The 57,105-nt window shown below is 75.2% G+C and carries 47 protein-coding genes (1 of these 47 only partly in view); 20 read left to right on the plus strand and 27 right to left on the minus strand.

Annotated elements, in window-relative coordinates; translation table 11 throughout:
* From DMH08_RS09190 to DMH08_RS09220, 7 genes are all read right to left on the minus strand, one after another.
* On the minus strand, positions 1 to 1,166 hold a 1,166-nt coding region (locus tag DMH08_RS09190; RefSeq protein ID WP_148108583.1), incomplete at its 3' end, for a GNAT family N-acetyltransferase.
* On the minus strand, positions 1,166 to 1,879 hold the full coding sequence (locus DMH08_RS09195; protein ID WP_125612996.1) for a Wzz/FepE/Etk N-terminal domain-containing protein: 714 nt from the start codon (positions 1,877 to 1,879) through the stop codon (positions 1,166 to 1,168). The genes DMH08_RS09195 and DMH08_RS09190, both read right to left, overlap by 1 nt.
* Before the next feature lie 13 nt (positions 1,880 to 1,892).
* Positions 1,893 to 3,065, minus strand: coding sequence for a glycosyltransferase (locus DMH08_RS09200; protein ID WP_233617494.1), 1,173 nt, complete (start codon positions 3,063 to 3,065; stop codon positions 1,893 to 1,895).
* Positions 3,066 to 3,099: 34 nt separating this feature from the next.
* A complete protein-coding gene (locus DMH08_RS09205; protein WP_084550525.1) occupies positions 3,100 to 3,795 on the minus strand; it encodes a polysaccharide deacetylase family protein in 696 nt (231 codons plus the stop codon).
* Positions 3,770 to 5,566 (minus strand): lipid II flippase MurJ, encoded by a 1,797-nt coding sequence (locus DMH08_RS09210; RefSeq protein WP_125612998.1) that lies wholly within the window; start codon positions 5,564 to 5,566, stop codon positions 3,770 to 3,772. Before DMH08_RS09210 ends, DMH08_RS09205 begins: the two co-directional genes overlap by 26 nt.
* Positions 5,563 to 6,900 carry an O-antigen ligase family protein gene (locus DMH08_RS09215; protein WP_125613000.1) on the minus strand — a complete coding sequence of 446 codons (1,338 nt, stop codon included), beginning with the start codon at positions 6,898 to 6,900 and terminating at the stop codon, positions 5,563 to 5,565. The genes DMH08_RS09210 and DMH08_RS09215 overlap by 4 nt, the downstream gene beginning before the upstream one ends.
* Positions 6,897 to 8,327, minus strand: a complete 1,431-nt coding sequence (locus DMH08_RS09220; protein ID WP_051300872.1) for an exopolysaccharide biosynthesis polyprenyl glycosylphosphotransferase — start codon at positions 8,325 to 8,327, stop codon at positions 6,897 to 6,899. The genes DMH08_RS09215 and DMH08_RS09220 overlap by 4 nt, the downstream gene beginning before the upstream one ends.
* 356 nt (positions 8,328 to 8,683) lie before the next feature.
* Between DMH08_RS09220 and DMH08_RS09225 the strand changes: the two genes are divergently transcribed.
* Positions 8,684 to 9,916 (plus strand): L,D-transpeptidase, encoded by a 1,233-nt coding sequence (locus DMH08_RS09225; protein ID WP_233617495.1) that lies wholly within the window; start codon positions 8,684 to 8,686, stop codon positions 9,914 to 9,916.
* Here the strand turns inward: DMH08_RS09225 and DMH08_RS09230 are convergent.
* Positions 9,906 to 11,534: a DHA2 family efflux MFS transporter permease subunit gene (locus DMH08_RS09230; protein ID WP_233617496.1), complete on the minus strand. Its 1,629-nt coding sequence runs from the start codon at positions 11,532 to 11,534 to the stop codon at positions 9,906 to 9,908. The genes DMH08_RS09225 and DMH08_RS09230 overlap by 11 nt on opposite strands.
* Positions 11,535 to 11,633: 99 nt before the next feature.
* Here DMH08_RS09230 and DMH08_RS09235 point away from each other — a divergent pair, with 99 nt between their 5' ends.
* Complete coding sequence (locus tag DMH08_RS09235; RefSeq protein WP_026403240.1) at positions 11,634 to 12,107, plus strand: MarR family winged helix-turn-helix transcriptional regulator; 474 nt, start codon at positions 11,634 to 11,636, stop codon at positions 12,105 to 12,107.
* 34 nt (positions 12,108 to 12,141) lie between these two features.
* Here DMH08_RS09235 and DMH08_RS09240 read toward each other — a convergent pair whose 3' ends face one another.
* Positions 12,142 to 13,386: an NAD(P)/FAD-dependent oxidoreductase gene (locus DMH08_RS09240; protein ID WP_125613007.1), complete on the minus strand. Its 1,245-nt coding sequence runs from the start codon at positions 13,384 to 13,386 to the stop codon at positions 12,142 to 12,144.
* A 134-nt stretch (positions 13,387 to 13,520) separates the two neighbouring features.
* Here DMH08_RS09240 and DMH08_RS09245 point away from each other — a divergent pair, with 134 nt between their 5' ends.
* Positions 13,521 to 15,059 (plus strand): PucR family transcriptional regulator, encoded by a 1,539-nt coding sequence (locus tag DMH08_RS09245; protein WP_125613009.1) that lies wholly within the window; start codon positions 13,521 to 13,523, stop codon positions 15,057 to 15,059.
* 51 nt (positions 15,060 to 15,110) lie between these two features.
* On the opposite strand, the gene DMH08_RS09250 is transcribed toward DMH08_RS09245, so the two are convergent.
* Entirely contained in the window at positions 15,111 to 16,031 is a 921-nt protein-coding gene (locus DMH08_RS09250) for a hypothetical protein (protein WP_026403237.1), read from the minus strand.
* A 165-nt stretch (positions 16,032 to 16,196) separates the two neighbouring features.
* Positions 16,197 to 17,951 carry a GMC oxidoreductase gene (locus tag DMH08_RS09255; RefSeq protein WP_125613011.1) on the minus strand — a complete coding sequence of 585 codons (1,755 nt, stop codon included), beginning with the start codon at positions 17,949 to 17,951 and terminating at the stop codon, positions 16,197 to 16,199.
* A gap of 330 nt (positions 17,952 to 18,281) precedes the next feature.
* Between DMH08_RS09255 and DMH08_RS39890 the strand changes: the two genes are divergently transcribed.
* Positions 18,282 to 18,743 (plus strand): hypothetical protein, encoded by a 462-nt coding sequence (locus DMH08_RS39890; RefSeq protein WP_051300870.1) that lies wholly within the window; start codon positions 18,282 to 18,284, stop codon positions 18,741 to 18,743.
* 48 nt (positions 18,744 to 18,791) lie between these two features.
* Here the strand turns inward: DMH08_RS39890 and DMH08_RS09265 are convergent, their stop codons facing one another.
* A complete protein-coding gene (locus tag DMH08_RS09265) occupies positions 18,792 to 22,361 on the minus strand; it encodes a WD40 repeat domain-containing serine/threonine protein kinase (RefSeq protein WP_158642279.1) in 3,570 nt (1,189 codons plus the stop codon).
* Positions 22,362 to 22,441: 80 nt separating this feature from the next.
* Entirely contained in the window at positions 22,442 to 23,446 is a 1,005-nt protein-coding gene (locus DMH08_RS09270) for a cupin-like domain-containing protein (protein WP_199747703.1), read from the minus strand.
* Positions 23,447 to 23,601: 155 nt separating this feature from the next.
* Between DMH08_RS09270 and DMH08_RS09275 the strand changes: the two genes are divergently transcribed.
* Both DMH08_RS09275 and DMH08_RS09280 read left to right on the plus strand, forming a co-directional pair.
* Complete coding sequence (locus DMH08_RS09275; protein WP_125613017.1) at positions 23,602 to 24,792, plus strand: serine hydrolase domain-containing protein; 1,191 nt, start codon at positions 23,602 to 23,604, stop codon at positions 24,790 to 24,792.
* 96 nt (positions 24,793 to 24,888) lie between these two features.
* Entirely contained in the window at positions 24,889 to 25,494 is a 606-nt protein-coding gene (locus DMH08_RS09280) for a DUF4232 domain-containing protein (RefSeq protein ID WP_158642280.1), read from the plus strand.
* On the opposite strand, the gene DMH08_RS09285 is transcribed toward DMH08_RS09280, so the two are convergent.
* The 3 genes from DMH08_RS09285 to DMH08_RS09295 form a co-directional block, all read right to left on the minus strand.
* Complete coding sequence (locus DMH08_RS09285; protein ID WP_125613021.1) at positions 25,486 to 26,577, minus strand: hypothetical protein; 1,092 nt, start codon at positions 26,575 to 26,577, stop codon at positions 25,486 to 25,488. The genes DMH08_RS09280 and DMH08_RS09285 overlap by 9 nt on opposite strands.
* Before the next feature lie 158 nt (positions 26,578 to 26,735).
* The gene (locus DMH08_RS09290; RefSeq protein ID WP_125613023.1) at positions 26,736 to 28,325 is read right to left on the minus strand and encodes an AMP-binding protein; all 1,590 of its coding nucleotides are present in this window, start codon (positions 28,323 to 28,325) and stop codon (positions 26,736 to 26,738) included.
* A 113-nt stretch (positions 28,326 to 28,438) separates the two neighbouring features.
* Positions 28,439 to 29,998 (minus strand): MDR family MFS transporter, encoded by a 1,560-nt coding sequence (locus DMH08_RS09295; protein WP_125613082.1) that lies wholly within the window; start codon positions 29,996 to 29,998, stop codon positions 28,439 to 28,441.
* 148 nt (positions 29,999 to 30,146) lie between these two features.
* Here DMH08_RS09295 and DMH08_RS09300 point away from each other — a divergent pair, with 148 nt between their 5' ends.
* A complete protein-coding gene (locus tag DMH08_RS09300; protein WP_125613025.1) occupies positions 30,147 to 30,728 on the plus strand; it encodes a TetR/AcrR family transcriptional regulator in 582 nt (193 codons plus the stop codon).
* A 96-nt stretch (positions 30,729 to 30,824) separates the two neighbouring features.
* The gene (locus DMH08_RS09305; RefSeq protein WP_026402680.1) at positions 30,825 to 31,370 is read left to right on the plus strand and encodes a dihydrofolate reductase family protein; all 546 of its coding nucleotides are present in this window, start codon (positions 30,825 to 30,827) and stop codon (positions 31,368 to 31,370) included.
* Here DMH08_RS09305 and DMH08_RS09310 read toward each other — a convergent pair.
* The 7 genes from DMH08_RS09310 to hisD all read right to left on the minus strand — a co-directional run bounded on the left by DMH08_RS09310 (position 31,358) and on the right by hisD (position 40,701).
* Entirely contained in the window at positions 31,358 to 32,500 is a 1,143-nt protein-coding gene (locus DMH08_RS09310; RefSeq protein WP_125613027.1) for a phosphorylase family protein, read from the minus strand. The genes DMH08_RS09305 and DMH08_RS09310 overlap by 13 nt on opposite strands.
* Positions 32,501 to 32,509: 9 nt before the next feature.
* Positions 32,510 to 32,860 (minus strand): tetratricopeptide repeat protein, encoded by a 351-nt coding sequence (locus DMH08_RS09315; RefSeq protein WP_125613029.1) that lies wholly within the window; start codon positions 32,858 to 32,860, stop codon positions 32,510 to 32,512.
* A gap of 62 nt (positions 32,861 to 32,922) precedes the next feature.
* Positions 32,923 to 34,656 carry a pyruvate dehydrogenase gene (locus DMH08_RS09320; protein WP_026402682.1) on the minus strand — a complete coding sequence of 578 codons (1,734 nt, stop codon included), beginning with the start codon at positions 34,654 to 34,656 and terminating at the stop codon, positions 32,923 to 32,925.
* 96 nt (positions 34,657 to 34,752) lie between these two features.
* Complete coding sequence (locus DMH08_RS09325; protein ID WP_125613031.1) at positions 34,753 to 35,964, minus strand: MFS transporter; 1,212 nt, start codon at positions 35,962 to 35,964, stop codon at positions 34,753 to 34,755.
* Positions 35,965 to 35,975: 11 nt separating this feature from the next.
* Positions 35,976 to 37,763, minus strand: a complete 1,788-nt coding sequence (locus tag DMH08_RS09330) for a thiamine pyrophosphate-binding protein (RefSeq protein ID WP_125613033.1) — start codon at positions 37,761 to 37,763, stop codon at positions 35,976 to 35,978.
* 31 nt (positions 37,764 to 37,794) lie between these two features.
* Positions 37,795 to 39,327: an APC family permease gene (locus DMH08_RS09335; RefSeq protein WP_125613035.1), complete on the minus strand. Its 1,533-nt coding sequence runs from the start codon at positions 39,325 to 39,327 to the stop codon at positions 37,795 to 37,797.
* Between the two features lie 21 nt (positions 39,328 to 39,348).
* Positions 39,349 to 40,701 (minus strand): histidinol dehydrogenase, encoded by a 1,353-nt coding sequence (gene hisD / locus DMH08_RS09340; RefSeq protein WP_125613037.1) that lies wholly within the window; start codon positions 40,699 to 40,701, stop codon positions 39,349 to 39,351.
* Between the two features lie 188 nt (positions 40,702 to 40,889).
* On the opposite strand from hisD, the gene DMH08_RS09345 reads away from it, so the two are divergent.
* From DMH08_RS09345 to DMH08_RS09355, 3 genes are all read left to right on the plus strand, one after another.
* The gene (locus tag DMH08_RS09345; protein ID WP_125613039.1) at positions 40,890 to 42,494 is read left to right on the plus strand and encodes a PucR family transcriptional regulator; all 1,605 of its coding nucleotides are present in this window, start codon (positions 40,890 to 40,892) and stop codon (positions 42,492 to 42,494) included.
* Positions 42,495 to 42,606: 112 nt separating this feature from the next.
* On the plus strand, positions 42,607 to 44,163 hold the full coding sequence (locus DMH08_RS09350; RefSeq protein ID WP_125613041.1) for a GMC family oxidoreductase: 1,557 nt from the start codon (positions 42,607 to 42,609) through the stop codon (positions 44,161 to 44,163).
* Positions 44,164 to 44,228: 65 nt separating this feature from the next.
* A complete protein-coding gene (locus DMH08_RS09355) occupies positions 44,229 to 44,780 on the plus strand; it encodes a VOC family protein (protein ID WP_125613043.1) in 552 nt (183 codons plus the stop codon).
* Between the two features lie 65 nt (positions 44,781 to 44,845).
* Here DMH08_RS09355 and DMH08_RS09360 read toward each other — a convergent pair whose 3' ends face one another.
* The 3 genes from DMH08_RS09360 to yczR form a co-directional block, all read right to left on the minus strand.
* A complete protein-coding gene (locus tag DMH08_RS09360; RefSeq protein ID WP_199747704.1) occupies positions 44,846 to 45,805 on the minus strand; it encodes an MBL fold metallo-hydrolase in 960 nt (319 codons plus the stop codon).
* Positions 45,805 to 46,470, minus strand: coding sequence for a TetR/AcrR family transcriptional regulator (locus tag DMH08_RS09365; protein WP_125613045.1), 666 nt, complete (start codon positions 46,468 to 46,470; stop codon positions 45,805 to 45,807). The genes DMH08_RS09360 and DMH08_RS09365 overlap by 1 nt, the downstream gene beginning before the upstream one ends.
* A 70-nt stretch (positions 46,471 to 46,540) precedes the next feature.
* Positions 46,541 to 47,956 carry an aminotransferase-like domain-containing protein gene (gene yczR, locus DMH08_RS09370; RefSeq protein ID WP_125613047.1) on the minus strand — a complete coding sequence of 472 codons (1,416 nt, stop codon included), beginning with the start codon at positions 47,954 to 47,956 and terminating at the stop codon, positions 46,541 to 46,543.
* Between the two features lie 119 nt (positions 47,957 to 48,075).
* Here yczR and DMH08_RS09375 point away from each other — a divergent pair, with 119 nt between their 5' ends.
* The 5 genes from DMH08_RS09375 (at position 48,076) to DMH08_RS09395 (ending at position 52,801) form a co-directional block, all read left to right on the plus strand.
* Entirely contained in the window at positions 48,076 to 49,341 is a 1,266-nt protein-coding gene (locus DMH08_RS09375) for a Tm-1-like ATP-binding domain-containing protein (protein ID WP_125613049.1), read from the plus strand.
* The gene (locus DMH08_RS09380) at positions 49,338 to 50,153 is read left to right on the plus strand and encodes a phosphoenolpyruvate hydrolase family protein (RefSeq protein ID WP_125613051.1); all 816 of its coding nucleotides are present in this window, start codon (positions 49,338 to 49,340) and stop codon (positions 50,151 to 50,153) included. The genes DMH08_RS09375 and DMH08_RS09380 overlap by 4 nt, the downstream gene beginning before the upstream one ends.
* Positions 50,154 to 50,218: 65 nt before the next feature.
* Positions 50,219 to 50,647: a cupin domain-containing protein gene (locus DMH08_RS09385; protein ID WP_233617497.1), complete on the plus strand. Its 429-nt coding sequence runs from the start codon at positions 50,219 to 50,221 to the stop codon at positions 50,645 to 50,647.
* Positions 50,640 to 51,479, plus strand: a complete 840-nt coding sequence (locus tag DMH08_RS09390) for an SDR family NAD(P)-dependent oxidoreductase (RefSeq protein WP_158642281.1) — start codon at positions 50,640 to 50,642, stop codon at positions 51,477 to 51,479. Before DMH08_RS09385 ends, DMH08_RS09390 begins: the two co-directional genes overlap by 8 nt.
* Before the next feature lie 35 nt (positions 51,480 to 51,514).
* On the plus strand, positions 51,515 to 52,801 hold the full coding sequence (locus DMH08_RS09395; RefSeq protein WP_125613055.1) for an amidohydrolase family protein: 1,287 nt from the start codon (positions 51,515 to 51,517) through the stop codon (positions 52,799 to 52,801).
* A 48-nt stretch (positions 52,802 to 52,849) separates the two neighbouring features.
* Here DMH08_RS09395 and DMH08_RS09400 read toward each other — a convergent pair whose 3' ends face one another.
* Positions 52,850 to 53,533 (minus strand): IclR family transcriptional regulator, encoded by a 684-nt coding sequence (locus DMH08_RS09400; protein ID WP_233617498.1) that lies wholly within the window; start codon positions 53,531 to 53,533, stop codon positions 52,850 to 52,852.
* A gap of 129 nt (positions 53,534 to 53,662) precedes the next feature.
* Between DMH08_RS09400 and DMH08_RS09405 the strand changes: the two genes are divergently transcribed.
* The 4 genes in view from DMH08_RS09405 to DMH08_RS09420 are tightly spaced (each overlapping or abutting the next) and all read left to right on the plus strand, a layout consistent with a single transcriptional unit that may run on beyond the window.
* Complete coding sequence (locus DMH08_RS09405) at positions 53,663 to 54,121, plus strand: nuclear transport factor 2 family protein (RefSeq protein ID WP_125613057.1); 459 nt, start codon at positions 53,663 to 53,665, stop codon at positions 54,119 to 54,121.
* A complete protein-coding gene (locus DMH08_RS09410) occupies positions 54,118 to 54,945 on the plus strand; it encodes an SDR family NAD(P)-dependent oxidoreductase (RefSeq protein ID WP_125613059.1) in 828 nt (275 codons plus the stop codon). Before DMH08_RS09405 ends, DMH08_RS09410 begins: the two co-directional genes overlap by 4 nt.
* A complete protein-coding gene (locus DMH08_RS09415) occupies positions 54,938 to 55,738 on the plus strand; it encodes an SDR family NAD(P)-dependent oxidoreductase (protein WP_026402690.1) in 801 nt (266 codons plus the stop codon). The genes DMH08_RS09410 and DMH08_RS09415 overlap by 8 nt, the downstream gene beginning before the upstream one ends.
* Positions 55,735 to 57,105 carry the 5' portion of an FAD-dependent oxidoreductase gene (locus DMH08_RS09420; RefSeq protein WP_125613061.1) on the plus strand. 90 nt of this gene lie beyond the right edge of the window, so only the first 1,371 of its 1,461 coding nucleotides appear in the window; its start codon is at positions 55,735 to 55,737; the stop codon falls past the right edge of the window. Before DMH08_RS09415 ends, DMH08_RS09420 begins: the two co-directional genes overlap by 4 nt.

Consider the following 57,105-nt stretch of genomic DNA (forward strand, 5'->3'; position numbering starts at 1 on the left):
GGTGGGAGGTGGCGGTCGCGTGCCCGCCGGACGGCGACCTGCCGGGGCGCTGCGTGGCGGCGGGCGGCCAGGGCGGCGCGGGCTCGGGTCAGGGCCGCGTAGGCGGGGGCCGTGCGGGTCCGGGCGAAGACGAGGCGCTCGTGCCGCACCGGGTCGGGGCGCCATTTGAGCTTGTAGGGTTCGCGGCCGCGCAGGAGGCTGAGGCCGCGGCCGTCCGCGACGGCGAGGTCCTCGCGGAGCAGCATGAGGCCGACGTCGACGTGGTCGCGGAGGTCGGGGGCGGCGCCGTAGAGGTAGGCGCCCGCGAAGCCGTGGCCGAGCAGGACGAGGTCGGCGGCGACGAGGCGGCCGTCCCAGTGGTAGCGCAGGACGGCGGCGCCGCCGTCGCGGGCGAGGCCCTGCGCGGCGGCGGCGAGGTGGCGGCGGAACCGGTCGCGGGTGTGCTCGGGGTTGAGCGGGCGGCCCCGCCACTGCCGGACGTGCAGGTCGAGCAGCTCGCGGACGGCCGTCGGCACCTCGTCGGGCGGGGCCGGGCGCACGGTGATGCCGCGGCGGTCGATCCTGCGGAGCCGGGCGCGGGTCTTGCCGGCGGCGCGGCCGGGCAGGCGGGCGAGGACGCCGGACACGTCGGCGTCGGGAAGGTCGAGGCACACCGAGGACGGCGTCCGCCAGGTGCGGCCGGGCCAGTGCCGGGCGAGCCGGTGCGCAGCGGCGCCGGGGCGGACCTCGGGCAGGTCGAGCGCGGCCCAGCCGGAGTCGGCGAGCAGGGCGCGGGCGAGGCGCGGGGCGGCGGCGTCGGCGTGCGCGGGGTCGAGCAGGAGGTCGGTGACGTCGCTCTGCGGCGCGGCGAGCGGGACGAGCACCGGCAGCCCGGCGCGCCGGACGAGCGCGAGCGGGGCCGCGGCGACGAGGCGGCCGCCGCGCCGGACGGTCGCGAGGCGCAGCCGTCCGGGCGTCCCGTACTCGTCCCACCAGGGCCGGATCCACTCGTACGCCTGGAACGGGGTCGCGGTGGGGCAGCGCCGGTACAGGTCGCGGAGGTCGGCGGCGAGGGCGGGCAGCGCGGCGTCGTCGCGGCGGACCTCGGCGGTCCAGCCGGGCGCCTCGGGGCCGCGCGGCGCGGGGACGGCCGCGCCGAGCCGCCGGACCGGGCCGGGCGCCCGCATCAGCGGACCTCCACCGGTTCGGCGGCGGGCGCGGGGACCTCGGGGACGCGGCGGCGGGCGGGGGCGGCGCCGTACCGGCCGCGGCGGCGGTTCGAGCCGCTCAGGGCGGCGGCGGCGAGCCCGGCGAGCAGCGTCCCGGACGCGGTCCCGACGGCGATGTTCAGCGGCGGGTTCGGCGACGTCGGCGCGTCCGGCGGCTGCGCGACGCCCATCAGCGCGACGCGCACGCCGGTGTCGGCGCTGTGCGCCCGGCCGTACCGGACGAGCGCGTCGGCGGCGGAGTTCGCGAACGCGGCGGCGTCCCGCGCGGTGGCGGCGCGGCCGGTGAGCTTGACGAGCGGCGTGTCGGGCGAGGTGGACGCCTGGATGTGCTCGTGCACCTCGCCCGGCGGCGCCTTCGGCAGCGGCCGCCGCGACCAGGCGAGGGTCTCGGGCAGCGGGGCGAGCCGCCCGTACGCCTGCGCGAAGCCGACCGCGCCGCCGCCGGTCTGCCGGTCGCCGTCCTCGACGACCAGGACGAACGCGGTCGCGGTGTAGGTCGGCGGGGTGAACAGCGTGTAGGCGGTGCCGCCGAGCAGGCCGACGAGCCCGAACGCGATGGGCACCGCGTACCGGCGCAGCAGCGCGGCGGCGCGGCGCCGGACGCCCCGGACGAGCGCGGCCGGCGTGCCGGTGCGGCGGGCCGGCTGCTCGACTCCATCACCTTTCGACATGACATGCCCCTTTTCAGGTCGATATGACTTCCCGGGTGGTCGGCGCCCGGTCGGCGCCGCCGGCCGGTCCGCCCGCGTACAGCCGGGCGAGCCGGGCCGCCTGGTCCGCGACGGCGTGGCGGCGGGCGACGGCGGGGGGCACCGCCGCGCGCGCCCGCGCGCCGGACGGCAGGAGGCGGGCCAGCTCCGCGCTCCAGCGGTCCGCGTCCGCGGCGGGGGGCAGCCGCCGCGCGCCCGGGGCCTCGCCGGACGGCAGGTCGTCCAGCGCCGGGCAGGCCGTGTAGAGGACGGGGAGCCCGGCGGCGAGGCCCTCCAGGACGCCGAGGCCGAAGGTCTCCTGGACGGACGGGGCGGCGAGGACGTCCATGGCCGCGAGGGCGCCCGCGACGTCGGCCGTCCCGCCCGCGAGGACCACCCGGTCCGCGACGCCGCGGGCGGCGGCGATGCGGTCGAGCGCGTGCCGCTGCGGGCCGTCGCCGACGACGAGCAGCCGCACGCCCGCGAGCGCGGGGCGCGCGAGGGCGTCGACGAGCAGGTCGAACCGCTTGGTGGGCACGAGGCGTCCGACGGCGCCGACGACCGGTTCGCCGGGTGCGAGGCCGAGCGCGGCGCGGGCCGCGGTCCGGCGGGCGGGGTCGAACGCGAACGCGGCGGCGTCCACGGCGTTCGGGACGACGACGACCCGTTCGGGTGCGACGCCCCACGCGTACAGGCGGCGCGCGACGGTCGGGGAGACCGCGATGGTGAGCGATCCGAGGCGTTCGGTCGCGAGGTAAAGGGCACGGACGCCGCGCGTGGTCCGGCGTCCTTCCAGGTGCCCGTCGCCCAGTGAGTGCTCGGTCGCGATGATGCGGGGCGGCGTCCGCCGGGGGCCGGTCCCCGCGAGGCGCGCGGCGAGCCGCCCGTACACGCACGCCCTGTAGAGGTGCGTGTGGACGACGTCGTAGCGTCCGCGGCGGATCAGCCGGACGAGCCGCGGGAGCGCCGCGAGGTCCCGGTTGCCGCCCATCCCGAGTTCGTGCACGGGCACGCCGGCGGCCGCTATCTCCGCGCCGACCGTCCCGGTCCGCGTCAGCGACACGACCTCGCACGCCACGTCCGGCGGCAGGTGCGGCAGCAGCAGCGCGAGCTGCCGCTCCGCGCCGCCGTGCTCCAGCCCCGTGATGACGTGCAGCACCCGGATCACGCCGCACCCCCGGGCGGGACGCGGCGGGCGGGGGTCATATGCGGCTCCGTTGCAGGAGTTCGTGGCGGAGGACCTTCGCGCGCAGCCGCAGCGGGCCGTCCGCGTCGCCGACGTACGTGCGCGGGAGCGCGTGGCGGGACGCGGCGCCGGGCGCGATGTGGCACGCGTAGCCGTAGCCCGCGGCGCGGACGGCCTCGACCTCGCGCTCGCCCGCGCGGCCGTACGGGTAGGCGAACCCGTTGACCGGGCGGTCGAGGATCTCCTCCAGCGCCGCCTTGCTCTCGGCGAGCTCGACGCGGAGCGCGTCGTCGCCGGCGTCGGGGAGCGGGACGTGCAGCCGGCCGTGCGAGCCGACCTCGACGCCCGCGCCCGCGACCGTCCGGACCTGCTCGGCGGTCATCAGCGGCTTGCGGGGGCCGCGCCCGCCGGGGCCGTCGCTGTCCCACGCGTTGTGCTCGCCGATCCGGCCGGACACGACGAACACGGTCGCGCCGAACCCGTACCGCAGCAGCACCGGGACGGCGCGGGTCGCGAAGTCCGCGTACCCGTCGTCGAAGGTGAGGCCGACGAGCCCGCGGGCGCGTCCGGCGCCGTGCGCGTACAGCAGCTCCTGCATGCCGACGCCGCGCAGGCCGCGCGCCCGCAGCCAGGCGAGCTGGCGCTCGAACCGGCGCGGCGACACGGTGACCAGGTGCGGGTCGTCGTCACGGCGATCGATCGAGTGGTACATCAGCACCAGCGGCGCCCGGCGGGTCCCGCCGGACCGCGGGATCTGCGCCGGGCCCGTCAGGCGGGCCGGTTCGGTCGGCTGTGTCACTGGTCTCCCCCGAGTCGGAACGGCCGCGGCGGGCGGGCCGCGGCCGGATGGTGAACCGTGCGCCGGCCCCGCGGCGGCCCGGCCCGCGCCGGGCGGACCACGGCGCGACGAGGTCGCGGCCGGCGAGGACGAGCAGGAGCGCGAACGCCGCGGCCGTCGCCGGGCCGCCCGCGGCGAGGACGAGCGGTGCGGGCGCGTCCGGTCCGAGCGCGCCGGCGACGGCGTCCGCGGCGAGCCGGCCGGCCGCGCCGGCGCCGACGGCCGCGAGCAGCAGCCGTCCGGTGTCGGCGGCGATGCCGCGCAGCGCGACGGGCGCGACCCGGACCCGCAGCCCGGCGATCAGCAGGACGGCGGCGAGGGTGATCCCGGCGGCGTTCGCGGCGGCGAGCGCGAGCGTCCCGGCGGTGGCGGCGAGCGCCGCGCCGACCGCGGCGGTCACGACGAGCCCGGCGGCCAGCACCCCGGCGGGGCCCCACCGCGGACGGCCGTGCGCGAAGAACGCGCGGGCGGCGAGGCCCACGGCCATGTGGCCCCACAGGCCGACCGCGTACACGCGCATGATGGCGGCGGTGTCGCGGGTGTCGTCGGCGGTGAACTCGCCGTGCTCGAACAGCACCTCGATGACGGCGGGCGCGAACGCGACGAGGAACGCGGTGGCGCACAGCACCATCGCGCCCGCGGCGGCGAGGTCCTGCCGGATGCGGCGGGCGACGCCGCGCACGTCGCCGTCGGCGGAGGCGCGGGCGAGCCGCGGGAACGTCACCGTGACGATCATCAGCGACATGATCATCGGGACCTGGGCGACCTTCTGCGCGTAGTTCAGGTGCGAGATCGCGCCCGCCTCCAGGCCCGAGCCGAGGAACCGCTCCACGAACACCTGCGCCTGCCGCGTCACCGTGTACACGACGACGGGCGCGACGGCCGCGAGGGCGAGGCGCGGCGCGTCCGCGGGGAGCCGCCGCGGGGGCGCGTCCCGCAGGCACCGGACGAACGCGGGCGCCTGCACCGCGACCATCAGGACGCTGCCGGCCGCGACGCCGATCGCGGCGCTGGTGACCCCGGCGGTCCCGGCCAGGACCGCGATCAGCGCGAGGATGCCCACGTTGTAGGCGGCGTAGATCGCGGCGGGCGGGCCGAACCGGTGGTGCGCCCGCAGCGTCGCGCTCATGAACCCGGCGATCCCGAACGTGACGACGGTGACCGCGGTGAGCCGGACGCACAGCACCGCGGGCCCGTGCCCCGGCAGGCCGGGCGCGAGCAGCGCGACGACCGCGGGCGCGGCGAGCGCGAGCGTGACGGTCACGACGGCGAGGACCGCGACCATGCGCGGCAGGGTGCGGCCGACGAACCCGCGCAGCCCGTCCCCCCGGGCGAGCAGCCGGGTCACGACCGGCACCATGAGCAGCGCCATCGCGTCCTCGATGAGCAGCGGCGACACCGTCTCCGGGATCGTCCAGGCGACGAGGAACGCGTCGGTGCCGCGGCTCGCGCCGAACTGGTGCGCCATGACGAGGTCGCGCAGGAACCCGAGGCCGGTGCCGGCGGCGACGAGCGCCCCCGACAGCGCCGCCGCGCGCCCCACGGACCCGTCCGCCCCGGCCGTCCCGGCCCTGCCGGACCGGCCGGTCGTCCCGCCGAACCCGGGGCCCCGCGTCCCCTTCGCGGTGCGCGCGGTGGCGGTCATGGCGCCCCGCCGGGCGCGTGGGCGGCCGGCCGGTGGACGCGGAAGCCGTGCCGGTCGACGAGGGCGGGGGCGGGGCGGCGCGGGCCGAGGGCGCGGGCGGCGGCGACGCCGAGCAGGACCGCGGTGAGCACGGTCGTCGGCCCGCCGAGGTCGGAGTAGCAGAAGTTCGTCAGCAGGAACGCCATGGCGCCCGCGGCGGCGAGCCAGAGCGGGTCGCGGGGGCGGCGGCGCAGCCACAGGCCCCGGACGACCGCCGCGAGCATCAGCGCGAACCCGGCGAGGCCCACGAGGCCCTGCTCGGCGAGGACCAGCAGGTACTGGTTGTGCGGCGACAGCAGCGACTGCCGCACGTACCCGTTGACGGGGTCGTGGGTCTCGCTGCCCGACGACAGCTCGATCCCCGCGTAGGTGTCGCGGTACTCCGCGAAGTTCTTCACGCCGACGCCGGTGAGCGGGTCGTCCCGCCACATCCCCTGGGCGGCGGACCACAGGTGGTACCGGTCGTTCACCGACCGGTCCGGTTCGGTGACGGACCCCACCATGGACCGCGCGCGCGCCGTCACGGCGGACGAGTCGCCGCCCGTGAACACCCCGAACAGCAGCACCAGCGCCGCGCCGCACGCGACGGCGCGCACCGCGAGCCGGCGGTCGAACAGGACGAGCATCAGCACGACCGCGGCGCCGAGCGCCAGCCACGTCCCGCGGCTGAGCGCGAGGACGAGCGCCGCACCGAGCACGGCCAGCCCGCCGAGCGCGGCGGGCACGGTGCCGCGGGACCGCCGGACGCCCGCGAGCAGGTACGCCGTCGCCAGCACGAACGCGAACGCGGCGACGACCGACATCGCCATGACGTCGACCGCGCCGAACGTGCCGACGGCGCGGATGTTGGCGCCGCCGATCGACGCGCCGTTGCCGGTGGCCGCCTGCCAGATCCCGTACCCGGCCTCCGCGAGCCCGAGGCCGAGCACCGCGCCGCAGACGATGCCGAGGTCGCGGCGGTCCCGGCACACCAGGACGACCGCGAGCGGCACCAGCACGAAGATCTGCAGGTCGCGGAGGTACCCGGGCAGGCTCGCCGCGATGTCGGACGAGCAGACGGTGGTGACGCCGAGCGTCGCGACCAGCGGCCCGAACGCGAGCAGCGCCGCGCGCGGCACGCGCGTCCGGCCCCGCACGACCAGGATCGCGGCGGCCGCCATGAGCACGACGCTCGCGACGTCGCCCGCGGTGACCTCGACGCCGGAGCCGAACGCCGGGCCGACCTGCGGGACGCCGACGCAGGCGACGGTGGCCGCCGCGATCCAGCTCGGGCGCCCCCGCCACGCCTCCGTCATCCGGAGTCCCTCCCGAGGACGGCCCGGACGGTCAGCAGCAGGATCTTGAGGTCGGCGCCGAACGACCAGTGGTCGATGTAGTGGTTGTCCAGGCGCGCGCGCAGTTCGATGGACGTGTCGCCCCGGAATCCGTGCACCTGCGCCCAGCCGGTCATGCCGACGGGGACGCGGTGCCGCAGCAGGTAGCCGGGGCAGGTGCGGGAGAACTGCTCCACGAAGTGGGGGCGTTCCGGGCGCGGGCCGACGAGGCTCATGTCGCCGCGCACGACGTTCCACAGCTGCGGCAGCTCGTCCAGGGACGTGTCGCGCAGGAACCGGCCGACCGGGCCCATGCGGCGATCGCCCCGCACGGTCCAGCGGGTGTCGGCCTCCTGCTCGTCCGCCGGCTTCAGCGTGCGGAACTTCAGCAGCACGAACTCCTCGCCGCCGAGCCCGATCCGCCGCTGCCGGAACAGCACGCCGGGCCCGCCCTCCAGCCGCACCGCGACCGCGCACGCCGCGAGCAGCGGCGCCGCCAGGAGCAGCAGGGCGGCCGCGACGGACACGTCCAGCAGCCGCTTCGCGTACCGGCGGGCGGGGTCGCGCAGCCGCCAGTCCACGCGGGCGCACGGCAGCCCGGCGAGGTACTCGCGGCGGCCCGGCTCGACCGGGACGACCGCCGCCGGGGGCTGCACGAGCAGCGTCTCGCAGGGGAGGCCGAACGACAGCCGCAGGACGGAGTCGAGCTGCTCGGGCGCGACGTCCTCGGCGACGACGATCAGGGTGCCGACGCCGTGCTTGTCGACGAGCACCGGCACGTCGGCGATGTCGCCGAGCACGGGCGGCACCGGCTCGGCGGGCAGCCCGGCGGCGACCTGGCCGACCGGGGCGAGCCCGAACTCGCCGCGCGCCCGCAGCAGCTCGACGAGCCGCCCGGACGTGCCGCCGACCCCGACGACCAGGGCGGGACGGGACCGGGAGCGGCGGCACCGGTAGACGCGGGCCGCGCCGTTCGCGAGCGCGCGGGACGCGACCGGGACGGCCGCGGCGAGCGCCAGCAGCCGCAGCCAGGCGACCGGGCCGGCCGCGAGCAGCACCGCGGCGACCGTCCCCACCAGCAGTGCGCGGACCAGCAGCCCCCGCAGGTCGGTCAGCAGCGACGGGCCGCGCCGCGCCCGGTACAGCCCGCCGCCCGCGTTCAGCGCGATGACGGCCGCGGCGGCCGCGGCGGGCAGCGCGCGGTCCGGCCGCCCGGGCTGCGCGGCCGTGACCGCGGCCGCCATCGCCCAGCCGTCGGCGGCGGCGAGGCACACCGGGTAGAGGGCCGGCAGCAGGCGCGGGCCGCGCGTCCGGCGGCGGTACGGGACCGGCGGCGTGCCGGGGGCGGGCGCCGCGGCGCCGCCGGGGGCGGCGAGGTCCGCGCGGGCCCCGGAGTCGATGGCACTCATCTCGCAAGTCCCTCCATGCCGAAGACTCACCCATGCCGGCCTCGCCGGGCGTCCTGACGGGCCCGCGTCCGCGCGTCCCCTCCGCCGCTGACGCGGACGTCCGCGCAGGTGGCCACGGTTCAGCTTCGCAGGGCGGATCGGCATGGACCGCCGCCTTTTAACAAGGCGCTCCCCACTCTTGAGCAGAAGATCGAGTTCCGCCCCTGACCTGCGTAAATGCCGAAAATTCGCACCTGTTCCCCGAAGTTCCCCGGAAACGCCGGGCGGTCTTCGGGAAATACCTGTTGACGGGCGAACCCGAGCGGGAGAATCGGCGTCACAGATCATCACTCGATCCCCCTGACAAGAGGAGAACGGTGCGAGGCAAGACGGCCATGGCCATGGCGCTGGTCCTCGGACTGGCGACGGCGTGCGGCGGCGGGGGCGGGGGCGGCGTCGCCCCCGCGAAGACCGCGGCCGCCGCCCCGACGGTAACGATCACCCCGGCGAACGGCGACGCGCGCGCCCGCCCGGACCAGGGGGTCGTCGTCAAGGCGTCCGGCGGGACGCTCGGCACGGTCGCCGTGACCCTCAAGGGCAAGCCGGTGCCGGGCGCGCTGTCCGCCGACAAGACGACGTGGCGGTCGTCCTGGACGCTCGCGCCCGGCGGGAGCTACCGGGTGCAGGCCACGGCGACGTCGCCGCAGGGGCGGACGGCGACCGCGGCCAGCGCCTTCCGCACCACGACCGCGGTCGCCGCCACCCGGATCAGCAACGTGGTGCCGAGCGCGGGCGAGACCGTCGGTACCGGCATGCCGATCTTCATCCAGTTCACCAAGGACGTCCCCGAGCGGGCCAAGCCGCTGATCGAGAAGAGCATCGAGCTGTCGTCGACGAAGCCGACCGTCGGCTCATGGCGCTGGCTCGACAAGGGCCACTCCTTCAACGGCCTCCCGTCCCTGGTGTTCCGCCCGAAGAAGCCGTGGGCGCCGAACCAGGAGGTGTCGGTCACCGTCCACTACGCGGGCCTGAAGATCGGCGACGACGTGTTCGGCGCCAAGGACGTCACCCGCCGCTTCAAGATCGGTGACTCGCACGTCGTCGACATCAACGCGAAGACGCACGAGCTCGTCGTCCGGGAGAACGGCAGGACGGTCCGGAGCTGGGGCGTCAGCCTCGGCTCCGGCGGCGACGTGTGGGCCGACGGCGTCGACCACCTGCTCACCACCAGCGGCGTCCACCTCACCATGGACCGCAGCCGCATGGAGCGGATGGTGTCCCCCGGCAAGAAGAAGGGCGACCCCGGCTACTACGACGAGCAGGTCCCGTGGGCGACCCGCATCTCCAACAGCGGCGAGTACATCCACGAGAACACGTCCGACCCGGCCTGCCTCGGCAACCGCAACTGCAGCCACGGCTGCGTCCGGTCGCCCGCCCAGGACGCCAAGTGGCTCTACCACTGGTCGTACCGGGGCGACATCGTCAACATCACCGGCACCGCGCGGAAGCTCGACTGGTGGAACGGCTGGGGCTACTGGGAGGTCCCGTTCGGCAAGTGGTCGAACACCACCGACCGCGCGCCCGTGACGACGTCCCCGCTCAGGTCCTGACCTCCGCGGCGTCCGCCGGGGCCCCGTCCCGCGGCCGCCCGCCGTCCGCCGCGGGGCGGGACGCGGGGATGAGGGCGGTCGCGACGAGGCCGATGACGACGCAGGCCGCGGCGGCGTAGGAGCAGAGCGCGACGCCGTCGGCCATCGCGGCCCGCGCCGCGTCCGCGACCGGCGCCGTCTCGGGCCGTCCGGCCAGCGCCCCGATCGCGGCGCCGGCGGAGTCGGTGACGGCGCCGGCGTGGGCGTCCGCCGCCCCGTCGGGGACGCCGTCGGCGGTGAGCCGGTCGCGGATCCGGGCGCCGAGCGCGGTGAAGAACAGGGTGGTCAGCAGGGCGATGCCGAGCGCGAACCCGAGCTCGCGGAACGCGCTCTGCACGCCGGACGCCTGCCCCGCGCTGCGCGGCGGGACGTCCGCGAGCACCACGTTCGTGACCTGCGCCGTCGCGAACCCGACGCCGACGCCGTAGCCGAACAGGGCGAGCGCGACCGGCCACCACGAGCTGTCCGGGGACGCGACGAGCCCGAGCGCCGCCAGCCCGGCGACCTCCAGCGCCAGCCCCAGCCGGACCTGGCCGAGCGGCGACACCGGCATGCCGAACGCGGCGCCGCTCGCGCAGAAGCTGCCCGCCGCCAGCGGGACGAGCGCGAGCCCCGCCTCCAGCGCGCTGTACCCGAGGGTGAACTGGAGCCACAGCGGCAGCACCGCCAGGACCCCGAACTCGCCCATGCCGATGATCAGCGTGACGACGTTGCCGTTGCGGAACGACGCGATGGAGAACAGCCGCACGTCCATCAGCGCCCGCCCGGCGTCGCCGCGCCGCACCAGCCGCACCTGCCGGCGGACGAACGCGGCGAGCAGCAGGACCGCCAGGAGGAGCGCGGCGAAGGCGGGCGACGGTCCGGCGCCCCAGGTCGCGCCGGGGAGCTCCAGCGGCCGGACGCTCGCGAACCAGCCGTAGTGGCGGCCCTCGACGAGCCCGAACGCGAGCAGCCCGAGCCCGAGCACGGACAGGACGGCGCCCGCCGCGTCGATCCGGCCGCCGGCGCGGGGCGACGGCGCGAAGAACAGCAGCGCGCCCGCGCACAGCAGCGCGGTGAGCGGCACGTTGATCCCGAACGCCCAGCGCCAGGACGCCTGCTCGGTGAGCCACCCGCCGAGGACGGGGCCGAGCGCCGACGCGGCGCCGATCGTCGACCCCCAGACGGCGAAGGCGCGGCCGCGCGCCGCGCCGGTGAAGGTCGCGTTGAGCAGGGACAGCGACGTCGGCAGGATCATCGCCGCGCCGGCGCCCTGCAGGAACCGCGCGGCGACGAGCAGGCCGCCGTCCGGTGCGACGCCGGCGAGCACGCTGGTCGCGCCGAACGCGACGAGCCCGGCGACGAACACCCGGCGGGCGCCGACGATGTCGGCGACGCGCCCGGCGAGCAGCAGGAACGCCGCGAAGACGATCGCGTACGACTCCTGCGTCCACTGCGCCTCGGCGGAGCCGATCCCGAGGTCCTCGATGACCGACGGGACGATCACGTTGACGATCGTGGCGTCGACCACGATCAGCGCGACGCCGAGCGAGATCGTCACCAGCCCGAGCGCGCGCCCTAGGGAAGAGGGTTCGGACACCCTGAATACCTCCATGGTGAAGTATCTTTATGATGGAGTTACTTCACGAGGAAGGTAGAGTTGGGCACGACCGGTTGTCAACGCGAACGGGAGGACCGGATGGAACACGCGGACCGCGACGCCGTCGCCGACCAGCGGAAACGCCTCGTCGAGGGGCTGCGGGCCTACGGTGCGGAGTTCACCGAACTGGGCCGCCGCTTCGCCACCGTCCTCGGCGTCCACGCCACCGACGCGTTCGCGCTGCTGGAGATCGCCTCCGCCGAGCAGCGCGGCGCCCCGCTCTCCCCCGCGCTCCTCGGCCGCCGCATCGCGCTGTCGTCCGGCGCCATGACCGCCCTGCTCAACCGCCTGGAGGAGGGCGGCCACATCACCCGCACCCGCGAGCGGGCCGACCGCCGGATCGTCACGCTGCGCATCGGCGAGCACGCCCGCACGATCGCCGAGGACTTCTTCGGCCCCGTCAACGCGCGCGAGGACGCCGTCCTGGCCGACTACCCGCCCGGCGTCCTCGCCGAGTTCGAGACCCTCCTGACCCGCCTCCGCACCGCCATGGACCCCGACACCCCCGAATGACCGCCTCCCACGGCCCGGCGGCGGGGCGGGGCGGTCAGCGGAGGGGGTCGAAGTGGGCCAGTTCGGACGGGGGGCGGCCCGTCGTGATCGTGTCCGCGAGGAGGCGGCCGGTGGCGGGGCCCAGGGTGATGCCCCACATGCCGTGGCCGCCGCCGACGAACACGCGCGGCGAGCGGGTCGCGCCGATGAGCGGCAGGCCGTCCCGCGTGCACGGGCGGGACCCGACCCACTCGTCCCGCCGGTCGTCCAGGCCGACGCCGCGCAGCATCGGGCGCGCCGCCTCCACGATCGCCCGGACCCGGCGGGGGTCGAGCGCCGCGTCCGGGCGGCGGAACTCCATCATCCCCGCGACGCGCAGCCGGTCGCCCAGCGGCGTGCACGCGACGCGCTGCGCCGGGAGGTACACCGGGCCGGACGGCGCCTCCGACACCGGCACGCTGAAGCTGTAGCCGCGGCCCGCCTGGACGAGCGCGCGGACGCCGAACCGGCGCGCGAGCCCGCCGAGCCACACGCCGCTCGCGACCACCGCCGCGTCGAACGCCTCCCCCTGGACGGCCACGCCGCCGGGGCCGTCGTGCAGGTCGCCGACGGGCGTCCCGGTGCGGATGTCGCCGCCGCGGGCCCGCACGGCGGCGGCGAGGGCGTGCACGAACCGCCCGGGGTCGATGTAGCGCTGGCCGCGCAGCAGGATCGCCGCGCCGATCCGGTCCGACAGCAGCGGCTCCAGCTTCCGGGCCTCGTCGCCGTCGAGCGCCTCGTACTCCAGCCCCTGGCCGGCCGCCCGGATGTGCTCGACCTCCTCCAGCAGGACGCGGCGCTCGGCGGCCGTCCGGTACGCGGCGACGAACGTGGCGGCGTCCCGCGTCTCGGCCTCGACGCCGCCCTCGACCAGGGCGTCGAAGCTCGGCAGCGCCAGCCGGTTGATCGGCACCAGCGCCTCCATCGCGCGCCGCCACCGCGCGGCCGTGCTGTGCCGCGCGAACCCGGCGAGGAACCGCAGCAGCCGCGGGTCCGCGCTCGGCGGCACGTACACCGGCGACGACGGGCTGAGCACCGCGCGGACCCCGTACCGCAGGACGGCCGGTTCCGGCAGCGGCGTCGCGAGCCCCGGCGTCAGCCAGCCCGCGTTGCCCCACGACGCGCCCGCCGCGACGTCCCCCCGGTCGAACACGGTCACGTCCACGCCGCGCTCCTGCAGGAACCACGCCGTGGACAGGCCGACCATCCCGGCGCCCACGACGGCGACACGGCGCGTTTCACCGGACACGTTCGCGACCATCCCACGTTCCTCTCTGCGGCGGTCCTCTCACCTCCGATGGTGGGACGGCGCGGCGGCCGCGGCCTCGTCCGATCCGGGCAATCGGGCGCGCACGCCTTGTGCGATTCGCACAATCGGTCGGTAACACTGGGGGTATGGCGATCAGCGTGGCGGACCTTGCCGGATCCCTCGGGCCGAGCCTGCTCCGGGTGCTCACCGAGGGCCGCGCCGGGCCGGTGGACGACGTCGTCCTCGCCGAACCGGGCGAGCCCGCCGGGCAGCCCGGCGACCTGGTCCTCGGCATCGGCCTGCACTCGGCGGCGGCCGCGGTCGCGCTGCTGGAGCGGGCCGACGCCGCGGGCGCCGCCGCCGTCGCCGTGAAGGCCCCGCTCGCCGCGGCGGCCGCGCCCGCCGCGCGGACCCGGGCGCCCGCGCTCGTCGAGCTCCAGCCGGACGCCTCGTGGGCGCACCTCGTGTGGCTCGTCCGCGGGGCCGTCGACCGGGCGGGCGCCCCGCTGCCCGGCTCGCCGGGCGCGCACGACGACCTGTTCGCGCTCGCCGACGCCGCCGCGGAGATCGCGGGCGCCCCGGTCACCGTGGAGGACGCCCGGTCGCGCGTCCTCGCCTACTCGGGGCTGCAGGACGCGACCGACCCCGCCCGGGTCTCGACGATCGTGGGCCGCCGCGTCCCGCCGCAGGTCACCGCGCATCTGCGCGCCTGCGGGGTGTTCCGGAAGATGGCCGGGTCGAGCGACCCCATCGCCGTCCCCGCGGGGCCCGACGGGATGCTGCCGCGGCTGGTCGTCCCGGTCCGCGCGGGCGGCGAGTGGCTCGGCTCGATCTGGGCGGTCGCCCGCACCCCCATCCCGGACGCGCGGGTCCGGCGGCTCACCGAGCTGGCGTCCGTCCTCGCCCTGCACCTGCTGCGGCTGCGCGCCGACGCGGAGGTCGCGCGGCGGGTGTCGGCGGAGCACCTGCGGGCGGCGCTGCGGGACGGCTCGCCGCTCGCGGTGCCCGACCCGCCGCCGTGGCGGGTCGCGATCCTCGGCGCCCGCGGCGGCGGCGACGCGCGGCGGGCGCTCGACCTGTGGGAGGCGATCGCCCGCCGGTTCGGCTGGCGCCGCCCGCTGCTCACCGACCTCGACGGCGCGCTGCACGCCGTCCTCACGGCCGGGCCGGGCGGCCGCGCGCGGGAGCCGGGGTCGCCGCCGTGGCTGGCGGACGTCCTCGCCCGCGTGCGCGACCCGGACCTGTACGCGGCGATCGGCGGCCCCGCCGCCGCCCCGGCCGACCTGCCCCGGTCCCGGGCCGAGGCCGCCGAACTGGACGGGCTCGCGGCGTCCGGGCGGCTCGCGGCGGCGGGCACCGTCCTGCTGGAGGACGCGTGGGACGCCGTCGTCGTCGAGCGCGCGCGCAGGGCGGTCGGGCCGGACGTCCTCGGCAGCCCCCTGCGGGCCCTCCGCGAGCACGACGCGGAGCACGGCACGTCCTACCTGCCGACGCTGGCCGCCTGGCTCGACCACTTCGGCGACCCGAAGGGCGCGGCGGCCGAACTCCGGATCCACCCGAACACGCTGCGGTACCGCCTGCGCCGCATGGCCGACACGGCGCCCCTCGACCTCGCGTCCTCCCGGGTGCGGCTGGCCCTCCGCCTCCAACTCGCCGCCCTCCCGGACGCCGCCGGACGGGCGTGACGGCGGCCCGGCGCGCGTCCGGGAGCCGGGCGTCCAGAGGCGGGCGTCCGGTCAGGCGGAGGAGGAGCGGCGGCCCGTGCGGCGCGTCCGGGCGTTGCGGGTCCGCCGCTCGCACTTCGCCATCAGCAGGCTCAGCCGCTCCGCGCCCGGTGGCGCGGCGGTGCGGCATTCCGCCCGGTCGAACGGGGCGTCCGCCGGACGGACGGTGTGGCCGCGGTCGGCGTGCGCGGTGAAGACGTACGCGTCGACGGGCCGGGCCAGCGGGACCGGCGGGACCTGGGCCGACGGGAAGATGTGCGCCAGGGCGGACAGCAGGTCGAGGACGTCGTCCCACGCGCTGCGGAGGGTGTACTTGATCGCGATCTTGAATTCGCTGCCGAGGCTCCACGAGCGCCGGACTATGGGCGCCTCCGTCCCGGCCCCGGCCTCTTCGTCTCCCATCAGATAGACGGGCCTGCTGTGGAAGCGGGTGCGGTATTTACCTGTCTTCACGTCCGTGTATCCCTGGAGCTTCCCGGTCGCGTCGACCGTCGCTCCGAAGTCCGGCGGCCGGACGGGCAGGAGGCGGGTGTTCAGGGAGACGCGGCCCTCGGCGGCGGGCCCGGGGTTCGGCAGGTCGTCGGCCGTCCCCGCGGAGAACGAGCCGCCGAGGCCGACGCCGGCCTCGAACGAGAACGCCGCGCCGCCGTCCGTGGTGACGATCCGGAGACCTCCGCCGATGCCGCGGTAGAACGTGAACTTCAGCTCCGAGCCCTGCACCTTCCCCAGCATGCCCATCGCCTGGGGAGGGGGCGGGGGCCGGTGCTCGGGCACCTCGGCCGGCTCCGGGACGTCCGCGGAGAGGCGCTCGGAGACGCAGCCGCGGGCGGGCGCCGGTTCGACGACGCGCGCGAGCGGCTGGGACGCGGGGCTCGACAGCACCGCGATCAGCGCGAGGATCTGGACGCACGCGCCGCATATGACTCCCCCCATGTGCGTGCTTCCACTCCTCCGGGCGCGTGGACGGACACCGGCGCCGGAACGGATCGGCCCTCCCCGACGGCAGTGACGACATGTCGCACGTTATAGCACAATGGAGTCGCTTGATTACAAAACGTGACCAAGAGTCTGTAGGTCAATATGGACGACTCCCCCCGTTCAGGGCAGGCGGAGAGCGGCGGGCGCCCCGGCCGGGACGGACGGCGCGCGCGGCGCGACGCGGTCGACGCGCCGGTACGGCCCGCCGGGCGCGGGACGCGGGTCGTCCTCGCCGCGGTTCGGCCAGAACGACATCGCCCGCTCGGCCATCGCGGTGATGGTGAGGGACGGGTTGACGCCCAGGTTCGCGGTGACGGCGGAACCGTCGACGATGTGCAGGCCGGGGTGGCCGTGGACCCGGTGGTAGGGGTCGATGACGCCGGTCTCGGGGGTCTCGCCGATGGTGCAGCCGCCGATGAAGTGCGCCGTCGTCGGGATGTCGAACAGGTCGAACCACGTCCCGCCCGGGGTCGCGTCGAGCTCCTCGGCGAGCATCCGGACGGCCTTGTGTGCGATGGGGATCCACGTGGGGTTCGGCGCGCCCTCGCCCTGCCGCGCGACGAGGCGGCCGCGCCGCTCGGTGACGGTGATGGAGTTGTCGGCGGTCTGCATCACGAGGGCGATGACCGTGCGGTTCGCCCAGTCCTTCAGCGAGAGCCCCCGCAGGATGAGCGTCGGGTGCCGCAGGGCCAGCCCCGCGAACTTCAGCCAGCGCGGCGCCCGCCCGCCGCCGTCGACGAGCAGCGTCCGGATCAGCCCCATCAGGTTGTTGCCGGTGCCGTAGCGGGTCGGCTCGATGTGGGTGGCGTCGTCGGGATGGAACGACGAGGTGATCGCGAGGCCGGTGCCGTGGTCGACGTCCCCCGGGCGGTGCCGGCCGGTCAGGCGCTCGACGCCGAGCAGCGCCTCGGAGTTCGTGCGGGTCAGCTCGCCGAGCCGCGCGGACAGGTGCGGCAGGCGGCCCGCGCCGCGCATCCGGTGCAGCAGCGTCTGCGTGCCGTGGGTCCCGGCGGCGAGGACGACCTGCTCGGCGGTGATCGTCCGCCGGTGGCGCCGCAGGAACCCGGTGCGCCGGATCGTCACCCGGTAGCCGCCGGACGCGACGGGGTCCAGCGCGGTCACCATGGTGTCCGGGACGACCCGGACGCCCGCCTTCTCCGCGAGGTACAGGTAGTTCTTCGTCAGCATGTTCTTCGCGCCGACACGGCAGCCGATCATGCACGAGCCGCACGCGGTGCACGTCGTCCGCCGGGGGCCCGCGCCGCCGAAGTACGGGTCGTCGTGCGTCACCCCGCCCCGCGGCGCCCCGTCCTGCGGCGCCCCGTCCGGTGCCGTCCCGTCCTGTGCCGTCGTGCCCTCGTCCCCGAAGAACACCCCGACCGGGACCGGGTGGTAGGTGTCGCCGGCGCCCATCCGGTCCGCGACCCGCTGGACCGCCTCGTCCGCGGGCGTGACCAGCGGGTTCGTCACGACGCCGAGCATCCGCCGGGCCTGGTCGTAGTGCGGCGCCAGCTCGTCCCGCCAGTCGGTGATGCGGCCCCACGCCTTGTCGGTGAAGAAGGGGCTCGGCGGCTCGTACAGCGTGTTGGCGTAGACGAGCGAGCCGCCGCCGACGCCCGCGCCCGCGAGGACGAGCACGCCCGCCTTCCCCCCGACGCGGTGCATCCGCTGGATGCCGCGCAGGCCGAGCCGCGGCATCCACAGGTACCTCGGCAGCCGCCAGGACGTCTTCGGCAGCGAGTCCTCGTCGAACCGGCGGCCCGCCTCGAGCACCGCGACGCGGTACCCCTTCTCGGCGAGCCGCAGCGCCGCGACGCTGCCGCCGAACCCCGAGCCGACGACGATGACGTCGAAGTCGAACGCCTTGCGGGCCATCCGCACCACCTCGTCCCCACACGCAACGGAGTCCCGACTATCGACCCGCGCGCCCGCCCGCACCACGAAGCCGGACACGCGATTCGGCGGGGCACTTGTCACCGCGTTGACAACCCCTCCGCGACCGGCCGGACACGCTGGACGAACGCCGCCCGGGGGCCTCACCGCGGACGTCCGCCCGTTGTCACGCGCATGACAAGGCGGGGGCGGCGATCCTGCGCGACGTGACAAAGCCGCCCCCCGCCGGGCGGCGCATAATGACCGGATTGCACGCAGTGTCCAGCCGGATCGGCCACCGATCGGGTCCCACCCTGCCGAGAGGAACCACCCGTGAACCGACGTCATCTCGCGGCCCTGCTGCTGGTCCCCGCGCTCGCCCTCACGGGGTGCGGCGGGGAGGACGACTCCGGCGGCGGGTCGTCCGCGCAGACCCCCGCGGCCGGGGCGCCGTCCGGGCCGGGGGCCGGGCAGCCCGGCGGCGACGGCGGCGCGGGCGGCGGCCAGGGCGGGACGGGCGCGGGCCAGGGCGGCGGCGCCGGTTCCGGCGGCGCGAACGGCTCCGGGGGCGCGGGCGGCGCGGGCGGCTCCGGCGGCGGCGGGACCGCGAACGGCGCCCCCACCGGACCGCCACCGGCCGCCGTGAACGCCTTCACCAAGTGCATGCGCGACAAGGGCGTCGACATCCCCGCCGACATCCGCCAGTGGCAGCCGCCCGCGACGCCGTCCGGCGACATGCAGCGCGCGATGGCCGTCTGCATGCAGGTCATGGCGTCCGCCGCCCCGCGCGGCTGACGTCCGCGCCCGACGCGCCCCGCGGGCGACGCCGACCGCGCGCGGGGCTCAGCCGCAGACCGTCCGGTAGGGGACGTCGGGGACGTAGCGGCGCCACTCGGCCTCGGTGAGGTCGCCGCCGGCCCGGTCGCAGATCTCCCGCACGGCGTCCGCCGGGTCGAGCGAGGTCTCCCGCACCGTGCCGTCCGTCCCGGCGGTGAGCAGGCGCGCGCCGCCGTCGCGGAACGCCAGGTCGAGCAGCGGGCCGTTGTGGAGCGGGATCAAGCCGGTCAGCGGACGGCGGGTCTCTACGTCCCACAGGCGCACGCGCCCCTTGGAGTCGCCCGTGACGAGGAACCGGCCGTCCGGGGTGAAGGACATCAGCACGATGCCCTGGTCGTCCAGGGGGAAGCCGGGCTCCAGCATCCGCCCGCTCTCCATGTCGAACAGCCGTACCGCCGCGGGACCGTGGTAGGCGAGCAGGCGGCCGTCCGGGCTCTGCGCGGAGACGCCGCCCCAGGGGCTCTCGAAGAGGTCGCGGCGCTTCCCGCCCGGCACGGTCACGAGGTGGACGTCCTCGGACGTCTGGACGATGATCGCCTCGCCGTCGGGCCGCATGAGCGCCATCCCCCAGTCGCCTTCGGCGGGGGATCGGAGCAGCAGGCGCCCGCTGGGCAGCTCCCGGATCAGGGTGGTCCGCCCGCCGTCGACCGTGTAGGCGACGCGCTCGCCGTCGCGGCCGAACGACACGCTGCTGCTCGGCGACGGCCCCTCGCCGGTGTAGGCGGGCCCCAGCGTCCGGGTCGCCCGCCCCGTCTCCGGATCCAGGAACCGCAGGCCGCTCGGCAGGTGGCTGTCGACCACGGTGCGCCCGTCCGGGGTGAACCGGACGAGCAGGTCCGGCTCGGCCCCCGTGACCTTGTTCGGGACGGGCGGGCCGACCGGCTCGCCGGTGTCGAGGTTCCAGGTGCGGACGGACGACCTGTCGCGCCGGGCGAACAGGCGCCCGTCCGGGCTGAACGCGCCTCGGTGGTCGTCCTCCGAGGCCGCGGGGTACGTCAGCACCGCCTCCGGCCGGGTGTGCCGGGACACGTCGAACACCCGCAGCCAGGAGCCCTGCGCGTCACCGTCCACGACGACGAGCGTGCGGTCGCCCGGCCCGAACGCGGCCTGCCCCGCCTTCGCGTCGCGGGCGAACGTCTCCACCATCCCGTCCGTCCGCCACATGCGCACGCCGTCCTCGGGGCTGTTGCCGAGGAGGAACCGGCCATCGGCGTTGAACGCGAGCGAGACGACGCCGCCGAGCGTCCCGGTGATGCGCCCGTCCGTCATGTGCATGTGCTCCCGGCCCGTGGCGGCGTCCCAGAGGCCCACCTCGCCCTGACCGTAGGCGAGGGCGACCGTCCGGCCGTCCCTGGTGAACGCGGGCGCCACGAACTCCTCCCCCGGCTCGCCTTCCAGGAGCGGTTCGAAGATCTCGATGGTGCTCAGCCGGCGGCGTTCCGGCAGGTCCCAGACCTCGACGTGCGTCGCGTCGGTGACGATCGCCGCGCGGCGGCCGTCGGCGCTGACCCCGGCTTGCAGCCCGCCCGGCGGGCCGGGCACCGGCTCCCCGGCCCGCAGGTCCCACAGGCGCACCGGGTCGGGGCCCTCCAGGGCCTTGCTCACGCCGATCCCGCGGGTGGGCAACCGGTGGATCAGCGCGGGGACGGGCTCGCCCGCCGCGCGTCCTTTCTCCAGGTCCCAGAGCGTCGTGCTCGCACCGGTCCAGATGACGGCGAGGCCGCCGTCCGGGCTCGCGGCCACCAGACCGTGCCCGTCGGGCGCCCCGGTGAGGTCGATGCGGTGCTTCCGCAGCGACGGGACGTCCAGGAACTCGGCGAAGCCGGCGTCGCTGTAGTCATGGTGCAGGATCCTCTGACCGTCGGCGCCGAGGAGCAGGGCCCTGGTGCGGACGCCCGGAGCGGGAAGCTCCCGCACCGCCACGTCCTGCTGGAACCGGGCCGCCAGAACCGGCCCGCGCGCGTCGTTGATCTCCGCGAGGCGCCAGGCCGCCGCGCTCAGCAGCATCGCGGCGCGCGGGTCGTCCGTGCGGACGGCGTCCGCGCGCGCCGCGACGGACCGCGCCCACGCCGCGTTGCGCTGGCGTTCGATGGCGCGGCGCTGGTTCTCGATGACGCCGACGGCGATCAGCGACAGCACGAGGAACACGGCCGTCGCGGCGGCGGCGGCGCGGCGCGCGTGCGCCCGCCGCCGCTCCCGCGCCCGGCTCGCGGCGAGGAAGTCCTGCGCCCGCCCGCCGAGCCCGACCCGGGTCCGCTGCGTGGTGGCGAACCGCGCGGTCGAGGCGAGCGCGGTGCCCTGCAGCAGGTCGCCGGGCTTGCGGCCGTGCTCGTCCCAGAGGCGCGCTCCGCGGGCCAGCTCGTCGCGGACGCGCAGTCCCTCGCGGTCGTCGGCGATCCAGCCGCGCAGGCGGGGCCAGGTGTGCGGGAGGGCGGGCGTCGCGAGGGAGCACTCCTCCCCGTCGATCGCGATCAGCCCGGCCGCGGTGAAGACCCCGAGGATCCGGTCGAGCGCGGCGGCGGAGCCGGGCGGTCCCGCCGCGCGCAGCTCCGCGCGCGGGACCGGGCGCGGCTCGCCGTCGGCGCCGACGAGGCCGAGCAGCAGCAGCGGGACGAGCGGACGGTCGTCCTCGGCGACGTCGAGGCACGCGCGTTCGGCGCGGTCGTGCAGGGACGGGTCCGGCGCGTGCGACTCCGGCGGCCGGACGGCCGCGGCGATCCGGCTGCCCTCGCCCAGCATCGCCGCCGCGTCGGCGCCGCCGGTCAGGGCGAGCAGCAGTTCCGGGGCGGTCGGCCGGTCGTCCGGTGCGACCGACAGCGCCCGCCGGACGAGCGCGCGGAGCGGCTCGCCGAGGCCGTCCAGGTCGAGGTCGTCCGCGAGGATCCGCCGCAGCGAGGCGGGGAAGTCCGGCGCGCCGAACGGGGACCGGCCGGTCGCGGCGAAGACGACGGCGACGCCCCAGGCGAACACGTCGGCGGCGGGGGTGGCGCGCTCGCCGCGCAGGACCTCGGGGGCGGTGTAGCCGGGGGTGCCGATGACGCCCTCGGCCGCGGTGAGCGTCATGTCGTCCGTGCGCGCGATCCCGAAGTCGATGAGCCGGGGCCCCTCCGGGCCGATCAGCACGTTGCCCGGTTTGAGGTCGCGGTGGACGACGCCGGACTGGTGGATGGCGGTCAGCGCCGTGGCGACGCCGGTCGCCAGCCACAGCAGCTCGTCCCCGCCGTACGTGCCGCTCTCCCGGACGACCTCGCGCAGGCTGGGGCCCTCGATGAACTCGCTGACGATGTACGGGCGCGGGCCGTCCAGGTCCGCGGCGACGATGCGGGCCGTGCAGAACGACGCGGCGCGGCGGGCCGCGGCGACCTCCCGGCCCGCCTGCGCGCGCAGTTCCGGGCTCCCGGAGACCCGCTCGTGGAACGCCTTGAGCGCGACCCGCCCGCCGGACTCGTCGTACGCCTCGTACACGACGCCCTGGCCGCCAGCGCCGAGCCGGCCCGCCAGCCAGTAGTCCCCGATCCGCCGCGGGTCCTCGGCGAGGAGCGGCGCTCCCCGCGGCGTCGCGCGCCGTCCGGCCACGTGTGCTCCCGCCCTCGCCCGACTGTCCGTTTTATGACGTCGATCGGTCCGGGAAAGTTGACCTTCCGCGCGGGGATTCATCAAAGATGCTGGTAGGTGGTGTAGTTCTCGGCGAAGTCGTTGTCGCGGCGGAAGTTCGTGAAACTCATCGTCGCGGTGGTGTCGAGGCCCTCGACGTAATGCCACCAGCCGATCGGGATGAACAGCAGTTCGCCCGGCGCGAGCGTGCACTCGTGCACCTGGGCGTCCCGCATCTTGGGGAACCGCGCGTCGTCCACGTCGCTCCCGTCCACCTCGGAATAGCAATGGACGGTGTTGTAGATGTACGCGGTGTCGTGCATCGGCACCAGCTTGACGTGCTTGCGCCCGATGACCTGCGCCATGAAGTTGTTCGTCAGGTCGTGGTGGTACGGCGTCTTCGTGCCGGCGGGGCCGAGCCAGAGGAAGCTCTTGCCGCGCGCGTCGCCGTCGAGGTACTCGTCGATCGGGTCGATGTCGGACCACAGGACGTCCAGCGCGTCCCGGTTGCGGGAGCCGTTGTTGGCGGTCATGTAGAAGTCGTTCGTCCGGCCCGCCTTCTCGACCAGGTCGAGGTACTCGCGGAACGGCATGACGCGCTTGTGCGCGGGCCCGTTGATCTCGTAGTTCGCGTCGGATTCCCGGCCGAACTGCACTTCGACCTCGCGGTCGCCGCAGCGGTCCCGGAAGTAGTCGAGGCTCCATTTCCCGAGCGCCGGCCACGCATCGAGCATTCCGGTGATGACGACGGGCCGGTTCTGCGCGTAGTACTCCTCGAAGAACTCGTCCCGGGACGGACGCTCGCGCCGTTCGACCACGCCGCTGCCCGCCCGCATCCGGGCGAGGCGCCCGTAGACGGTGAGCGCCCATTCGCGCTTGCGGAGCCGGTTCGCGACGCGCGAGCCGCCCTGCACGTACGGGCTCTCCAGCGCCGCGTCCACCTCGCGGCCGGCTTCCGCCGCGTCGAAGCCGTTCTGCACCAGCACCGCGCGGATCGCCTCCGGCGCGCTGCCGAGCAGCACGTTCTCGGCGATCCAGCGGCGCCACTGCTCGATGGGAGGGGCCACGGTCTTCTCCTTCGCGACGGGGGCGTCCGGAGGCGATTCTCGGCCCGGGGGTGTCGCCAGGTACACCCCCCGGCCGGGGGTTGGGCCCAGTGCGGGCGGGGGTGCGGGCCGGAAGAGTCGATCTTGCCGAACCGCACCGCACCCTGGAGGTCCGCATGCCGCGCATCCGCGCCCGAACCCGCCGTCCCGCCGCGCGCCGCGCCGCCGTCCGCGCCGTCCTCGCGACGGCCGCCGCCGCGACCGCCATCACCGCCGTGGCCGTCCCCGCCGCCCAGGCCGGGCCCCACGACCGCCACGGCGGGCACGGGGGGCACGGCCGTCCCGGGAAGCACGAGCGGTCGGTCGAGGCGTGGGCGGACCGGCTCGTCGCGGACGGGGCGCCCGGCGCGATCATCATGACCCGGCGCGGCGGACGGGTGCACCACGCCACCGCCGGCGTCGCCGACAAGGCCACCGGGCGCCCCATGGACCACCGGCTGCTGTTCCGCATCGCGAGCGTCACCAAGTCGTTCACCTCGACGGTCGTGCTCCAGCTCGCCGCCGAGCGGCGGCTGTCGCTCGACGACACGGTGGAGAAGTGGCTGCCGGGCCTGGTCCGGGGCAACGGCAACGACGGCTCGAAGATCACCGTGCGGCAGCTCCTCGCGCAGACCAGCGGCCTGCACGACTACACGTCCGATCCGCGGATCTTCGCCGAGCCCGGACGCTCCTGGACGCCCGAGGAGCTCGTCGGGATCGCGATGGAGACCCCGCCGCACTACACGCCCGGCACCGACTGGAACTACGCGAACACCAACTACGTCCTCGCCGGGATGATCATCGAGCGGGCGACGGGGAACTCCGTGGGGCACGAGTACACGAAGCGCATCTTCCGGCCGCTGGGGCTGCGCCGCACGTCCTACCCGGAGACGAGCACCGCGTTCCCCGGCCCGTACGTCCACGGCTACTACTACGACTTCGGCGACGTCAGCACGCTGGTGAGCCCGTCGAGCGCCCGCGCGTCCGGCGGCATCGTCTCCACGGTGGACGACGTCGCGCGCTTCCACCGGGCCCTGTTCACCGGGCGGCTGCTGCCGCGGCGGCAGATGCGGGAGCTGACGACCGTCCGGCCCGTCAACGACGGCGGGATCGTCGAGGACTACGGCCTCGGCGTCGCGCGGATCGCGTTCTCCTGCGGGTACGCGTGGGGGCACGACGGCGGCTTCCCCGGCTACCGCACCTGGACCTACACCAGCGCCGACGGCAAGCGCCAGGCCGTGATCACCTACAACGAGTCGGCGCTGGAGGAGGACAGGGAGTTCCGCGCCGACCTCGCGAAGGCCGCCGACGCCGCGTTCTGCTCCTGACGCCCGTCCGGCCCCGGACGACCGCCCGCGTGCGGCGGTCGTCCGGGGCGTCGGTCTGGGAGGATCGACATCGTGCCCCATTCCTCCCGATTTTTCGTGCGGGCGGCGGTGCTCGGCGCCGCGCTCGCCGTACTCGGTCCGCTCGCCGCCGGCTGCGGCTCCGAGGTCCACACCCCGTCGGCCGCCGGCGCCGCGCCGGTCCCCGAGCGGGGCTCGTCGCCGCCGCCGGGCTCGCGGACGCCGCCCGTCCCGCCCGTCCCCACGCCGCGGGGCCCGCGGAGCGCGCGGACGGCGTGCTCCCCGGACGGCACCCGCCTGGAGGCCCTCGAACCGGACGCGGCGATGGGGCTGCGCGGGATGCGGGTGACGCTCGTGAACTGCGGCGACGCACCCTTCCGGCTGGACGGCTACCCGGCGCTGCGCGTCCTCGACGGGGCCCGCGAGCCGTTCGAGGTGCGGGTCGTCGAGGGCACGGCGACCGTGCCCGACCCAGGCCCGAAGGCGATCACCGTGCGGCCCGGCGGGTCCGCGTCGGCGGTCGTGGTGTGGCGGAACACGGTGACCCACGGGACGACCGTCGACGGCGTGTTCCTCGAGGTCGGGCCGGGCCGCGGGCTCCGCCCGGCGGCCCTGCGGGTGCCGGGCGGGCTCGACCTCGGCACGACCGGCCACCTCGAAGTGACCGCCTGGTCGCTACCGTGACGCCCGCCGGGCGGGCGGGACCGTCCACTGCCCGTCCGGCCGCACCCCCACCGGACGGACGCCCGGCGGCACGGGCGGCGCGGGCCGCAGGGGCCACCCGGCGGGCGGCGGGCTCTGCGGGACGGGCGGCCCCGGGCGGACGGCCCGCGGCGGCCCCGCCGCGGTACCCGCCGCGGCGGCGGCCCGGCGGCGCTCGTGGCGCGGGAAGGCGAGCAGCGCCAGCACGGCCAGCAGCACGCCCGCGACCCGCAGCCCGAACGGCGCCGCCTCGCGCGGCCACGGCTCGCCGAACAGCAGCGTCGCCGACAGCAGCAGGTGGGTCTTCGCCGTCACCGTGACGACCGTGACGATGATCGTGAGGCGGCACCGCTGGAGCCCGATCGACACGAGCCCGAGGCCGAGCACGCCCGCCAGCAGGAACAGGTACGGGTGCGGGGTCGCGAGGACGCCGAACCCGGCGCCGTCCGCCAGCAGCATCGCCGTCCCGAGCCCGAACGCCTCCGTCGCGCCGAGCAGGACGCCCGCGCCGACCCCGTACGCGATGCCGGTGAGGGGGCGCGCGTGCCGGCCCGCGACGGGACGGTCGCGGACGCTGAACATCCAGATCGGCACCGCCAGCGACGGCACGAACACCAGCCCGGCCTTCCACAGCGGCAGCGCGCCCGCCGGGTCCGCGCCGCCGGTCCGGTGCAGCGCGCCGGCGAGCGACCCGCCGTCCCCGGCCAGCAGCGACAGCGCGGCCGTCGCCATCGCCGCGACGGTGACGCCCGCGGCGAGCCACTCGCGCGACGTCGGCCGCTCCCCGAACCCGCTCATCCCGACGACCAGCAGCAGCACCAGGCTGAGGCCGTAGGCGGGCAGCGCGGCGACCACCGGCAGCGTCACCAGCGCCGCCGCGGAGATCGCGAACCCGCCGATCAGCAGCGCGACCGCCGCGAGCCAGCGGGGGCGCAGCAGCTCCGCCCCGGCGCGCAGCGGATGCCGGCCGCCGATCGGGGCGATCCGTCCGACGGCCGTCTTGAACATGACGAAGGCGACGATGTAGACCGCCTGCGCGGCGCAGGCGAGGACGACCGCGTGCATGGCGCACCTCCGAAGGCGCGGCTCCCGTGGGCCCGGACGCCGGGGGCGTCCGACCTCCCGGTTAACCGGCGGGACAACCGTTCTTCATCGGATGGTGACATGGCGCGACCCGGCGGCGATGCGCCGCCGGACACGGAGATCCCCGCGCTTTTGTGCGTCTAGGTGACAGTTCGCGAATCGCCTTCGGATTCCGCGGACAGCCGCCGCCGGACGACCTTCCCCGTCGCGTTCCGCGGCAGCTCGGCCACGAAGTGCACGTCCCGCGGGACGGCGAACCGGGCGAGGTGGTCGCGGACGTGCGCCCGCACGGCGTCGGCGTCGGGCGACGCGCCGTCCCGCAGGACGACGAACGCCGCCGCGCGCTGCCCGAACTCCTCGTCCGGCACCCCGGTGACCGCGACCTCCCGCACGTCCGGCAGGCCCTCGATGACCTCCTCGATCGCCCCCGGGAAGACGTTCTCCCCACCGGAGACGATCATGTCGTCGTCGCGCCCGTGCACGAACAGCCGCCCGTGCTCGTCGATCCGGCCGACGTCCCCGAGCCCGATCATCCCGTCGCGCATCTCCTTCGCGGCGCCGCTCGTGTACCCCGCGAACAGCAGCTCGTTCGCCGCGAAGATCCGCCCGACCGTCCCCGCCGGGACCCGCTCGCCCGACTCGTCCAGGATCGCGACGCGGGTGCCGGGCGGCGGGGTGCCCGCGGTGTCCGGGGCGGCCCGCAGGTCCGCGGGCGTCGCGATCGTCACCCACGACGCCTCCGTCGACCCGTACAGGTTGTACAGGACGTCGCCGAACTCGTCCATGAACGCCGTCGCCAGCGTCGCGGGCAGCGCCGACCCGCTCACCGCCGCGATCCGCAGCGACGGCACCGCCGGCCGGTCCGGGACGTCCAGGACCCGCTGGAGCATCACCGGCACCGCCACCAGCGCGGTCGCCTCCGTCTCCGCGATCGTCCGCAGCGTCTCCGCCGGGTCGAACCGGGGCCGCAGGACGATCGTCGCGCGCAGCGAGATCGCGACCTGCAGCATCGCGTAGCCCCAGGTGTGGAACAGCGGCGCCTCGATGAGCATCCGCTCGTGCACCCGGTACGGGATGCGCGACAGGATCGACGTCAGCGGCGACAGCCCCGGCCGCGACTTGCGGTCGGCCCCCTTCGGGCGCCCGGTGGTGCCCGAGCTGAGGACGATCGTCCGTCCCGTCTTGGCGGGCGGCTCGACCGTCGACCCGGCGTCGTCCGCGACGAGCGCCTCCAGCTCCGCGTCGGTGAGGGTGCGGACGCCGTCCGGCAGCGCCTCCAGGAACCCGCCGAACTCCTCGTCGGCGATCACCACGCCGACCTGCTGCTCCTCCACGACCAGGACGAGCTGCTCGACGCTCATCCCCGTGTTCATCAGCACCAGGTCGGCGCCCGCCTTGCCGCACGCGGCCAGCGCCTCGATCATCCCCCGGTGGTTGCGGCACAGCACCGCGACCACCTTCCCCCGCACCTGCGCGGCCAGCCGGTCGGTGCGCGCGTCGAGCTCCCCGTAGGTCAGCTCGCCCAGGTGGTCGATGACCGCGACCCGGTCCGGGTCGCGGGCCGCGGCCGACGCGACCGTCCCGCCCAGCACGGTGCCCCACTTGCGCAGGGCGCCGAGCTGGCGCGCGACCCGCAGCGGCGGACCCGGGCGCCACAGCCCGCTCCGGGCGAACATCCCGCCCGTCCGCGCGACCGACGCCGTGCGGCGCCCGATCTCCGATCCGCTCATCGCTCTCCCCACCCTGGTCGTTCCGGATTTCCGACCGTACGGATGGGGAGTTGGGGGTTTCTTCTCCTTCAGCCCAGCCTTTCGAAACCGCCGTTGTCAGTCGACTGACAAGTTCAGGCCCCGCCGAGCTTCGCCGGGACGCCGGCCTCCGCGTCCTCCGGCGCGTCCGGCTCGGGCAGGTCGAGGCTGTCGCGCAGCCGCACCGGCTGCAGCGCCGCCGCCGCGGCGATCCCGACGACCGCGATGGCCGCGGAGATCAGGAAGATGTGCCCGGTCGCGTCCCCGTACGCGGCCCGCACCACCTCGCGGATCGGCTCCGGCAGCGCGGCCACGTCCAGGTCGCCGCCCGCGCCGCCGCGCTGCGACGCCGGGACGCCCAGCTTCGCGAGCCCCTCGGCGATGTGATCCGCGACCTTGCTCGCCAGCACGGCCCCGAGCACCGAGACCCCGATCGTCCCGCCGAGCGACCGGAAGAACGTCACCGTCCCGCTCGCCGCGCCGATCTCGTTCAGCCGCACCGAGTTCTGCACGACCAGCACCAGGTTCTGCATCGTCATGCCGACGCCCACGCCGATGAGGAACATCCCGACGCCCAGGTAGACCAGCGACGTCTCGTGGTCGATGACCGACAGCATCGCGAACCCGGCCGTCAGCACCACCGATCCGATGACGATGTACCGCTTGACCGTCCCGGTCTTGGTCGCCAGCCGCCCCGCGACCGTGGACGACCCGAGGACGCCCAGCATCATCGGGAACGTCAGCAGCCCGGCCTTCGTCGGGCTGAACCCGCGGCCGATCTGGAAGTACTGCCCCAGGAAGACGGCCCCGCCGAACATGGCCATGCCCACCGCCAGGCTCGCGATGATCGCCAGCGCGGTGTTGCGCTGCGCCACGATCTTCAGCGGCACGATCGGCTCGCGCACCCGCGCCTCGACCGCCACCGCCGCGGCCAGCAGCACCAGCCCGCCGGCCACCATCGCCGCGGTCTGCCAGGACAGCCACGCGAAGTCGTTGCCGACGAACGTCACCCAGATCAGCAGGACGCTCACGCCGCCGGCGATGAGCATCGCGCCCCAGTAGTCGATCTTGACGTCGTCCCGCCGGAGCACCGGCAGCTTCAGCGTCTTCTGCAGCATCAGCAGCGCGACCGCCGAGAACGGCACGCCGATGAAGAAGCACCAGCGCCAGCCCAGCCACGACGTGTCGACGATCAGGCCGCCGAGCAGCGGGCCGCCGACCGTCGCGACCGCCATCACCGCGCCGAGGTAGCCGTAGTACCGGCCCCGGTCCCGCGGGCTGATCATCGCGGCCATGATGATCTGCACGAGGATCTGCAGGGCGCCCATGCCGAGGCCCTGCACCGCCCGCGCCGCGATGAGCTGCTCGGTGTTCTGCGCGAACCCGGACGCCAGCGACGCCACGATGAAGATCACGATCGCGATCTGGAGCAGCAGCTTCTTGCTGTAGAGGTCGGCGAGCTTCCCCCAGATCGGGGTGCTGGCCGTCGACACCAGCAGCGTCGCCGTGACCACCCACGTGTACTGCGACTGGGTGCCCTTCAGGGCGCCGATGATCTGCGGCAGCGCCGTGGACACGACCGTGGAGCTGAGCATCGCGACGAACAGCACCAGCAGCAGACCGCTGAGCGCCTCCAGGATCTGCCGCCGCGTCATCGGCGGCGGCGAGGGGGCACGCACACTCAAGGAACGCCTCCGGAAAGGTAGTGGGAACGGGGATTCCAAGGCCGCCGCGCCGGAATATATTCCCACTGCGCAAAGTTTCTCAGAGGGCAAGGTCGTCTACCGCTAGGGTCCTGGAGGCATGGAGAGCCTGCGCGAGCGCAAGAAGGAGGCCACCCGGCGCGCCCTGCACCGCGCCGCGATACGCCTCACCGTCGAGCACGGCCTCGACAACGTCACGGTCGAGGCCATCGCCGACGCCGCGAACGTCTCCCGCCGCACCTTCTCCAACTACTTCGCCGCCAAGGAGGACGCCCTCCTCTACGGCGACGGCGAGCGCATGCAGTCGCTCCTGCGCATCTTCGAGTCCCGTCCCCAGGCCGAACGCTCCTGGCCCGCACTGCGCGGCTCCCTGCACGCCCTCATGGAAGAGGTCGGCGAACCCGACCCGGCGTGGGCCGCACAGGCCCGACTGGCGCGCGCGCACCCGTCCGTCCTCGCCCGCCAACTCGCCCGCTGGGCCGACTTCGAACGCACCCTGTCGTCCCTCATCGCCGAACGCGACGCCCTCCCCCCGGGCAGCCCCCGCGCCCGCATCCTCGCCGGCGCCTTCATGACGACCCTCCGCATCGCGTCCCTGACCTGGACCGACGCCCACCCCCCACGCCCCCTGGCCGCCGTAATAGACGAACACCTGGACGAAATGGCCCGCACCTTCACCTGACCCCGCCGTCCACGGGCGTGGGCTTCCGCGCAATGAGTCCTGGCCGTCGGGGAAGTCTGAACCCGTGACCGGTCGGCGGACGATGTGGGGGGCGGGATGCGGGACTTGGTCGTCACGGAGAACGTGACGCTCGACGGGGTGATCGACGCGGCCGGCGGGTGGTTCGACGTCGCGGACGACGCGGCGGACGCGGAGCTCGCGGAGGCGGTGCGGGCGCACGGCGCCGGGGCGGACGCGGTGGTGTTCGGGCGCAGGACGTTCGAGGACATGCGGGGCTACTGGCCGGAGCGGGCGGGCGAGCCCGGCGGCGTCGGGGAGTACCTCGACCGGGTGAAGAAGTTCGTGGTGTCGCGGACGATCGGCGACCCGGGGTGGGCGAACAGCACGGTGCTGAGCGGCGATCTCGGGGCGGAGGTGCGCGCGCTGAAGGACCGTCCGGGCAAGGACATCGTGACGACGGGCAGCATCACGCTCGTGCACGCGCTCATCGCCGAGGGGCTCGTGGACGAGTACCGCCTGTTCGTCCACCCGGTGGTGCTGGGCCGGGGCGCGCGGCTGTTCGAGGAGGCGACGCCCCGGCTGCGGCTGGTGGAGTGCCGGTCGTTCCGGTCGGGGGTGGTGCTGCTGCGCTACCGGGTCTGATCGGCGCCGAGGAGGGGTTCGTCGGCGGCGCGGAGCTCCTGGTTGGGGAGGCCGTCGGGGTAGTCGCGGCGGACGCGGTCGAGGGCGGTGAGCGCGATGTCGAGGTGGTGGCGCTTGCTGGCCTCGTAGAAGGCGCGCGCGCCGGCGGTGAGCTTGAACTCGGCGTGCAGGGGCTTGTCGGAGACGCACAGCAGCGTCGCGTTGGGGATGCGGTAGCGGAACCCGTTGGCGGCGATCGTCGCGGACTCCATGTCGACGGCGATGCAGCGGGCGCTCTTCATCATCGCGAGGGTGCGGCGCTGGTTGAACTCCCAGTTCCGGTTGTCGGTGGTGTGGACGACGCCGAGGCGGTAGCGGGCGGAGGCGGCGTCGAGGCTGTCGAGCAGGACGGTGTTGAGCCGGTGGTTCGGGATGACGGGGATGTCGAGGGGGAGGACCTCGTCGAGGACGTGGTCGGCGCGCTGGTAGGCGGTGGCGAGCACGAAGTCGCCGAGGGCCTGGTGGTTCCGCAGCCCGCCGCAGTGGCCGATCATGACCATGGTGTCGGGGCGCAGGACGGCCAGGTGGTCGGTGATGGTCTTCGCGTTGGACGGGCCGACGCCGATGTTGACGAGGCTGACGCCGGTGCCGTCGGGGGCGGCGTGGTGCCAGGCGGGCATCTGGACGCCCGGACGGGACGGCCCCTCGGCGTCGGGGAAGCGTTCGCGGAACGACTCGACGTGCATCGCGTAGTTGGTGAACAGGATGTGCCGCTGGAACCGCTCGGCGGGCGTCCCGGTGTAGTGGGCGAGGCGGTCGAGGGACAGCGCCATCCGCTCGGGGCCGAACAGGAACAGCTTCTTGGTGCGCAGGTCGACGCGGTCCTCGTCGAGGGCGTCGAAGAAGGCGGGGTCGTCGAACCGGAGGGCGGGGCGGGACGCCCGGACGGACACGTCCGCCCCGGCCTTCATGAGCGCCGCGAGTTCGCGGCGCAGGTAGGGGCGGATCGCGTCCGGCCGGGCGAACTCGCCGGTGATCTGCGGGTTGGCCGTCGACCACGGCCGCCGGACGTCGACCGCGGGGTACCAGCCGTCCGCGGCGACGGCGTCCAGGGCGTCGAGCAGGTCCTCGACGGAGGGTTCGGTTGCCACGGGGGCAGCCTAGGCCAGGTCGGCGGCGGTGAGGGAGACGCCGACGGGGGCCGCCGGGGCGACGCCCATCGCGGCGGCGAGGTTGTGGTGGACGCGCGCCTCGGCGGCCCGGCTCTGCCGTTCGAGGGTCCGGGCGAGGGCCTCGTGGGCCCACCCGTCGCTCGGGTCCAGGTCGAGCAGCCGGCGGAGCGTCCGCTCCGCGTGCCCGAGCTGCGCGCTGTGGAAGTAAGCGCGCGCCAGCAGCTCGACGGCGGACCGGTTCCGCGGGTCGGCGTCGACGATGGGCGCGAGCAGCCGCGCGGCGGTGACGAAATCCTTGGCGTCGAAGAACATCCGCGCCCGCTGGAACTTTTCGTACATCCCGTGCCCCCTCTCCTCGCCCGCCCCAACCCGGCGGGGGCGGCGTTCATTCCCGGGCGCGGTCAGGGGCGGGGGATGTTGCGGAGGTTGCTGCGGGCGAGGTCGACCATCCTGCCGACGCCGCCGGTGAGGACGGTCTTGCCCGCGGAGAGCGCGAACCCCTTGATCTGCTGCGGGGTGATGCGCGGCGGGATGGAGAGGGCGTTCGGGTCGGTGACGACGTCGAGGAGGAAGGGTCCGGGGGCGGCGAGGGCGCGTTCCAGGGCCGGACGGACGTCGGCGGGGCGCTCGACGCGGGACGCGTCGATCCCGGCCGCCGCGGCGATCGCGGCGAAGTCGACGGGTTCGTGGTCGGTCTCGTAGGAGGGGAGGCCGTCGACCATCATCTCCAGCCGCACCATGCCGAGCGACGCGTTGTTGAACACGATGATCTTCACGGGGATGCGGTGCAGCCGGACGGTGAGGAGTTCGCCCAGCAGCATGCCGAGGCCCCCGTCGCCGGCCATCGCGACCACCTGGCGTCCGGGCGCGCCGTACTGGGCGCCGATGGCGTGCGGGAGCGCGTTGGCCATGGACCCGTGGACGAACGAGCCCATGACGCGGCGGCGCCCGTTCGGGGTGATGTAGCGGGCGGCCCACACGTTGCACATGCCGGTGTCGACGGTGAAGATCGCGTCGTCGGCGGCGAGGTCGTCGAGGACGCTCGCGACGTACTCGGGGTGGATCGGCGTGTGCTTCTCGATGTCGCGCGTGTAGGCGGACACGACGTTCTCGAGCGCGCGCGCATGCTGGCGCAGCATCGCCTCCAGGTACGTCCGGTCGTGTTTCTGTTCGACGCGGTCGAGCACGAGCCGGAGGGTCTCCCCCACGTCGCCGTGGACGGCGAGGTCGAGCGGTGTGCGGCGGCCCAGGCGGGACGGCTCGTGGTCCACCTGGATCGTGTTCCGCAGGGGCAGGAAGTCGTCGTAGGGGAAGTCGGTGCCGAGCAGGAGGACGAGGTCGGCCTCCTGCATGGCGTCGTAGCAGGCGCCGTAGCCGAGGAGCCCGCTCATCCCGACGTCGTAGGGGTTGTCGAACTGGATCCATTCCTTGCCGCGCAGGGCGTGCCCCACCGGGGAGAGGGTCTTGTGGGCCAGGGCCATCACTTCGGTGCGCGCGTCCCGGGTGCCCGCGCCGCAGAACAGCATGACCTTGCGTGCGTGGTTCAGCGCGCGCGCCAGCTGGTCTACCTGGTCGGCGGGAGGACGGACGGTGCCGCGGCGGACGAGGACGTCGTGGTCGCCCGTGGGGTTCGCGGTGTCGCGGCTGGCGACGTCCCCGGAGAGGGTGAGGACGGAGACGCCGCCGAGGCCGACCGCGTGCTGGATCGCCGTCCGCAGGATGCGGGGCATCTGCGCGGGACCGTTGATCGCCTCGCAGTAGTGGCTGCAGTCGGTGAACAGCCGCTCGGGGTGCGTCTCCTGGAAGTAGCCGGTGCCGATCTGGGTGCTCGGGATCTGCGACGCGAGCGCGAGGACGGGCGCGCCCGAGCGGTGCGCGTCGTACAGGCCCTGGACGAGGTGGGTGTTGCCGGGCCCGCAGCTCCCCGCGCACACCGCGAGCCGTCCGGTGGTCTGCGCCTCGGCGGCGGCCGCGAACGCCCCGGCCTCCTCGTTGCGGACGTGCACCCAGTCGAGGCCGCCGGTGCGGCGGACGGCGTCCACGACGGGGTTGAGGCTGTCGCCGACGACGCCGTAGATCCGGCGGACGCCCGCCCGGTGCAGCACCTCGATGAACTGATCCGCGACGGTCGCCATCGCACCCCCTGGCCTGTTCCGTGATGGTTGATTCCGTGATGGTGTGGTCACGGAGATGCCCGGTGATCCGCCCCTGACACCCGCGGCGGCGCCCCGTCACGCGCCGAGCCGACGGTGCTTCAGCCCGGACGGCCGCTGGGACAGGAGCGCGGCGACCGCGCAGAGCACGGCCACCAGGAGCAGCGCGAGCCGGAGCGACGCCGCCGCGGCGACCAGTCCGAGGAGCGGCGGGCCCGCGAGGAACCCCGCGTACCCCATGGTCGCCACCGCCGACAGCGCCTGGGACGGGGGGAGGCTCGTCCGCCGCGCGGCGGCCTCGAAGGTGATCGGGGCGATGATGGACAGGCCGAGGCCGACCACGCCGAACCCCGCGACCGCCGCGGCCGGGTGGGCGACGGCCACGCCGGCCGTGATGCCGGCGGCCGCCAGCGCCGCGCCCGCGGTGACCAGGTGCGGGGCGGGCACCCGGCCGCGCAGGCCGTCGCCGGCGAAGCGGCCGGCCAGCATGGCGGCGGAGAAGGCCGCGTAGCCCAGCGGAGCGGTCCAGGCGGGCGCCTCCAGGGCGTCGCGGAAGTACAGCGCCGACCAGTCGGCCATGGCGCCCTCCCCGACGGCGGCGCAGAACGCGATCGCGCCGATGCCCCACAGGGCGCGGGGCGGCGGCCGCACGGCGCCGCCCTCGCGGGACCCCTGATCGGCGAGCAGGCGCGGACGGGCGAGCAGCAGGACGGCCGCGGCCGCGAGCGCCGCCGCGGCGAAGTGCGCCGCCGGTGGCACGTCGCGGCCGGCGGCGAGTCCGCCCAGGGCCGCCCCCGCCAGGCCGCCGAGGCTGAAGAAGCCGTGCAGCGAGGAGAGGGCGGGACGGCCGGTGCTCCTTTCCCACCGCAGCCCTTGGGCGTTCATGGCGACGTCCATACCGCCGTTGCCGGCGCCGAGCAGGAGCAGGGCGCCGAACAGGGCCGCCATGGACGTCGTCCAGGCGGGCAGCAGCAGGGAGGCGAAGAACACGAAGCCGAACACGGTCGTCGACACGGCGCTGCCGCGGCGCGCGCTCAGCCACGCACTGGCCTGGAAGGCCAGGAGCGCGCCCAGGGCCACGCCGAGGAGGGCGATGCCGAGTTCGCGTTCGCCGAGCCCGGCTCCCTCGGCGACCGCCGGTATCCGCGCGAACCAGGTCGCCAGCGCGAAACCGTTCGCGAAGAAGACCGCGGAGATCGCCGCCCGCGCTCCCGCCGGGGAGCGGGCGGGTCCCGCGCCGCCCCCGTCCGCGAAAGGCCCTGGCGACGTCCCCGGCACCGGCGCCCCCATGGGCGGCCTCCTCAGAGGTGCTGCTCGTCGGCACGGATGCGGCGGTACTCGTCCTGCCGCTCGTCGGTGATGTAGTCGGGGACGGGGAAGTCCCACCATCCCGGCGTCCACGGGCCCGCCGCGTCCCGGTCGGTCGGCACCTCGACGAGCGCGGGCGCCCCGGAGTCGATGGCCTTGCGCAGCACGGGCTCCAGTTCGCCGGGGGACTCGACGCGCCAGGACGCCAGGCCGAACGCCCGGCCGAGCGCCGCGAAGTCGGGGCTGTAGGGCTCCCCGTCCGGGCGGTTGAACTCCGTGCCGATGTGCCGGGAGGTGAGCTTGCGCTGCCCGCCGCGGATCGACATGTAGCCGCTGTTGTTCTGCACGACGAAGACGACCGGGATGCCGCCGGTCACGCACAGCGCGATCTCCTGCGCGGTCATCAGGAAGTCGCCGTCGCCGAGCACGCACACGACGTGCCGGTCGGGGCGGCCGAGCTTGGCGCCGAGGGCGGCGGGCACCGCCCATCCCATGGACGAGAACCCCCCGGAGGTGAGGTGGGTCCGCGGCTCGTAGACGGGGAACGTCTGCTTGACCGCGCCCTGCGTGTTGCCCGACCCCACGACGACGATCGCGTCGCGCGGCAGCGCCTTGCGCAGCGCGCCGAGCGGGCGCTGGGAGGTGAACGGGAACCGGTCGCTGTCGCGGCGGCCGGCGAGCCGGCGCTCCCAGTCCTGCTGGAGGATCGCGAGTTCGTCGAGGTAGCCGGAGCGGTCCGGGGCGGCCTCGGGCAGGGAGTCGGTGACGGCCTGGACGGCCGGGGCCGCGTCGGCGACGATGCCCACCTCGGCCGGGTAGTTCTTGCCGATCTCGTGCGGGTCGATATCGATGTGGACGAGCCGCGCGGGCGGGATCGAGAAGCTCATGCCCTTGGCGTAGCTGGAGGCGGACCAGTCGGTGAACCGGCACCCGACGGCGACCACCACGTCGGCGGACGCGGCGATCACGTTGCCGGGGACGGTCCCGGTCTGCCCGACGCTCCCGGCGAACAGCACGTGGTCCTCGGGGAACGCGCCCTTGCCGTTCCACGTCGTCACGACGGGGATCTGCCAGCGCTCGGCCAGCGCCAGCACCTGCGCGCACGCGTCCGCGGTGATCGTCCCGCCGCCGACGACCAGGACCGGACGGCGGGCGGAGTGCAGCACCCGCGCGGCCCGGTCCACCGCCGCCGGGTCGGGGTACTGGCGGCCCGCCGGGAGCCGCGGGGCCAGGTCGTGCAGGGCGACCTCGGCGCTCTCGGCCTGCACGTCCATCGGCACCTCGACGTGCACGGGCCCCGGCCTGCCGGTGAGCATCGAGTTGAACGAGCGGTGCAGGATGAACGGCAGTTCCTCGACGCGGGTCGCCACCCAGTGCCGCTTCGACACCGCCTCGGCGGCCTTGGGGAAGTCGTTGGCGTTGTTGCGGTCCAGTTCCTGGAGCAGCCCGTGGCCGCGCATGTGGGTCGGCGGGCCGCCGGTGACGACGAGCACGCTCGTGGAGTCGCTGAACGCGGTGGCCAGGCCGATCACGGTGTTGCTGGCTCCGGCGCCGATGGAGGCGACCGCCGCCATGGGCCGTCCGGTGACGCGGTAGTAGCCGTCCGCCAGGTGCACGGCGCTCTGCTCGTGGAAGACCTGGTGGAACGGGATCCTGGAGTCGTCGTCCAGGAACGCGTCGGTGACGGACCAGATGCCGTGCCCGGGGATCCCGGCGACATGGTCGACACCGTAGGCGCGGAGGGTCCGCGCGATGATCTGGCCGCCCGTCAGTCTGGGCATGTGCGCTTCCTTTCAGCGGTCGTGGTCGTGGTCAAGAGCGCGGGCGCAGGCTCCGGAGCTTGTCGGCGACCTCCAGCGCGTCGCCCTCGGGAGCGGTGGAGTCGCGGCCGGGCCGGGCCAGGAGCAGGTAGGCCAGGCCCACCAGGAGGACGACGGCGAACCCGATCAGCGCGATCCAGCGGTCGTAGAACGCGAGGCCCGCGTCGCCGCTGGGCTTGGCCAGCATGACGATCGCCACGACCCCGTAGGCCAGGGCGGCGACGTTCACCGGCAGGCCGGCCCGGCCGAGGTTCCACGCCCCGGCGGGCCGCCAGCCGCGCAGCCGCATCCGCAGCGCGGCCAGCACCACCATCTGGAACGCGACGTAGCCCGCGAGCATCTGGAAGGCGGCGATCCGGAACAGCGAGTCGGGCGAGTAGAACACGAAGACGTACAGCGCGAGCGGCGGGACGTTGACGGCCAGCAGCGCGTTCATCGGGACCTTGCGGGTCGCGTGCATCCGGGAGAACCACTGGCTGCCCGGGAACATCCGGTCGCGGGCGAAGGAGAACACCAGCCGGCTCGCCGCGGCCTGCTGGCCCATGACGCAGGCCAGGAACGAGGTCAGCGCGACCACCAGGAACGCCTTGGTGCCGACCGTCCCCAGCGAGTTCTGCAGGATGGCGGGGACCGGCGCGCCGACGTCGCCGGCGACGATGGCCGGCAGGTCGGGCGCGGCCAGCACGTACCCGGCGAAGGACAGCAGCGCGGCCGCGCCGCCCACCAGCACGGTGAGCTGCATCGCGCGGGGGATGCGGCGGGCGGGGTCGGGCACCTCCTCGGCGACCTCGCCGCAGGCTTCGAAGCCGTAGAACAGCAGGAGGCCGACGAGGGAGGCGCCCAGGAACGCGCCGAGGTAGCCCTCGCCGCCGTCGGCGCCCATGGTGTCGAAGAAGACCGAGAACGGCTGGTGCCGCTCGAAGGCCAGCAGGTACAGGCCGACCGCCAGCACCCCGAGCAGTTCCGCGGCGAGCCCGATCTTGGAGATGCGGGCGAGCGTCCGGGTGCCGGTGATGTTGAGCAGGAGCGCCACCGCCGTGACGGCGAGCGCGATCGCCAGTCGCGCCCCGGGCGAGGACTCGGGGCCGGGCTCGGCGGCCGTGCCGAAGAACAGGCCCGCCACGAAGTCGGCGCTGAACAGGGCCGTCGAGGTGATCCCGATGATGACGCCGCAGATGTAGATCCAGGAGAGGATCCAGGCGTAGCGCCCGCTCCAGAGCCGCCGTCCCCACTGGTAGAGCCCACCGGCCAGCGGGTACTGCGCCACGATCTCGCCGAACACCAGCGCGACGAGGAACTGCCCTCCGGCGGCGACGAGGATCCAGAACACGGCGGGCGGCCCGGCGGCCGCCAGCCCCATCGCGAACAGCGAGATGACCCCCACCAGCGGCGACAGGTAGAGGAACCCCAGCGCGAAGTTGGCCCACAGGCTCATCTCGCGGTCGAACTTCTGCTCGTAGCCGAGCGCCGCCAGATGGTGGTCGTCGGCGGACGTCCGGTCGGGCCGCTCACCCGTCATCGACATGTCCTCACCTCTCTCGTTCGCTCACTCGGCGGCCCGGTCGGCCCAGTCGAGCGCGCGCTCGCCGAACATGGCCGCGCGGAGGTCGCCGGACCGGGCGTGCCCCTCGAAGTTCTCGAGCCGGGACATCCGGCCGCAGACCTCACCGAGGAAGGCGCTGGACTCGGGGTCGCGCACCTCCTGGTAGGTGACGGTCTTGAGGAACTTGCCGACCCAGAGCCCGCCGGTGTAGCGGGCGGCGCCCCGGGTGGGCAGGACGTGGTTGGTGCCGATCACCTTGTCCCCGTACGGCACGCAGGTGCCGTCGCCGAGGAAGAGGGCGCCGTAGTGGCGCATCCGCTCCAGGGCGGCCCGCGGCTCGGCGGTGAGGATCTGCACGTGCTCGCTGGCGTAGGTGTCGGCCAGCGCGTAGGCGGCGTCCAGGTCCGCCGTGACGTGCACCTCGCCGTGGTCGCGCCAGGCGGCGCCCGCGACCGGCCCCGTCGGCAGCCCGGGCAGCAGTTCCTCGATGTGCGCCAGGACCCGCCTGCCCACCTCCTCGGAGGTGGTGACGAGCACCGCGGGCGAATCGGGGCCGTGCTCGGCCTGGCTGAGCAGGTCCACGGCGACCAGCAGCGGATCGGCGGTCGCGTCGGCCACGATGAGGGTCTCGGTGGGCCCGGCGAACAGGTCGATGCCGACCTCGCCGAACAGCTGCCGTTTCGCCTCGGCGACGTAGGCGTTGCCGGGGCCGGTGATCAGGTGGACCGGATCGATCGTCTCGGTGCCGAGCGCCAGGGCCGCCATCGCCTGCACGCCGCCGAGCACGTAGATCTCGTCGGCGCCGGCCAGGTGCATCGCCGCCACGCTGATCGGCGGCGGCCCGTCGCCCAGCGGGGGCGTGGTGGCCGCGACGCGGTCCACCCCGGCGACCTTCGCGGTGAGCACGGTCATGTGGGCGGAGGCGGTCAGCGGGTACCGGCCGCCCGGGACGTACGCGCCGGACGCCTCGACCGGGAGCGAACGCTGGCCGAGCACGACCCCGGGCAGCGTCTCGACTTCGAAGTCGACGATCGACTCGCGCTGCGCGCGGGCGAAGTCGCGCACCTGCCGCTGGACGAAGCGCAGGTCGTCCAGCACGGTCTCGGGCACCGCCGACACGATCTTCGCCACCTCGGCGGGGCCGAGCCGGAACGAGGGGGGCGCCCAGGAGTCGAACTGGCGCGAGTGGCGCCGGACCGCCTCGTCGCCGCCGGCGCGGACGTCGGCGATGACCCGCGCGACGGTCTCCGCGACCCGCGGATCGGCGGCGCCGGCCGGGGCCGCGGGGTCGCCGCGCCGGGGGTCGGACCCGGCCGCCGGAACCGTCCCGAGCGCGGCCTTGAGGGTGGTGAGCACTGCACGGTCTCCCTAGAGAACGTCGTCGAGGGCTGACTGACGCCGCTGTTTCGATCGCTCTCGCGTGGAGCGACCACGGATACGCGAGTCGGCGTCGGCCAAGTCTTGCCGGGCGGGGAAAGCCGCTGACAGACTCATGCCGAGCAACGATCCGCGTCATCGCTGCGCACTGTGTGAAACGAGGAGCGATGGAGCTGACGGTCAAGGCGGTCCTGGACCTGCCGATCTTCCGGCGGGCGGGCGCCCGGGTCCTCGCCGGCGAGCGGAACCTGCACCGGGCCGTGCGCTGGGTGCACGCGGGCGAGATCCCCGACATCGCCCGCTTCCTGTCCGGCGGGGAGATGCTGCTCACCGCCGGGCTCGGCATCGGCGGCGACGACCGCGAGCAGCGCGACTACGTCCGGCGGGTCGCCACCGCGGGCGCGGCGGTGCTGGTCGTCGAGCTGGCCGGGCGGGCCTTCGACGCGATGCCGCCGCCCGTGGCGGAGGAGGCCGAGCGGCAGGGCCTGCCGCTGGTGGGCCTGCGCGAGGAGATCCCGTTCGCCGAGGTGTCGGCGCTGGTGCACGAGGCGCTCGTCACGACCCGGCTGCAGGAGCTGACCGCGGAGGAGGCCGTCAGCCAGGCGTTCATGAACCTGCTGCTGGACGGCGCCGACCACCTGTCGCTGACGGCCGAGCTCGCCCACCGCGTCGGCCACCCCGTGGTGCTGGAGGACATGAGCCACCAGGTGCTCGCCTACTCGGGCAGGACCGCGGACTCCGACCGCGTCGTCGCCGACTGGAGCACCCATTCCCGGGTGCTGCACGCGTCGCCGTCCGAGAAGCTGGACTCACCGCCGTTCCAGGGCTCCCGCCCGGAACCGCCGCGCGGCTCCGAGCCGGCGGAGTGCGCCCGCCGGGCCGTGGTCCTGCGCGGCGAGCGCTGGGGCTGGCTGCACGTCCTGCACGGGTCCGCCGAGCTGACCGGCCCGCGGCTGTACGCGCTGGAGCGCACGGCCGCCGCCGTGGCGATCACGCTGCTGGGCGAGCGCGCCAGCGGAGCGCGCTCCGCCCAGCGGCAGGGCGCGCTGGTCAACCGGCTGCTGCTCGGCGACCTGTCCGGCGAGGACTTCGTCGCGAAGGCGCTGCGGCTGGGCCGGGACCTGCGCGGGCGCAAGCTGGTGGTGACGGTGGTGGACGCCTGCGGCGCCGACGGGTCGTTCGGCGAGGAGGAGCTGGACGCGGCGCTGCGCGGCGCCGGCTTCCCCGCCGTGGTCGCCGACATCGGCGACCACGCCCTGGCGGTGGTCGGGCTGCCCGCCGCGGCGGCGGAGCAGCGGGTCGTCGACGTCCTGAACGGGCACCGCGTGCGGGCGGGCCTCAGCCGGGTCGTCGACGCGTCGGGCCTGCACGCGGCCGTGCAGCAGGCCCGCGGCGCGAGCGCCGCCGCGTGCCGCGACTCCGCCGCCGCGGTGCGGCGCTTCGACGACCTCGGCGTGCTGCGCCTGCTGATCGTCCTGGCCCAGGGCCCGGAACTGGCCGGCTACGTGGAGGACGAGCTGGGGCCGCTGCTGCACCACGACGCGGGCTCGGCGAACCGGCTGCTGCCCACGCTCAGGGCCTACCTGGACGAGGACGGCAACAAGTCGCGGGCCGCCGCGGCGCTCTTCGTGCAGCGCAGGACCCTCTACTACCGGCTGGAGCGGATCAACGCCCTGCTGGGCGTGCGCCTGGACGAACCGGAGGTCCGGCAGCGGCTCCTGCTGGCCGTGCGGGGGCTCGACCTCCTGCGGCGGCCGAGCTTCACGAGCTGACCCGTCCTTGCACTTGCTGTGCATCTCCAGGCGGAGATACTGCACAGATTGCGCCTCCTGCGAAGGCCCCGCCCTCCCTACCGTGGTGCGGGACATATTCGAGGGAGCTGGAATGAACGATGTGTTCGGACCGAAAACACCGGAGGTCGTCACCGACCCGCCGGACGAACTGGAGTGCGACGTCGTCATCGTCGGTTCCGGCATGGGCGGCGGCACCCTCGCGTACGCGCTCCGCGATTCCGGCGCCCGCGTCCTCATCGTCGAGCAGGGGGACTTCCTGCCCCGCGAGGCCGCCAACTGGTCGCCCAAGGCCGTGCACATGGAGGGCCGCTACAGGAACTCCCCGCACTGGTACGACGAGAACGGCCGCTCGTTCGTCCCCGGCAACTACCACTACGTGGGCGGCAGCACGAAGATGTACGGCGCCACGCTGCCGCGGCTGCGGGAGCACGACTTCGAGGAGGTCGAGCACCCCGACGGCGTGTCGCCCGCGTGGCCGCTGAGCTACGCCGACCTCGAACCCCACTACGCCGAGGCCGAGCGCGTCTTCTCCGTCCACGGGCTCAAGGGCGAGGATCCGACGGACCCGTGGCGCTCGTCCGACTTCCCCTTCCCGCCCCTCCCGCACGAGCCCGCCGTCGCCGCGTTCGCCGACTCCGCGCGCGCGCAGGGACTGCGGCCGTTCGCGCTCCCCCAGGCGATGGACGTACGCGACGGCGGGGCCTGCGTGCTCTGCCCGACCTGCGACGCGTTCCCGTGCCTGGTCGATGCCAAGGGCGACGCGGACGTGGCGGCGGTGCGCCCGGCGATCGCGTCACCGACCGTCCGGCTGCTGACCCGCGCCGAGGTGACGCGGCTGGACACCGACGCCGGCGGGCGCCGCGTGACGTCGGCGCGGGTCGCGCACGGCGGCCGGACGGTCCGCGTCCGGGCCGGCCGCTTCGTCGTCTCGGCCGGTGCCGCCAACACCGCCGCGCTGCTGCTGCGGTCAGCGTCCGACGCCCACCCGCGCGGCCTCGCGAACGCCTCGGACCAGGTCGGCCGCAACTTCATGCGGCACATCACGTCCTTCTTCCTCGCGGCCGATCCGCGCCGCGTGAACGAGGACGGCTTCCACAAGACGCTCGGCATCAACGACTGGTACTCGGCGGGGCCGACGACCCGGTACCCGCTCGGCAACGTCCAAGGGCTGGGCAAGCTGCGGGGCCCGCATGTCAAGAACGCCCGGAAGGCGGTGCCCCTCCCGCTCCTGGACGCGGTGACGCACCGGACCCTCGACCTCTTCCTGCAGACCGAGGACCTCCCCTTGCCCGGCAACCGGGTACGGCTGGACTCCAAGGGACGCATCGTCCTGAGCTACCGGCCCACCAACCGCTCCGCCCACAAGGAACTGGTGGCCCGGATGAAGCGGGTGGCGCGCCGCGCCGGCTACCCCGTCGTCCTCCACCAGGAACTGGGGATCGAGGCGACGTCGCACCAGTGCGGCACCGCGCGGATGGGGACGGACGGCGCCGACAGCGTCGTGGACCCGTTCTGCCGCGCCCACGACGTCGCGAACCTGTGGATCGTGGACTCGTCGCCGTTCCCCGCCTCGGCCGCCGTCAACCCGGCGCTGACCGTCGCCGCCCTCGCGCTGCGGGTCGCGGCCGCCGGCGACCTCACCTCCTGACGCCCGACCCCCCGACCCCCCGACGTCCCGACCGTGACGTCCCGCCCGATGAGAACGGAGACACCATGCCCGCCGCACCGCCGTCCGGAGGCGTCCCCACGCTGCGCGACGTGGACCACGTCGCCGTCACCGTGCCCGACCTGGACGCCGCCGTGTCCTTCTTCGTGGAGCACTTCCGGGGCGAGCTCGTCTTCCACGACGGCCCGTTCTCGGGCCGCGGGGACGAGATGACCCGGAGGCTGAACGTCGCGCCCGAGGCGCGCTGCCGCCTGGCGATGGTCCGCATGGGCCGCCACACGAATTTGGAGCTCTTCGAGTACGAGGCGGCCGAGCGCCGGGAGGCGCCTCCGCGCAACAGCGACGTGGGCGGCCACCACCTGGCGCTCTACGTCGACGACATCGAAGCGGCCCACGCCTATGTCGCGGCCATCCCGGGCGTGGTCGTGATGGACGGCCCGAACGGCGTCGCACCGGACTCGCCCGTGGCGGGCCAGCGCTGGTTCTACTTCCTCACCCCGTGGGGCATGCAGATGGAGCTGACCTCCTGCCCGGCGGGCGACTTCTACGCGGGCCTGCCCGGCGCCGGGATGGCCCCGCCCGCCGCGGCGTGGCGCTAGCGAGGCGGCCCCGCCGGTTCGCGGCCCGCCGGGCCGGCGGTCCGGCGGTCCGGCGGGGGCGGCCGTCAGGCGGCCTCGGCCGGGCGGCCGGCGAACCAGCGGTAGGTGAGCAGGATGTTCATCCGGTGCAGGGAGCGCACCAGTGCGCGGTACTGCTCGGGCGCGCCCGGGACCGGCTCGATGCCCCACATCGGCAGTTCCTCGTACAGGGCCTCGACGGGCGTGCCCGCCCGGAGGCCCCGGTCCACGGCGGCGGCCAGGTTCTCGAGGTAGGAGATCCACGCGGAGATCCCGGGCTCGGCGGGGCCGAGGAACCCGTGGCCCGGCACGAGGGTCTCCACGTCGAGCAGCGCCCGCATGGTCCGCAGGCTCCGGGCGTAGCCGACGGGGTCGCCGATCAGCATCATCGGGGTGACGCCGTAGGGCAGGACGAAGTTGCCGGTGAAGGCCACCTTCGCGTCGGGCACGTGGACGACGGTGTCGCCGGGGCCGTTGCCCGGGCCGAGGTGCCACAGGTGGACGACCCTCCCGCCGAGGTCGATCTCGCAGAACCGGTCGAACACCACGTCCGGCTTGCGCCATTCGAGCACCGTGTCCAGCGAGTCGTCCCCGTACATGCTCTCGGCGCGCAGCCGCTTCTCCGCGGCCAGGTCGGTCATGGCCGCCTTGTTGAGCCGCGAGGAGAACAGGGTGACGTCCTCGTCGAAGGCGGTGTTCCCGAAGGTGTGGTCGCCGTGGTAGGTGGTGTTGACCAGGTACCGGACGGGCTTGCCGGTCAGGTCGGCGGCCAGCCGCCGGATCTGCCGGCCGACGGCCGGGGTGATGCCCGCGTCGACCACCAGGGCGGCGTCCCGGCCGACGATCAGGCCGTTGTTGTCCTTGGGGACCTGGTCCGCCATCAGCGCGTGGACGCCTTCGGCGAGTTCCCGGGGTTCGAGGCGCAGACCGGACGGGCTGAGGTTCGGGGCGACGAACCCCGGGGGGCGCTCGCTCATCTCGTGCGCGACCGGGAGGAGTCCGTTCATCAGATGTTCCCTTCGGTGAGGACGACGCTCAGGAAGAACCGCACGTGCTCGTCCACCAGCCGCCGGGCGGCGGCCAGGTCGTCCGGTGTGGCGTCGGCGTGCAGGTGCAGCAGGCGGGGCACCTGGAGCGGCGCGAACAGTTCCCACACGATCTGCCGGGCGGGCACGTCCGTGCGGACGAGCCCGGCCCGCTGCCAGTGCGCGAACGGCTCCTGGAGCCGGTCGCGGGCGGCCTCGATCGACGCGGCGAGGCCGTCCAGTCCGCCGGCGCCGCTGCCGTCGCGCAGCAGGACGCTGGCGAACCGGCGGGCCCGGGGGGCGGACCAGCCCTCCATCACCCGGGCCGCCAGCTCCGGCACGGCCTGCCGCGGCCCCGCCCGCACCAGCGCGTCCACGTCCAGCCGCAGCGCCTCGAAGGAGGCCGGACCGGCCTCGGCGAACAGCGCGTCGTAGATCGCCTGCTTGCTCGCGAAGTGACCGTAGATCGCGCTGTCGCGCACGCCGACCTCGGCCGCGATCTGCCGGACCGTGGTCGCCGCGAAGCCCTGCCGCGCGAACAGCTCCAGCGCCGCGTCCAGCAGCAGGTCGCGGGTGGCCGGGCCCGCGTTCTTCGGTGGCCGGCCCGGACGCCGGGGCGCCGGGCGGCTCACGTGGGATTCCGCCATGGCCGTTATTTAATGAGCGCTAATTCAATTTGTCAACGCGCGGCGGGCCGCGGGCCGGGCGGCGCGGGTCTCAGCAGCAGGTGGGGTCGCGCGGCGCCGGCGGACGCGCGCCGGACGGGCGGCGGGCGCCGCGGTCGGCCCTCCAGAGCCGCACGAGGCGCGTCAGGCCGGCTTCGAGCTCGTCCGGTTCCTTCCAGAACGGGATGCGCAGGTGGTCCTGGAAGCCGTCCACCGAGGAGAACACCGGCCCCGGCACGACGCTGATGCCGTTGCGCCGGGCCACCTGGGCGAACGCCGTGGTAGCGGTTCCGGGCAGCCGGACCCACAGCGCGCTGCCGCCCGCCGGCTCCGGCCACGACCATTCCGGGGCCTCCACCTGGAGGGTCGCGACGGCCGTCCGGAGGCCGGCGCCGAGCTGCGCGCGGCGCGCCGCTCGTGCCGCCGCGATCTCCCGGAGGCAGTCGGCGGTCAGGAGCTGGCTGAGCACCGAGCTGCCCAGGTCCTCGACCGCCTTGGTGCGGGCGAGGGACTGCACCATGGCCTCGCCGGCCCGGATCCAACCGACGCGCAGCCCGCCCCAGAAGACCTTGGACGCCGAGCCGATCGCGATCCACTGCGCGGGGTCCAGGGCCGCGCCCACCGGGGGCGGCGGGCCGCCGGGCGCGAAGACGAGGTCGGCGGGGGAGCCGTCCTCGACCAGCAGCGTGCCGTGGCGGCCGAGGATCTCCGCCAGGCGCCGGGCCTTGCCGCGCGACACGACGGAACCGGTGGGGTTGTGGGCCGCGGGGAGCAGGTAGACCAGGCGCGGCCGCAGGTGCTCGACCACCCGTTCCAGGACGCGGAGGTCGGGGCCGTCGGACTCGACCGGCACGGGCACGAGCCTGGCCCGCCGGGCGCGGAAGACGTCGAGCGCGCCGCGGTACGAGGGGTCCTCGACGACGACCGTGTCGCCGGGGCCGACCAGGGCCTCGGCGATGAGCTTGAGCGCCTGCTGCGACCCGCTGGTCACCAGGATCTGGCCGGCCGAGGTGGGGACGCCGAGGTCGGCGTAGTAGGTGCCGAGCGCGTCGCGCAGGCAGTCGAGCCCCGTGACGTGGTAGCCGTCTCCGGCGACGAGCCGAGAGACGAGGCCGGCGTCCAGCCCCGCCATGGCGCGGGCCACCAGCGGGAGGCCGCCGGGGGCTCCGCTGGACAGGTCGACGAGCCGCTCCGGGGCCCGCCCGCCGAACGTGCTGAGCCGTGCGTCGCCGGGCACGGCGATCGCGTCCCCGCCGCGCGCCGCGGAGGCGAAGGAACCGCTTCCCGTGCGGCTGCCGATCCAGCCGTCCTCGCGCAACCGCGCGTACGCCTCCGCGACCGTCCCCCGGCTGACCGACAGCGCCGCGGCGAGGCCGCGCTCGGACGGCAGCCGCTCGCCGAGCCGTCCGGGCGCGTTCTCCCACCCCTGCAGGAGCCGGACGACGCGGGCGGCCGATGACACCGGCATAGGAACGCAACACCTTTCCAGGCCGATGGGCCAGTTCTCGCAAAATTGGCCCTTGCCGGGCCGGTGAGCGGGCCACAGTATGGCCGACGGACGCACGGCACGAGAGCCGAGGGGGGCGCATGGCGGTTCTGCTGGTGGGGACCCTCGATACCAAGGAGACCGAGTACCGGCTGGTCAGGGACCTGATCATCGAGTCCGGCCAGGACGTCGCGGTCGTCGACACGAGCGTCATGGGCGCCGCCTCGATGGCGGCCGACGTGGCCCCTTCCGAGGTGGCCGAAGCCGCGGGGACGACGCTGGAGGAGCTGCGGAGCGCGGGCGACCGCGGGGCCGCCCTGCGGGCGATGGCGGCGGGCGCCGCGGTCATCGCCGCCCGCATGCACCGGGAGGGACGCCTGAGCGGGGTGCTGGCGCTGGGCGGCAGCGGCGGCTCGTCCGTCGCGGCCGCGGTGATGCGGGCGCTGCCGGTCGGCCTGCCGAAACTGCTGGTGTCGACGATGGCCGGCGGCGACGTCTCCGCCTACGTCGGCGGGAGCGATGTGACGCTCATGTACAGCGTCGTCGACGTCGCGGGGATCAACTCGGTGTCCCGCCCGATCCTCGGCAACGCCGCGGCGGCCATCGCCGCCATGGCCGCCGCCCACGACCGGCGCCGGGACGGCGGGGACGACGGCGGCGACGGCCGGGACGGCGGGAAGCCCATGATCGCCGCGACCATGTTCGGTGTCACCACGCCGGCCGTGGAGGCGGCCCGGGCGCGGCTGGAGGAGCTGGGCTACGAGGTCCTCGTCTTCCACGCCACCGGCACCGGCGGACGGGCGCTGGAGACGCTCGCCGCCGAGGGCCGCTTCGCCGGTGTGCTCGACCTGACGACCACCGAACTGGCGGACGAGCTGGTCGGCGGCGTCCTGTCGGCGGGGCCGGACCGGCTGACCGCCGCCGGGGCCGCCGGCGTCCCCCAGGTCGTCAGCCTCGGCGCGGTCGACATGGTCAACTTCGGACCCGCCGACACCGTCCCCGAGCGGTTCCGGCGGCGCCTGCTGCTCGTCCACAACGACATGGTGACGCTGATGCGCACCACGCCCGGCGAGGCCGCCGAGATCGGCCGCGCGATCGGCGCGCGGCTGGCCGCCGCGACCGGGCCCGTCACGCTCATGCTCCCGCGCGGCGGCCTGTCCGCCGTCGACGTCGAGGGAGGCCCGTTCTGGGATCCCGAGGCGGACGGCGCCTGCTTCGACGCCGTCCTGGACGCCGTGGCCGGCGGCCGCGTCGAGGTGATCGACACGGCGCACGACATCAACGCCCCCGAGTTCGCGGTGGCGGCCGCCGAGCGGCTGCACCGGCTCGTGCGGGCGTCCCGCGAACCGGAAGGACACGCGCGATGAACCGATCCGAGGCACTCGGCAGGCTGGCCGCCCGGCGGGCCGCGGGCCGCCCGATCATCGGCGCCGGGGCGGGCACGGGCCTGTCCGCCAAGGCCGCGGAGCAGGGCGGCGCCGACCTCCTGATCATCTACAACTCGGGGCGTTTCCGGATGGCCGGGCGAGGGTCCCTGGCGGGCCTCATGCCCTATGGGGACGCCAACGCGATCGTGCTGGAGATGGCGGGCGAGGTCCTCCCGGTCGTCAAGGACACCCCCGTGCTCGCCGGCGTCTGCGGCACCGACCCCTTCCGGCTCATGCCCCGGTTCCTGGACGAGCTCCGCGACGCCGGGTTCGCCGGCGTCCAGAACTTCCCGACGGTCGGCCTGATCGACGGGGTCTTCCGGGCGAACCTGGAGGAGACCGGCATGGGGTTCGACCTCGAAGTCGAGATGATCGGGCTCGCCGCCGAGCGCGGCCTGCTCACCGCCCCGTACGTCTTCGACGCCCGGCAGGCCGCCGCGATGGCGCGGGCGGGCGCCGACATCCTCGTCCCGCACATGGGCCTGACGACGAAGGGCAGCATCGGCGCGCGCACCGCCATCACCCTCGACGACGCGGTGGCGCGCGTCCAGGAGATCCGGGACGCGGCCGTCGCCGTCAACCCCGACGTCATCGTCCTGTGCCACGGCGGACCCATCGCCGAGCCCGACGACGTCCGCCGCGTGCTGGACGGGACGACCGGGATCGACGGGTTCTTCGGCGCGTCGTCGATGGAGCGGCTGCCCACCGAGCGCGCCATCGCCGAACAGGTCCGAGCGTTCCAGCAGATTTGACCGGCCCAGCGTCCGACCGGCCCAGCGTCCGACCAGCGCACCCGGCTCAGCGAAGGAGCAGCACCGTGCACCGCGACCCGAACTCCGTGCCCACGATGGTCTTCGATTGGGGCTCGATCAAGTGGCTCGTCGACCCGGACGGCGTGCCGGGCGCGTCCTCCACCCTCGGCGAGGTGATCATCAACCCGGACCGGGGCCACGACCGCCACGAGCATCCCGGATCCGACGAGATCCTCTACATCATCGAGGGCGAAGGGCGCCAGACCGTCGGCGACGGGCCCGAGTTCCCCGTGACGGCCGGTGACGCCGTCTGGATCCCCAGGGGGACCCTGCACTCCACCTTCAACACCGGCTGGAGGCCCCTGCGGATCCTGGCGACCTACACGCCCGGCGGCGCCGAGGCCGCCCTGCGCGAGGTGCCCGGCTTCGTCGAGCTGGCACCGGGCGCCCATCCCACCTGGGAGATGGGCGGACGGGACGAGCCCCGTGGGTGAGTTCAGGCGCGACCGCGGCGGCCACGTGATTCCGGTCGCCGAGCCCGAGATCTTCCCCGTCCACCGGGGCAAGCGGTTCATCGTCACCGGCGGCACCGGCGGTGTCGGCGCCGCCACCGCCGAACTCCTGCTCCGGGAGGGGGCCTCGGTCGTCATCGCCGACCTGTCCGCGGCGGCGTCGGCCGCGCTGGCCGAGCGCCTCGGCGGGCCCGGACGCGGCGCGCACGGCGTCGGCCTGGACCTGCGGGACCCCGCGTCGGTCGCCGCGGCCGCCGAACGGTCCTTCGACCTGCTCGGCGGCGTCGACGGGCTCGCCAACGCGGCCGGCGTCGTCGAGATCGCGCCCGCGCTGCGGCACGCGCGCCCGCTGTGGGAGGCGCAGTTCGGCGTCAACGTCTTCGGCCCGTTCGAGCTGTCCCGCCTGGTCGCCGAGCGGATGATCGAGCAGGGCGGGGGCGGCGGCATCGTGAACGTCGCCTCGGAGGCGGGCAAGAACGGCCACCCGGACATGGTCGCCTACAACGCCAGCAAGGCCGCGGTGATCAACTGGACCCGGGTGGCCGCCGCGGAGTGGGCCCCGTACGCGATCAACGTCAACTGCGTGTGCCCGGGCGGCGTCGCGACGCCCATGCTGCGGCAGGTCGCGGACGCGCACGCCGCCGCCGGCTCCGGCGACGCCGACGCCGTCTTCGCCTACATGGCCAACGAGCAGCTCGGCCGCCACATCGCCCCCGTCGAGGTGGCCTGGGCCGTCTCCTTCCTCCTCGGGGACCGGGTGCAGGGGATCCGGGGCCAGAGCATCAACGTCGACGGCGGCGTCTCGCCGTACTAGTCCCGGGCGACGACCGAGCCGGAAGGCGATCAACGATGACCTCGCACGGCGGAACCGTCACCGGCCGGCTCGTCCGCCCCGGCGGCGCGGCGCGGGCGGTGCCGACCACGCTGGAGTTCTCCGCCGCCGACGGCACGATCCGGTCGGTCCGACCGTCCGGCGGCCCGTCCGACCGGGTGGTGCTCCCCGGCCTGGTCAACGCGCACGCCCATTCCGGGATGGCGGTCCTGCGCGGCCTGGGCGACGGCCTGCCGCTGGCGGACTGGCTGGCGGTCGTGATGTCCGCGGAGGACGCGCTGTCCGAGGACGACCTGCGGTGGAGCGTGTCCCTCGCCCTGTGCGAGATGATCCGCGGGGGGACGACGGCGTTCGCCGACATGTTCCACTGGACGGAGCCGCTGATCGACACCGTGGTCGAGGCGGGCCTGCGCATCTGTGCCGCACCGGCCGTCTTCGGGCCCGCGGTCCGCCCCTACCCGGCGGCCGGCGGCCGGGCCCATCCCGAGGTCCTCGACCACGTCGAGGACCTCGCCCGGCGGTACGCCGGCGAGCCGCTCGTCCGGGTCATGTACGGGCCGCACGCGATCTACACCTGCGGCGAGCCGGTCTTCGGCGAGGTCGCCCGGCGGGCCGCGGAGAGCGGCCTCGGCGTCCACGTCCACCTCTCGGAGACGGCGGCGGAGGTCGGCGCGGCGGCGGCCGAGTACGGCCGGACGCCGATCGCGGCGGCCGCGCGCGCCGGGCTGCTCGGCCCGTCGACGCTCGTGGCCCACGCCACGAAGGCCACCGCGGACGACATCCGCCTCCTCGCCGAGGCGGGCGCGACGGTGGCGCACAACCCCCGGTCGAACCTCAAGCTCGGATCCGGGATCGCTCCCGTGGCCGCGCTCCGCGAGGCGGGCGTGCGGGTGGCGATCGGCACGGACGGGCCCGCCGCCAACGACGCGCTCGACCTGCTGAGCGAGCTCCGCCTGGCGGTGTCCCTGCAGCGCGGAGCGACCGAGGACGCCGACGCCTGGCCGCTGGACGAGGCGCTGGCGAGCGCGACCGCGCACGGCGCCGCGGCCCTCGGGTTCGCGCCGACGTCGCTGGCCGTGGGCGAACCCGCCGATCTGGTCGTGCTGGACGCCTCGTCGGTGCGGGCGCAGCCGATGCATTCGGCGGCGTCGTTCGTGGGGTGGGCCGCCACGGCCGCCGACGTGCGCGACGTCTACGTGGCCGGGCGTCCGCTGCTGCTGGACGGCGAGTTGCAGACCCTGGACGAGGAGCGCGTCCTGTACGAGGCGCGGCGCATCGCCGACCGCCTCGGCGCCGGCCGGTGACCGGCGGGCGGTGACCGGCGGGCGGCCGCGGCGGCCGCGCCCGGGGCGTCAGCGGAGGAGTGCGCCGAGCCGGGCGGCGGCGTCGACGACGATGCGGCCCAGTTCGTCCTCGTCGGACGCCTCGAACACCGACAGGCCCACGCTGGTCTGCGTCCGGGCGCCGGGGACGACGGCCGACACGCCGATGATCGCGGAGCGGATCTCGCCGTAGGAGACGGCGAAGCCGCGCTCGCGGGCGAGCGCGACCTCGGGGCGCTCGCCGGGGAGGGGCGGCGCGGCGGCGAGCATCGCGAGGCCGGCCGAGCCGCGGTCGACGGGGTCGAGCTGGCCGACCCGGAACGCGACGTGCATCGGGGCGCGCCGCGGCTCGACGATCATGAGCATCCGCACCCGGGTGTCGTCCTCGCGGACGACGAGGTGGGCGGTGGCCTGCGCGGCGTCGGTCATCTCCTCCAGGACGGGGCGCGCGAGGGTGCGCAGGTCCTGCTCGACGGGTTCGGCGAGTTCGACGAGGCCGGCGCCGAGCGAGATCCGCTTGAAGCGGTCGCGGCGGCAGAGCCGGTGGGCCTCCAGGGTGCGCACGAGCCGGTGCGCGACGGTGCGGTGGACGCCGACGCCCTCGGCGATCTCGGTGAGCGTGAGGCCCTGCGGGTGCCGGACCAGCAGCTCCAGGATCTGGAGGCCGTTGTGCAGCGTCTTCGACATTCCGGAGTCGATCTCGGGGGCCGCCACATCGGGGACCGTACCGCCGCCGGCCGCGCGCATGGGCCTCCTCTTGACGCATGTGAGTCACGTTACCTACGGTGTCCGTACTTCGCACGGTGCGTGCGATATTAGCACACTACACGAGAGGTTCGTTCGATGGACGCGTCGCTGCACCGCTTGTACGGGGCGCAGAGCCACCACATCGACGGCGGCCGGGCGCGCGCGTGGGCGGCGACCTTCACCCCGGACGGCGAGTTCCGCTCGCCCACGTATCCCCGTCCCGTCACCGGGACGGCCGAGCTGACGGCGTTCGCCGAGCGGTTCTTCGCCGACGCGCGGGCGCGCGGCGTCACCGTCCGGCACGTCCTGACGAACGTGTTCGCCGAGCGGGCGGACGAGCGCACCGCCCTCGTCCATGCATACCTGCAGATCGTGAGCACTCCGGACGGCGGCGAGCCGCGCCTGGACCGGATGACCGTCGTCACCGACGACCTCGTCCGGGACGGCGGCGGGTGGCTGATCCGCCGCCGCGTCGTCCACCGCGACGGCGCGCACGACGCACCGAACGACGAGCCGAACGACGAGCCGAACGACGAGAAGGAGCAGCAGCGATGAGCGAGACCGCCGAGCGGGCCAACCCCGGGCGCGTCGTCGGGACCCCGGTGGCGGCCGTGTACCCCGAGCTGCGCGGGAAGGCCGCCGTGGTGACGGGAGCGGCGCGCGGCATGGGGGCGCGGTTCGCGGCGGCGCTCGCCGCCCGGGGCGTGGACGTCGTGGGCGCCGACATCGACGGGGACGCGATGGCGGTCACCGCGAAGGAGATCACCGCCGAGACCGCGGGCGCGGACCGGCCCGGACGGGTCGTGGCGGCGCGGGTGGACGTGGCGAAGGCGGAGGAGCACGAGTCCGTCGCGCAGGTCGCGCTCGCGGAGTTCGGGCGGCTCGACTTCTGGGTGAACAACGCGGGGGTCTTCCCGTTCGCCGAGGCCGGCGACATCACGCCCGAGCAGATCCGGACGACGCTGGCGGTGAACGTCGAGGGGGTGCTGTTCGGGGCGCAGGCGGCGGCGCGGCACATGGAGCCGGGCGGGGCGATCGTGAACATGTCGTCGGTGTCGGCGGTGCGGGTGCGGCGCGGGCGCGGGGCGTACTGCTCGTCGAAGGCGGCGGTCGCGCACCTGACGGAGTCGCTCGCGGTCGAGCTGGGCGACCGGGGCCTGCGGGTCAACGCGATCGCGCCCGGCTACATCGACACGGAGATGACCCGCTGGGTGCGGGAGGACGGGGCGGCGCTGCGGCACGCGCTGGACGCCGTCCCGCTGCACCGGCTCGGGTCGCCGGAGGAGGTCGTCGGGCCGCTGCTGTTCCTGCTGTCCGACGGCGCCCGGTACGTGACGGGGCACAGCATCGCGGTGGACGGCGGGTCCCGGCATGTCTGACGCGGTGCACGCCGACACCGTCCGCTACCCGGGGACCGTGCTGGTCACGGGCGCGGCGGCCGGCATGGGCGCGGCGCACGCGCGGGCGCTGGGCGCGCGGGGCGTGCACGTGTGCGCGGCGGACGTCGCCGACGCGGGGCCGGTCGCCGAGGAGATCCGGGCGGCCGGGGGGTCGGCGAGCGCGCACGTCCTGGACGTCGCGGACGCGGCCGCGTGGGCGCGGGTGATCGGCGAGGTGCGGGCGGAGCGGGGCGGACTGGGCGGCCTGGTGAACAACGCGGGCGTCTCGCGGCGGCTCGGGTTCATGGACACGACCGAGGAGGTGTGGGAGCGGGTCCTGCGGGTCAACCTGACGGGACCGTTCCACGGGATGCGGGCGGCGGCGCCGCTGATGCGCGACTCCGGCGGCGGCTCCATCGTGAACATCTCCTCCATCTCGGGGCAGATCGGCTACTTCTCGCCCGCGTACTCGGCGAGCAAGTGGGGGCTGACCGGGCTGTCGAAGTCGGCGGCGGGCGGCTTCGCCGCCTGGGGCATCCGGGTCAACTCGGTGCATCCCGGGCTGGTCGACACCGGCCTGCTGGACGGCGCGGACGCGTTCGTCGCCTCGGCCGTCCGGAGCATCCCCGCCGGGCGCGTGGGACGGCCCGAGGAGATCACCGACGCCGTCCTGTTCCTGCTGTCGGACCGTTCCACCTACCTCACCGGCGCCGAGCTGACGGCGGACGGCGGCCTGGTGAGCAACGGCCTCTACCACCGCATCCTCGCCGACACCGGAGGTGGCCTCGGATGAACCCGGACGTGATCGTCGTCGGCGGCGGCGGGGCCGGCCTCGCCGCCGCCGCCACCGCGGCGGAGGCCGGCGCGGCCGTCCTGCTGCTGGAGGCGGAGCGGGAGCCGGGCGGCTCCACGGAGCTGTCGGCCGGCATGTTCACCGCCGCGGGCACCAGCGTGCAGCGGGGCCTCGGAGTCGAGGACTCGCCGGAGCGGTTCTTCCAGCACTACATGGACCTCAACCACTGGATGCTCAACCCCGGCCTGATCATGGCGTTCTGCCGGAACGCCGCGCCGACGCTGGAGTGGCTGATCGGCCTCGGGGTGGACGTCCCGGCGGCCGTGTCGCACAACGCGCACATGCCCGGCCTCTGCCAGGCGGGCGTCGAGGACGTCTGGCGCGGGCACGTCCCGCGCGACCAGGGCCTCGGCATCGTCCGGGCGCTCGTGCGGGCGTGCCGCGCGCACGGCGTCGAGATCGTCGCGAACACGCGCGTGGAGCGGCTGCTCGTCGAGGACGGCCGGGTCGCCGGGGTCGTCGCGGACGGCCTGGACGTGCGGGCCCGCGCGGTCGTCGTCGCGACCGGCGGCCTCGCGCACGACCGCGGCCTGCTCGAACGGTACTTCCCGGCGGCGCTGCGGGCGGGCGACGACCTGTTCGTCGTCGCGGCGCCCGGGGCGCGCGGCGACCACCTGCGGTTCGGCCGGCAGGTCGGCGCGTCCGTCGCCGGGGACGGCCAGGGGCTGCTGCTGCCGACGGCGTACTTCCAGCGGCTGCACCACTGGCAGTCGGGCTTCCCGCCGAAGTCGCGGATCCACGTGAACGCGCACGGCCGCCGGTTCATGGACGAGGACGCCTCGTACGCGGTGTCGGGCGGGATCATCGACGCGCAGCCGGGCCCGGTGTGGGCGGTGTTCGACGAGCGCGCCCGGCTCGGGCTGCCGCCCGGCTACGCGCACTGGACGCCGGAGCACGTCGCGCGGGAGGCCGACGCCGGGCGGACGGCCCGCGCGGACACCCTCGACGGCCTCGCGGCGGCGATCGGCGTCCCGGCGGACGCGCTCGGCGCGGCCGTCCGCCGCTGGAACGGCACGCTGCCGCACGGCCGCGACCCCGAGTTCCGGCGGCACCGCACGCTGGCGAACAAGGGCGCGGACGGGCACCCCGACCCGATCGACCGGCCGCCGTTCTACGCCGTCCGGATCCTGCCCGCCGAGCTGGTCTGCACCCACGCCGGGCTGGAGATCGACGCGTCGGCGCGGGTGCTGGACGAGCGCGGCGAGCCCGTCCCGGGCCTGCTCGCGGCGGGCGAGGCGGGCGCGGGCGTGCTCGGCCGGCGCTACGTCGGCGGCGGCAACTCGGTGGCGGGCGCCCTCACGATGGGC

Origin of the sequence: Actinomadura sp. WAC 06369, assembly GCF_003947565.1 — a bacterium.
Classification (GTDB): Bacteria; Actinomycetota; Actinomycetes; order Streptosporangiales; family Streptosporangiaceae; genus Spirillospora; species Spirillospora rifamycini.

Excerpts from the sequence above, each read along its gene's own strand:
- DMH08_RS09350 (WP_125613041.1), top strand. The coding sequence starts at position 42,607 with ATGAACGATGTGTTCGGACCGAAAACACCGGAGGTCGTCACCGACCCG.
- DMH08_RS09355 (WP_125613043.1), top strand. The coding sequence starts at position 44,229 with ATGCCCGCCGCACCGCCGTCCGGAGGCGTCCCCACGCTGCGCGACGTG.
- DMH08_RS09410 (WP_125613059.1), top strand. The coding sequence starts at position 54,118 with ATGAGCGAGACCGCCGAGCGGGCCAACCCCGGGCGCGTCGTCGGGACC.
- DMH08_RS09405 (WP_125613057.1), top strand. The coding sequence starts at position 53,663 with ATGGACGCGTCGCTGCACCGCTTGTACGGGGCGCAGAGCCACCACATC.
- DMH08_RS09250 (WP_026403237.1), bottom strand. The coding sequence starts at position 16,031 with ATGGGGGGAGTCATATGCGGCGCGTGCGTCCAGATCCTCGCGCTGATC.
- DMH08_RS09215 (WP_125613000.1), bottom strand. The coding sequence starts at position 6,900 with ATGACGGAGGCGTGGCGGGGGCGCCCGAGCTGGATCGCGGCGGCCACC.
- DMH08_RS09335 (WP_125613035.1), bottom strand. The coding sequence starts at position 39,327 with ATGTCGATGACGGGTGAGCGGCCCGACCGGACGTCCGCCGACGACCAC.
- DMH08_RS09205 (WP_084550525.1), bottom strand. The coding sequence starts at position 3,795 with ATGTACCACTCGATCGATCGCCGTGACGACGACCCGCACCTGGTCACC.
- DMH08_RS09210 (WP_125612998.1), bottom strand. The coding sequence starts at position 5,566 with ATGACCGCCACCGCGCGCACCGCGAAGGGGACGCGGGGCCCCGGGTTC.
- DMH08_RS09195 (WP_125612996.1), bottom strand. The coding sequence starts at position 1,879 with ATGTCGAAAGGTGATGGAGTCGAGCAGCCGGCCCGCCGCACCGGCACG.
- DMH08_RS09255 (WP_125613011.1), bottom strand. The coding sequence starts at position 17,951 with ATGGCCCGCAAGGCGTTCGACTTCGACGTCATCGTCGTCGGCTCGGGG.
- DMH08_RS09300 (WP_125613025.1), top strand. The coding sequence starts at position 30,147 with ATGGAGAGCCTGCGCGAGCGCAAGAAGGAGGCCACCCGGCGCGCCCTG.
- DMH08_RS09275 (WP_125613017.1), top strand. The coding sequence starts at position 23,602 with ATGCCGCGCATCCGCGCCCGAACCCGCCGTCCCGCCGCGCGCCGCGCC.
- DMH08_RS09330 (WP_125613033.1), bottom strand. The coding sequence starts at position 37,763 with ATGCCCAGACTGACGGGCGGCCAGATCATCGCGCGGACCCTCCGCGCC.
- DMH08_RS09325 (WP_125613031.1), bottom strand. The coding sequence starts at position 35,964 with ATGGGGGCGCCGGTGCCGGGGACGTCGCCAGGGCCTTTCGCGGACGGG.
- DMH08_RS09235 (WP_026403240.1), top strand. The coding sequence starts at position 11,634 with ATGGAACACGCGGACCGCGACGCCGTCGCCGACCAGCGGAAACGCCTC.
- DMH08_RS09240 (WP_125613007.1), bottom strand. The coding sequence starts at position 13,386 with ATGGTCGCGAACGTGTCCGGTGAAACGCGCCGTGTCGCCGTCGTGGGC.
- DMH08_RS09320 (WP_026402682.1), bottom strand. The coding sequence starts at position 34,656 with ATGGCGACCGTCGCGGATCAGTTCATCGAGGTGCTGCACCGGGCGGGC.
- DMH08_RS09290 (WP_125613023.1), bottom strand. The coding sequence starts at position 28,325 with ATGAGCGGATCGGAGATCGGGCGCCGCACGGCGTCGGTCGCGCGGACG.
- DMH08_RS09375 (WP_125613049.1), top strand. The coding sequence starts at position 48,076 with ATGGCGGTTCTGCTGGTGGGGACCCTCGATACCAAGGAGACCGAGTAC.
- DMH08_RS09305 (WP_026402680.1), top strand. The coding sequence starts at position 30,825 with ATGCGGGACTTGGTCGTCACGGAGAACGTGACGCTCGACGGGGTGATC.
- DMH08_RS09415 (WP_026402690.1), top strand. The coding sequence starts at position 54,938 with ATGTCTGACGCGGTGCACGCCGACACCGTCCGCTACCCGGGGACCGTG.
- DMH08_RS09360 (WP_199747704.1), bottom strand. The coding sequence starts at position 45,805 with ATGAACGGACTCCTCCCGGTCGCGCACGAGATGAGCGAGCGCCCCCCG.
- DMH08_RS09245 (WP_125613009.1), top strand. The coding sequence starts at position 13,521 with ATGGCGATCAGCGTGGCGGACCTTGCCGGATCCCTCGGGCCGAGCCTG.
- DMH08_RS09380 (WP_125613051.1), top strand. The coding sequence starts at position 49,338 with ATGAACCGATCCGAGGCACTCGGCAGGCTGGCCGCCCGGCGGGCCGCG.
- yczR (WP_125613047.1), bottom strand. The coding sequence starts at position 47,956 with ATGCCGGTGTCATCGGCCGCCCGCGTCGTCCGGCTCCTGCAGGGGTGG.
- DMH08_RS09285 (WP_125613021.1), bottom strand. The coding sequence starts at position 26,577 with ATGCACGCGGTCGTCCTCGCCTGCGCCGCGCAGGCGGTCTACATCGTC.
- DMH08_RS09295 (WP_125613082.1), bottom strand. The coding sequence starts at position 29,998 with ATGACGCGGCGGCAGATCCTGGAGGCGCTCAGCGGTCTGCTGCTGGTG.
- DMH08_RS09395 (WP_125613055.1), top strand. The coding sequence starts at position 51,515 with ATGACCTCGCACGGCGGAACCGTCACCGGCCGGCTCGTCCGCCCCGGC.
- DMH08_RS09315 (WP_125613029.1), bottom strand. The coding sequence starts at position 32,860 with ATGTACGAAAAGTTCCAGCGGGCGCGGATGTTCTTCGACGCCAAGGAT.
- DMH08_RS09345 (WP_125613039.1), top strand. The coding sequence starts at position 40,890 with ATGGAGCTGACGGTCAAGGCGGTCCTGGACCTGCCGATCTTCCGGCGG.
- DMH08_RS09220 (WP_051300872.1), bottom strand. The coding sequence starts at position 8,327 with ATGAGTGCCATCGACTCCGGGGCCCGCGCGGACCTCGCCGCCCCCGGC.
- DMH08_RS09365 (WP_125613045.1), bottom strand. The coding sequence starts at position 46,470 with ATGGCGGAATCCCACGTGAGCCGCCCGGCGCCCCGGCGTCCGGGCCGG.